The sequence below is a fragment of the Reyranella aquatilis genome (genome assembly GCF_020880995.1).
GTDB lineage: Bacteria > Pseudomonadota > Alphaproteobacteria > Reyranellales > Reyranellaceae > Reyranella > Reyranella aquatilis.
On the sequence record NZ_JAJISD010000005.1, the window covers coordinates 280,808 to 337,268 of the forward strand.

Sequence of the window (56,461 nt, forward strand, 5' to 3'; positions counted from 1 at the left end):
CGGCGATGATAGAACTCGCGGAACCGGCGCGCGCCCTCGGCGCCGAACTTGGCGACACCGATGAACTCGCCGGTCGCCTCCTCGTAGGGAATGGTGCGGTAGACGCGCTCGACCCGGCCGCCGCGCGTGATCACCTTCTCCGCATCGTGCGGCGGGTGCTGGGTGCGCGGCTTGTAGTGCTCGCGCCAGTCGGTATCGACGCCCAGCGCCAGCTCGTCCGTCGACTGGACCAGGCCGCGCACGACATCCTTCGTGAAGAGGATGTCGGAGTAGCTGGTGACGAAGGGCCGGTCCATCAGGTCCTCGGCGCACATCAGCGACACGAGGATGTTGTTGTCGGGCCAGGCCCTGTTCTCGCGGAAGATGAAGTCGGGATAATCGCGCTTCACCGATTCGATGCGATAGCCGCCGATGAACACGATCTCCGTACAGCCGCCGCCCTTCAGGGCCTCGACGGTCCAGTCCAGGATCCGCTTCCCCTGGATCTCGGCAAAGCATTTGGGAGCGTCTTCCGTGGTGGGCATGAGCCGGCTGCCCCGCCCGGCTCCGATGATGATGGCGCGCATGTCACAAGGACTGTGACGCAACCCTCTTCGCCGCGCCAGATACAAGAGGGCCACGGGAAGTCATTGCATTCCCTTTGTTGCCCGGCTGGGCAGCCCCCGGAAGTTCCCTTGTCTCGGCGTGAGATTGTGAGCGATGCTCCGAGTGGGATTCCAGGAGTGACACCCGAGTATGGTCCTTCCCCTTCGCGGCCCCGTCTCGATGTCCACGGGCGAGAGCGTTCCCGGGATGAGGGATCTCTATGAGGCCTACGGCAGTCTGATCGGGCACCGATATCTCGTGCATGACGAGGAGCCTGCCAAGGCGTTTCCCAGCCGCTTCGCCAACATCTCGCTGCAGGAAGCCTGTGCAACCCGCTTCCAGGGCAGCGCCGCGCAGTTCGAGATGTCTTCGAACCACCATGGCCTCGATCTCGTGATCCTCTCCTTCGCCCTTTCGGGCCAAACACTCTGCTACCGGCAACGGAACAGTGAATGCACAGCGCCTGCCGGCGCCGCCATCCTGCATACGACGGACACGGCCCTGCATGCGCGCGCGAAGGGTGGCGGAGAAGTGATGGCGGTGGCCCTGCCGCGCGCCAAGCTTGGCGCCCTCGTCGCCGATCCCGACCATCTGACCCTGCGTCTATTGCCGGCCGAGAACGCGGCGCTGGCGCTGTTCGCAGGATATGCACGCAACTTCCTGGCGCTGGGCGGGGTCCCCGACCAGCGGATGGCCGGCCTGATTGGCGACCAGCTCTGCGACCTCGCGGCGCTGGCCCTCGGCGTCAACGGACGCGGCGGGGAAAAGGCCCAAGACGGCCAGGCACTGACCGATGCCCGGTACCACCGGGCAATGGCATACATCGTCCGTCATCTCGCCAATCCCGCGCTGGGCGACCGCGAGGTGGCTCGTCATCTGGGGCTATCGCCGTCCTCGGTGCGGCAGCTCTTTGCCCGCAAACAGACCACTCTGGCGCGGTCGATCCGCAACGCACGCGTCGAACGCGCCGCCGCCATGCTGGCAGACCCCGGGCAATCCCGTCGCAAGATCGTCACCGTCGCCTACGAGTGCGGCTTCCACAGCCTGTCGGCCTTCTACGAAGCCTTCCACGAACGCTATGACGCACAGCCCCGCGATTTCCGCGCGGCCGCCCTGCCGCGAAGTCCCGACTGACGGATTCCGGAAGCGATTCTGACGAAATCCGAACGCCGCCGCATCACCCGGGTGGTAACGGGGGATGAGCTGTCGACGCACGATTCGTCGACGCCCCAGACACCCGGCCGGCAAAGAGGCGAAGGCTCATGCCACAGCATGGCATTGCGAGGGGAACGGCGACGATCCGGCGCTTGTGCGAAGCCGCGGCGCTGCTTGCCGGGCTTCTCGTTGCCTGCCTTCTCAGCGGCGTTGCCAGGGCCGACGACAGAACCTTCATTCGTGACGAACGCCCGGTTGTGCTGGTGCTCGATGCCTCCGGCAGCATGGCCACGCCCCTCGGGCGCGAAAGCCGCCTCGACGCGGCGCGACGCGTGGTGCTGGACACGCTGACGCTCTTCTCGCCGAAACGCCCGGCCGGACTCGTCGCCTACGGGCATCGCCGCAAGGACGATTGCACCGATATCGAGACCTTGCAGAAACTCGCGCCGGTCGATGTGCCTGCGATCCGCAAGTCCCTGTCGACCTTGCGTCCCACGGGCATGACTCCTCTTTCGGCGTCATTGCGTCATGCAGCCGGCATGCTGGCCGCCGACGGCGGCGTCGTGATGCTGGTCAGCGACGGGCTGGAGAATTGTCGCGAGGACCCATGCGCGGTGGTCGACGCCCTGAAGCGGGCAAACGCCAGGCTGGTCTTCCATGTGGTCGGCTTCGGCATGGCCGACGGCGAGATGAAAAGGCTCGCCTGCATCGCCGATAAAGGCGGCGGACGGGCCATCGAAACCCGAGATGCTTCCCGCCTCGAACAGGCGCTGAAGACGCTCGTCGAGACCCCGCCGCCCCCTCCGTCTCCACCGGCCGCTCCCCCGCCCCCGGCCCAGACCGTGGAAAAACCCATCGTGCCGCCGCCGCCGACACCCAAGCCGGTGACGCTGCGAGCTACGGTCGGGGACGCGGTTGTGCCGGGGCCGGTCCTCTTCACCGTCACGACCAGGAACGGCGAGACGGTTTACGAAGGCAAGGGCACCGAGGTGACGCCGGAGCTGGTGCCCGGCGCCTACAGGGTGCGTGTGACGATCGCAAATGCTCGCACCGATGCCGATGTGAGGATAACGGGCGCAGCCGACGAACGGCACGACCTCGCCCTCGCGGCCGGGCTTGCCAGCCTCTCGGTCATCGCCGCGCAGGGGCTCGATCTCAAGGACACGGACCTCAAGGGCGATCCAACCTGGACGCTGCAGCCGAAGGACGGGCAGGCTCCGGCCGAACTCGATCCCGTGCTGGCGCCTTCGGCGATGCTGGCGCCGGGCCGCTATGACGTCGCGGTGACCTTGGGCGGCTTCACGGCACGACAGGAATTCACCGTCACCGCCGGCAAGCCGGTGCAGGCGACGCTCAACCTCGGTCTCGGCAAGGTGACGCTCGAGGCCAGCGTGGCGGGAGCCGATCGCCCAATAGACAGCGGAGCCGGCCTGTCCTGGTCGCTGGAGTCTGCGAAGGCAGGAGTGCCGCCACTGCGCGCCGAGGCCATCGCGCAGCCGACCTTTCTGGTTGCAGCAGGCCCCTACAAGGCACAACTCTTCATCGCGGGCGCGACACTCTCCCGGGATGTCGGCGCAGAGCCCGGCAAGGTCGTGACCGCTCGGTTCGAACTGCCATCGGCCGAACTGGTGCTGACCGGCGCGCTAGGCCCCGGCGCCCCACCCTTCTCGGACTGGCGAGACGCGACGTGGACGGTGCGACCGGTGAAACTCATCGGCGACGTGAAGGCCGGGCCGGCCCTCGAAAACAAGGCCGAAGCCTCCCCCGCCGTCGTCCTGACGCCGGGCGAATGGGAGGTGACGCTGGTTTCCGGCGGGGCCAGCACAACACGACGCATCACGGTCGCGCCGGGGGCCAAGGCGGCCGAGCGCATCGACCTCGCGGCCGGACGACTGTCTGTCTCGGCGGCGCCACCGGGCGATGCGCCGCCCCCGCTCAATGTCGTGATCTCCTTTTTCCCCGGCACGCCGGGCGGAACCTTTGCTGAAAAGCCGATCGTCGAGGCCGGAACGCGACGTGACTTCGCGTCCATTCTTCCGGCAGGCCGATACCGGATCGCCGCAGCCGACGAGACGGGCCGCACCGGCACGGCGGTCGTCGAGTTGAAAGCAGGCGAAAGCACCACGCAGGAAATTGCTCTCAAGTGACTGTTCCCCGACCTTCAACAAGCGAGATTGCCATGCGCATCCTGATGCTTCTGGGTCTGCTCTGTCTTTCGGTTCCCGCTCTCGCCCAACCCGATCCGGAGGCGGAGGCCATCCCGGAAGTCTATGTTGGCTCGCAACCGGTGATGGTGTTGAAGATTGCGGAACCCGAGGTCCTCGAGCCCGTCGCCCCGTTCGCTCCGCAGTTGATGGAACTCATCGCCATTACCGGGCAGATACAACGCTGGACGAAGAATTCGCAGAACGTGGCGAGCAGCTCGCAGGACAGGATCAAGCAGCTGGAAGACCAGGTCGCGAGCCTGAAGAAGGCCGTGGAGGAGTTGCAGAACCGGCAGCCCGGCGGCACGCCAGGCCCCACGGCGGACGACAAGCGGCTGGCGGCGCTCGAGGCGCGGGTGGCCAAGCTTGAGGAACAACAGGGAAGCTTCAAGGCGCCCTTCAAGGTCGTGAACGCGTCGGGCGTGGCGCTGTTCACCGTGGCCGAGGACGGGCGCATCACCGTGGGCACCGACGGACAGGCCGCCATCGTCATGAAGGCAACGGGCGCAGACAATGCCCTGATCCAGCTGTCCGCCGGATCGAAGAAGATGCTGATGCTGACCGATGGCGGCAGCGGCTCCAAGCTCCAGCTCAACGACGGAGCAGAAGCGGCCGTCGAGCTGAACGCGTCCCAGGGCAACAACGGCTTTGTCCGGGTGGCCGGCGGGAAATCCCTGGCGATCATCAATGCCGATCCTTCGAACGCCGCGACCTTCAACCTGCAGGGTGGCCCGGACGGCGGCCTCGCTCTGTCCTCCAAGCCCGACAATCTCGGACTGCTGGTCCAGAAGGCCGGCAAGAACGCCGCCTCGCTCGGCGCCCTGCCCGGAAAGGGCGTGGCGCTCCGCCTCTTTTCGGACGCCGGCCAGCAGGTTGTGGCGGCTGGTTCGAATCCCGCAAAGGGTGGCGCCGGGCTGGTGAGCGTCAGCGCCGGCGACAAGGCAGCCGCCATCCTGACGAGCGAGCCGGATGGCGCGGGGTTGGTCCAGTCCTTCGCGGCGGATGGCAGCGGCGCCGCGGCCCTTGTCGGCAAGGAGCGGGCGGCCGTCGCCTACAACCAGGCCGGCAACGCCGTCGCCACCATCTCCAAGAGCGACAAGTCGGAGGGCGGCACGGTCGTGGCCCGCAACCCCGGCGGCGAAGGTGTCTTCGTGGGCGGCTATCGCGCCGATGTCGGCGGCGGTGAGTCCTGTGTCTATCGCGCCAAGGCGCAGAACACCTTCTGCCTCGGAATCGGCATGCCCGGCATGGGCATCGGAAAATGACCCCTCACCCCCTGCAGAACGGATCTTGAACCGATGACCAGATCTCTCAACTGTCTGCCCTTGATTGCCGGCCTCCTGACAATGCTCGCGCCCGGCGCGCACGCGGCCTCCGATTGCCAGCCGATCTACGACGCCTATGCGGCGATGGCCAAGGCCCCTGCCGTGAGGAAGACGGTCAAGACACCGGGCATGGCGGAGCCCGTCGAATTTATCATAACCGGCACGGCGCTCTACGGCCGTGTCGGAGCCAAGGACACATGGTCCAAGACCCCGATCGACGACAAGACCCGCGCGGTGCTGAAGCGCGCCTCCCCATCGCCGGAAACGGTCACCGATTGCCGCAAGATCGGTGCGCGGTCGTTGGCGGGCGTGGCGGCCACCGCCTACGAGTTCGCGCCGCCGCCGATGGCGGGAAATGCCCCCGGGGAGAAGATCACCGTCCTGATCGCCGACAAGAGCGGCTTGCCTCTCTCGGAGACAGCGGCCGTGTCCGGTGCCGAGGCGATCCTCGTCTATGACGGCGTCACCGTGCCCTCCCCCTGAGCGAGACGGGTGGCCGGGAAATGAACCGGACGGGCGGAAAGACGCCGGCGCGGTGATGCCGTTCCACGCCCTCTTCCTCGCCCTGCTCACGCCGCCGCTTGCCGCGTTCTTCCTCCTCCTGATGTTCGGCGCGCGTCCGCTCGGGGCGCCGCTGGTGCTCGCTACACTGGCGCCCGCCTATTTCATCGGATTTGTCCCTGCCCTTCTTGCCGGATGGCTCGATGTGCTCCTGGCGCGCCACGGCTGGCGTGTCCTGGCGCGGCTTGCGACGGTGGCCGGAATGGGCATCGTCGCAGGACTGGTCATTCTGGCCCCGCTGCATCTTGAGGGCCGGATCCACGGGGTGATGCCGCTGCTGTTACCCTTGGCATTGGCCCTGTCGGCAATACTGGCCCTGGGACTGGCCCTTCTTATGGCGCGACTGTACGCACGCAATCGCCCGGTATGACCCTGGTGAGAGCGGACCCGACCGAGGCGTTCGCCGAGCCGGGACTTCGAGGTCAATCGAACAGCGTGGCCAGCCGCTGCTTCATCTGGTCGGCCACATAGAGCGCCAGCGCCTGGATGGTGGAGGTCGGGTTCACGCCGCCGGAGGTGACCCAGATGCTGCCGTCGACGATGAACAGGTTCTTCACGTCGTGGCAGCGGCCCCATTCGTTGACCACCGAACGCTCCGGATCGGTGCCCATGCGCGCGGTGCCAAGCAGGTGTCCCGGATAGTTCAGCGCGGTGCGCGAGGCGAAGATCTGCGTGGCGCCGGCTTCGGTCAGGATCTCCTCGGCCCGCGCAATGCCGTGCTCCATCATGCGGCGGGTGTTTTCGCTGATCGTGTAGTCGACGCGCGGCGCCGGGATGCCGTGGCTGTCCTTCAGCTCGGGATCGAGCGTGACGCGGTTGTGCTCCTCCGGCAGGTCCTCGCAGGCGACGCCGATGCTCAGCCGGTGATCGAGCATCGTGCGATAGTGCCGATGGTGGTTACGCCCCCACGGAAGCAGCCCCGAGGCGGCGCCCATCATCGCCTGGGTGGCCGGACCGGTACCGCGACCGAACTGCAGCGTGTAGCCGCGCACGAAGTCGCGCGAGGGATCGGTCTCGTAGAACTGCTTGCTCCAGATGCAGTTGATCGGGCCGCGCCCGCCGTCGAGCGTCTCCTCGACGTAGCCCGAGACGATGGGCCAGGGATGAAGCATGAGATTCTTGCCGACGAGACCCGACGAGTTGGCGAGGCCGTCGGGAAAGCGCGACGACGCCGAGTTCAGGAGCAGCCGCGGCGTGCCGACGCCATTGCAGGCGAGGATGACGACCTCCGCCGGCTGGAACTGCTCCACCCCGTCGGCATCGTAGTAGATGGCGCCGGCCGCCATGCCGTGTTCGTCGGTGGTGATCTCGCGCACCCGGCAGCGCGTGCGCAGCTCGACGCCCGCACGCAGCGCGAGCGGCCAGTAGGTGATGTCGGTGCTGGCCTTCGCGCCCTGTGCACAACCCGGCGTACAGTGGCCGAGGTTGATGCAGGCGCCCCTGCCCTCGTAGTCGGTCGTCGCGATCGTCGTATCCGAGGGCCACCAGTGCCAGCCCAGCCTGTTCATCGCCTGGGCATAGCGCGCGCCGGTCTTCCCCAGGCCGATCGGTGGCATCGGCGGGTGCCGTGGCGGCACGCCGGGATCTCCGGCGAGGCCCGAGACGCCCATCATCCGATCGTTTTCTTCGTAGAACTTCTCGAGCGCCCAGTAATCGACAGGCCAGTCGTCCGCCACGCCGTCCAGCGACTTCACGCGGAAGTCGGAGGGATGCATGCGCGGCCAGTGGGCCGTGTAGATCACCGTGCCGCCGCCGACGCCGTTGAAATTGGCGATCTTCATCAGCGAGTTGTCGTCGTTGATCGGATAGTCGGTGTCGCGTCCCCGGCGATTGGGGCTGATGTCGAAATCGGTGTAGCGCCGCGCTTCCCAGTCCCGGCCATTGCTGGGGAAATCCGTGGGCTTGATCCAGTCGCCCTGCTCGAGGCAGAGGATGCGCATCTTCGTTTCGGCGAGGCTCCACGCGACGGCGGCCCCCGAGGCGCCCGATCCGATGATCAGGACGTCGACTTTCTCGTTCGACGCCATGTCAGCGGCTCCCCGTCGGCGTGACGCGGTCGTCGCGCCAGAAGGAGGGTCGCTGCCGGACCGGATCCAGCAGGGTCCAGTCGCCCTGGTCGAGGCGGTAGCCCTTTGGAAAGGGTGGACGAGGTTCGTGGCCGAGGGCCTGAAGCACGCGATCGTCGCGGTAGTAGGCGCTGAGGACCACCCGTCCGAGCGCGACCGCCGCGGCGCCACCCTGTGCATAGTATTCGTTGACGAGGGCGTCGCGGGCCTCCTCGTCCAGCGCGGCGAAGGGGCGGCGCGATTTCGCCGCGATGGCCACCAACGCCTCCCGAACCAGCGCCAGGTCGCGGCCGAGCGAGCGTGCAATGTCGGCCAGGATGGCGGGATCGTCGGCGGCCGGCATTCCCAGGACGGCATCCGCCGGGATCATCGCTCCCGCGATCTCCCCGAGCGCGTGGATTTCGGCCTCAGAAAGTCCAGTTTCGGGAGCGGCTTGCATCGAATCCTGCCGTTAGCGGTTCCGGTCCCCGATGCTAGGCGATCGCGCGGCCGCCATCGACGTAAAGATTGATGCCGTTGATGTAGGCGCCGGCGTCCGAACACAGCAGCAGCGCGGCGCCGACGAGATCGCCGGGCGTTCCGAGGCGCGCGGTCGGAATGCGTTGGACCAGCGTTTCCCCCTCGACCGCCATCTGGTCGCGGTTGCGCGCCGTCAGGATCGCGCCGGGCGCGAGGTTGTTCACGGTGACGCCCTGCCCACCGTACTGGCGCGCCAGATTCCAAACCCAGTTCAGCTGCGCCGCCTTGGTTCCGGCGTAGACCAGCATGCGGGGATGCGGCCTCACCTGCTGCACGCTGCCGATCGTCACCACGCGGCCCCAGCCGCGCGCCGCCATTGGCGGGACGAGATCCTGCAACAGCTCCATCGGGCTGCGCAGATTGACCGCGACCTGCCGGTCGAACCGCGGGCGATCGATCTCGTCGAAGGGCTCCGGCAGCTCGATCGAGGCATTGAGCACCAGGATATCCACCGGCGACCAGGACGATACCGCTTCGGCCAGCTGGCGACCGGCTTCGTCGAGCGAGAAATCCTGGGCGAAGGCGCGGGCAGTCCCGCCCGCCGCCTCGATCTCGCAAACGACGGCATCGGCGTCCGCCCGTTCCTCCGCCGTGCCCGCGTGATGGATGGCGAGCCGGGCACCGGCGCGGGCCAGGCCGAGGGCGATGGCGCGTCCTATCTCGCGGCGGGCGCCGGTCACCAGCGCGGTGCGGCCTGTCAGGCGAAAGAGGTCGAAGGGATCAGCGGACATGGGGGCCGAACGCACAAAAGCCGTCCTCTTTCGAGAACGGCTTTTTGAAGATTGGTTGCGGGGGAGCGCAACCAGCTTCACTTGCTTCTCCGAGCGGCCGCATAGGCCTGAACCAACTTGAGAGCGACGACCGTACGCGACTCCCGTGCAAGCCGATTATGCCATTCTTCGCTACTCCCGCCGAATGTCGCACAAGTCTCCTCCATCGACTTCTTGATAGGGCATCGAGACGGCGAAGCGGGCCTCCTACCCGCAGGCGAGGAGATCGTCGACGAGTGTGGATGCGCCACTGCCGATGTCGATGATTGAGGACGCCGGGTCTGGTGCGGTCGAGGCGATCAACTCGAGCGACCGCACCGCGTGTGGCTGGTACCAACTCACCGCCGTCTCGGCTGTCCTCGTGTACACGCCTTCCCAATGGCCGCGCGTGCCGCTCATGGGTGCCTCCCTTTAATCCAACGACACGCGCCGAAAGCCTTTAGATTTAGACGGCATCCTCGGATGCAACGCTAGCCCGCTCTTCGCGGTGGAGGTTTCAGTCAGACGTGAATGCGCGGCATCGCGCTGCTTCTGCTGCGTAGAGAGAAGTATCAAGTCGTCATCGATGGAAATATCCCGGGTGGGACTGTATCTCAACACAGGGGTGACGGGACGCGGAGCCGCCGACGCGCGGCAACCTGCCGCCGCTCCGGCCAACTGACCGGGATCTCTTGGGCCCCGTCGAACCGGCAGGCTCGGCGGGCTTGTAGGGGCAGGCAGGGTATGACTAGTCGCCGAACATTGTGTTGATCGGACCGCCACGACGGACGGCCTTCGCGTTTCTGCGTAGCAGCGCCTTCTCTAGTTGTTTCCTGTCGGATGAATTCGAGACGGCGCAGAGGCTCTTGCTCTCCGCGACATCGCTTGGAGCAACCTGCTGTTGTCGATCCAACGACACGAGGAGTTCCTGAAGCGCCGGCGACGATGACGCATCCGGCATCTTTCACGCCCGGTCCGGGCGCCCTCGGGGGTCAACGAAGCCGCGAGTGGAGCCCCTCCCGAAAGTCCGGATAGTGTGCTGAAGGTTCAGCAAAAGCCCTGAGGGGTGGTCATGGCATGTTGGTGATGTTGCAAGTCACCGACCCCGTTGAATGGGAGCACACCATGACCAAGCGAGGGGGTAAGGGGGAAGTTGTCGATCTGAAAGAGCTGCTGTCTCGGGACGGGGAGTTCCTGCGCGAGGCGGTTCAGACGCTGGTGCAAGAGGCGCTCGAGGCGGAGATGGCGGAGGCGATCGGTGCGGCGAAAGGGGAGCGCACGGCGGGCCGGCTGTCGTACCGCAGCGGCTATTACGGTCGGACGCTGATGACGCGGGTTGGGACGCTGGAGCTGCGAGTTCCGCAGGATCGTGCGGGTCGGTTCTCGACCGAGCTGTTCGAGCGCTACCAGCGGTCGGAGAAGGCTTTGGTTGGGGCGCTGGCGGAGATGTACGTGCAGGGGGTGTCGACGCGCAAGGTCAAGGCGGTGACGGAAGCGCTGTGCGGGCACAGCTTCTCGGCCTCGTCGATCAGCCAGATCAACAAGGGACTGGATGCGAGCCTGAAGGCGTTTGCCGAGCGGCGACTGGCCGAGGCCTACCCGTACCTGATCCTGGATGCGCGCTACGAGCGAGTGCGCGAGGGTGGGTTATCGCCAGCCAGGCAGTGCTGGTGGCGATCGGGGTGGACTGGGAGGGTCGCCGGCAGGTGCTGGCAGTCGATCTGGCCAACCGCGAGAGCCGGTCGAGCTGGAAGGACTTCCTGCTGGCGCTGAAGGGCCGCGGCCTGCACGGCGTAGAGTTCGTGGTGTCCGACGACCACCCCGGGCTGAAGGCGGCGATCCGGGAAGTGCTGCCGGAGGCGGCCTGGCAGCGCTGCTACGTGCACTTCCTGCGCAATGCGCTCGACTACGTGCCGCGCCGGGTCAAGGACGACTGCCTGAGGGAGCTGCGCTGGATGTACGACCAGCGCGACCTGGCCGAGGTCCGGCGCGATCTCGCGGCCTGGCTCGGCAAGTGGCAGGCCAAGTATCCGAAGCTCTGCAGCTGGGTCGAGGACAACCTCGAGGAGACGCTGACCTATTACCGGCTGCCGCTGGCCCATCACAAGCACATGAAGAGCACCAACATGCTGGAGCGGCTTAACCAGGAGATCAAGCGGCGGACCCACGTGGTGCGGATCTTCCCCAATGCCGCCAGCTGCCCGCGCCTGGTGCGCGCGCTCGCCGTCGAGACCGATGAGAATTGGCTCGGGGCCATCCGCTATCCAATATGGATCATCTCAAGGAACACAAGAAGCTGACTGTCAGATTGGCCGCCTGACGGCGGCGGGCGCGGGCGGCGCTGCGCGATTGCGGGGGCTCCGCGCCACCCGCGCCCCGACTTCATCGACATCGCCTCTTGCTGAACTTGACGCACACAACTAAAGTCCGTCACGCGGGCAGAGCCCTCGTTCCGCGCTATCGGGCTCGATCTTGTAGCGGCCTCCACCGTTCCATGATCTGTTCGGACTAGATGGCGGCATTGTCGAGGTCCTGCAGCGGTTCGAGGATCTACCGGCGCCCGAGACCTAGGTAGTACGAACCGCTGAGTTCGCCTTTCATGTAGCTGGGGTAGATAAGGCCGCAGTCCCTCCTCAAGCGGTCTTGGTCCGCTTACGGCGCGCCTTGGCCGCCTCAAAGCTCCGCACCTGTCGTGACTTCAGGCGACCAAACGCATCCTCCGTCACGGTAGTAGTAAACAATGGCCTGCGTGGTGGAGCCAGAACCGTCTGGTTGCATCGGGCGCGAGTGGGTCGCCGTACGCGATATTCAGCGGGTCCGCACCCAGCTGTCTGGAGCCAGTAAAGGCGCAGATCTGTAGATTCGCGTAATTTTATTTCGGTAGTATTGCGTCCTATAACTCGCCTGCTGCGCAACTTATCGTCGGGTTGTATCGGTCTATGTGCTGCTCCGCTTGGGGCGACATAGATCGTCCTATCATGCAACCTACAGGCGACTATACAATCATGAATCTGTCAAAACCGGGGCGTCGGGCTCCTGCCGATGCCGAATAATGTGGCAATTGAGACACAGCGCGGGGTCCAAATGGCCCTTCTCGGCGACTGTTTCTTGACCCATTGCGCAAGTTGGGTCTTTTATTATTTCGTTCTGATCGATAAGAGAGGGAGAATGATTCGCTTCGCTCTCTCGACAAAGGCCAACTTTAACATCTTGAAAAACATATATAAATTATCGTAGTGCTCCTTGCGATCAGGCATGGATGCTTGCGACGTGACGGTATTTTTGTCGGTATTTTTCAGTTGCCTTCATCCACATCGGTGGATAATTTTGGGAAGGTGGATAGCGAGTTGCTAAAAGCAACCGAATTGTAACAAAGTCACACCAAACCTCCTCTTTGAGTGCCGTATTCTAGGTTAAAGCGGAGGCGTCTATGCTCACGGTCACTGCGCTTAAGCGACTGAAGCCGAGAGACAGAGACTACAAGGTGTCGGACCGCGATAGCATGTACGCCGTGGTGAAGCCGTCGGGTGTAATTATATTTCGCTACGATTACCGGCTAAACGGGCGCCGGGAGACCCTCACGATCGGGCGCTTCGGGGCAGACGGAACCAGCTTGGTCGGCGCCAGGGAGCAGTGCCTGGAGGCTCGTCGCTCGGTCGCCGAGGGAAAGTCGCCCGCCCAGGAGAAACAGAGACGCAAAAGGCGGCTCAAGGAGGCAACGAACTTCGGCGACTTTGGCGGCCGATGGATAGCGAATGCGCCCATGGCGGACAGCACTCGCAATATGCGTCGGATCATCTACCAAAGAGACATTTTCCCTCTCTGGAAGAACCGGTTACTCGCAGAGGTTACGCCCGATGATCTTCGCGCGCTATGTGGAAAGGTGCGCGACCGCGGTGCGCCGGCGACGGCCATCCATATCCGCGACATCGTCAAACAGATCTTCGGCTTCGCGATCCTCCATGGCGAGAAGGTCGCCAATCCGGCCGACCAGGTGGGTAAGGCGTCCATCGCGACCCTTGCACCGAAGGATCGCGCCCTGTCCCGCAAGGAGATCCGCTTCCTATTCGAGCTGCTCAAACAGGTATCGACCCAGCCGGCCATCCGCATCGGTTTCCATCTCATTCTCCTCACCATGGTGCGCAAGGGCGAGCTCCAGGATGCCACCTGGGACGAGATCGACTTCGACAACGCCGTCTGGACGATTCCCAAGGAGCGCATGAAGCGCGGCCGCGCTCACAACGTCTATCTGTCCCGCCAGTCGCTCGAACTCATGCGGGATCTCAAGGCCAGGGCGGGGTCGTCTCGCTATCTGATGCCGTCGCCGCACAACGCCGAGGCGCCCCTGTCGCGCGCGACCCTCAACCGCGTCACAACAGCAATTGCCGCCCGGGCTGAGAAGGATGGTGTGGCGCTGGAGCCCTTCACCGTGCACGACCTTCGTCGCACCGGCTCGACGCTCCTGAACGAGCTCGGCTTCAACGGCGACTGGATCGAAAAGTGCCTGGCCCACGAGGATGGCCGTTCGTCCCGGGGCGTCTACAACAAGGCGGAATATGAATACCAGCGGCGCCACATGCTCCAGGAATGGGCGGACATGATCGATTCGTGGGTGGAGGGCCGCCAGCGGCGGCCGGCGCTCTATCCGCCGCGCCCGGGAGCGGGTTCGGGCGACGCCTCCTCTGCAGGAGACGATCAGGCCCGCAGGATGCCGCGTGACGCTCTTTCGGCGGATGCCGCGCTAGCGTCGTCGGAACGAAACCGCACGGCAACATAAGGCCGTTGGCGGCCCGCAGTTGCATGCGCCACGCAACTTGCCGACTATCGTGCTCGGCAGCAGCCGCAGCTCGAGCGGTCCTCATCTTGCTGAACCGCTACCGCCGATGCGCATCTTCATCGAGCCGCCGTTCGTCTCATCGATCGCGCGAACGAGCTTGGATTGACAAACCCCAGTCACAATTGTGCGAAAGCGCGAGGCTTCCCGGTCGGCGCGATGCATCGCTGCGCGCCGACTATGCTGACGGTATGAGTGACGGTATCCGGCCAAAGATGCCTGCCGGACTCGCCAATAAATGAAGGGTGATTTCTCCCCTGTTGATAATCGAGGGAGAATGATGAAGAAGCTTCTACTTGGCTCAACCGCCTTGGTCGTCGGCGGGTTGATGGCCGCCCCGGCCATGGCCGCCGATCCGATCAAGATCAGCGTGGGTGGTTACTACACCTTCTACGCTATCGCCGGCGGCATCCAGTCGACCTACGCCACTGACGGCACGTGGGCGCAGTACAAGGGCCTCAACTTCCAGCAGGAAGGTGAAATCCACTTCATTGGCCAGACCAAGCTGGACAACGGCACCTCGGTCGGTATCCACGTCGAACTCGAAGCCTGGAACCCGCGCCAGGACGTGATCGGCCCGTCGTACATCGACGAAGCCTTCCTGTTCGCCTTCGGCGGCTGGGGTCGTGTCGAGTTCGGTGGCCGCGATCCGGCCTCGTACCGTATGTACTACGGCACGCCGTCCGCACTGATCGGCTTCGGCGCGATTCAGCACAACACGAACTTCAGCTGGGCCAACCAGTCCGTCACGCTGAACAATAAGGCGTGGTTTCACGCCACAACGACGACAAATGCCGGCCAGGTTCAGGATGCACAGGGCATCAACTACTTCACCCCGCGCTTCCAGGGCTTGCAGGTCGGCGTCGGCTATCGTCCGAAGGTCAACTTCGTAACTGGCCAGTTCGCCCTCAACCCGAACAACGTCGGCCCAACGACCAACACGGCCGGCATCTGCGGTTACGGCAATGCGACATCGTCGCCGAACTGCTCCACGGCGGACTACTCCTACCAGGACGTGTTCGACATCGGCGCCAACTACCTGAACAAGTTCGGCGACGTCAGCGTAGCGCTCTACGGCGCGTTCATGTACGGCTCCTTCGTGCCTGGCAATCGGCCGTTCGCCGCGTCCGCTAACATGGTGACCGGCGCGAACCTGACGTCATGGAAGCAGTGGGTTGTCGGCGCCCAGTTCGGCTTCAAGGGCTTTACCTTGGGTGGCGCGGTCGGCTGGGACAACAATGGCATTGGTTCGAACTACTACACTGGTGTGGACAACGACACGCGGTTCTACACCGCGGGTCTGATGTACGAGACCGGCCCTTGGCAGATGTCCTTCGGCTGGACGGGCTCCTACAACACAAACGGCAATGGCTCGGCCGTTGTGCAGACCGTCGCGACGGGCACCAGCCTCGGCACCGGCGTGACTCCGACCGGTGTCCCCGGCGTAAACAGCACGGCTTTCGCGGGTCCGAATAACCCGGCTTCCCTCCGATTCGGCCAGGAGTCGGTCAACAAGTGGGAGATCGGCGTCAACTATGCGCTCGGACCGGGCGTGAAGCTCACGGGCGGCGGTCTATTGTACAACGCGTCAGGTCCCAGCAATGCGGTCAGCGGCAATAGCTGGGGCTTGCTGATGGGCATGGATCTCCGCTTCTAGTCGCTTCGCCGACTTGGCGGATTATGGGCGGGCCCCTCTCCCCAACGGGGGCCCGCTCCTTTTTTGGTGTGCCTTGCCGGATCTCTACCAGCTTTGCCGAGTAAGTGCTTCGAAGTCCGCGTTCGCGAGCCAGGCACTGCCGGCGATCGGAAAGAATAGGGCAGCAGCGCTCTCCGGCCTCAGGCGTGACATGCGTTCCTCCGCCTCCGCGAGCAGGCGATCTAGTGTGGCCAGCCTCCGGAAGCTCGTCGCGCCGAACGGAGCACGCACCCAGTCTCAGTCGTCGTCGAGCGACGCCACGCTCACCAGCTCTTCCCGGCCATAGAGGGACGATACCCCATATCGTCAAGCGCTTGACCGGCACGGCCGTCTGCCAGCGCAAGTCGGAGAGAACATGGTGGTTGAGTGGCACGCCGCCCTGACGCCGGCGAAAGTGGCCAGCGGTCTCTGTCAGGCGTTCGACAGCACGAGCGTCTACCACTCCCTCGATGCGGGCATACAAGCACAAGACCGGCCGGAAGAGAGCGGCGGGAGCCGTTGACCGGGACGTGCGCGGGCTGACGCGTCGAGCTGAGATCAAAGCCCAGACTACGGCGGACCGCGAGATAGCGTTCAAGCTCGTTGGTCTCGGTGCTCACGGCGTATCTCCGTCCGTCGGCCACTCTTGCCCCACCGCGCGCAGGTCCTCCACGTCCATCTTGGCGTAGATCATTGTGGAGGCGCGCGAGCGGTGCCGCGGCAAGTTGCCGATCTGGGCGAGCGACGCGCCACGCCGGACCATACTCGTCGCGAAGCTGTGCCGCGGGATAGTGAAACCGATGACGCGGGCCGGCGGCTTCAACCCAGTCTTCCCGAACCGCCTCCGTCAGAATGTGGTTGAGCATCTGTGCGTCGGCAAAGGGTGCATGCGGCTTGCGCGCGCGGACGAACAGCGTGCGCGAAGTACCGACCCGACTTTGGCGAAAGTAGCCGGCGATGGCTTCGATCGGCCGCAGGCCAACCCCGCCAGCAGCAGCATGGCGTAGTAGCGCCGCCCGACAACCAGTTCCCGACTGAGCCCAGGTCTCGCCCGAACAGCGGAGCGCATGGCGACGTTGGTGGTCGACAACGTGAGCTGCGCCAGCTGCCGCTACATCGTTGAACAGACGCTCCCGGCAATGGCTGACGTCCGCCGTGTGGAGGTACCCTTCAAGACGAAGACCGCCGCAGTCCTGTTCGACGATGCGGCAACCTCTGTCGCCGCGATGGCCGAAGCCACAATCCAGTCAGGCTATCCCTCGAAGGGGACGCAATGACCGATGCTGCGACCATCATCCTGCGGTCGACCATCGTTTCTCCGCGTTGTGGTCACCGCGAGACAGAGGCACGGCAGCAACCGTGACAACGCTTGAAGCCGGCAAGGACGCCGGACAACCTAGCCAGCGTTGAGAGAGCGCGTCATGTACGGCGATCTCCCCGCCTACGGCCTGTGGTAGCTGCTGATCATCCACTCGACGATCCACATCTTCTTCGCATTACCTTCTTCACACCGCAGACGGAACGCGGCAGGCGCTCCTTCAGCGCGTTTCTCGTGGCGTTGTTCACGAAGACGTACGGATTCCCGCTGACGATCTAGTCGGCCGTTAAGAAGCCGGATTGAGGGTTGGGTTGCTATGGGGGCTGGTCGTCATTGCGGCCAGGATCAGGCACAATAATATCCTTAGCCAGGCGAGGATGCGCCTGAAGTTGTATCCGGCGGCGGTGAGGATGGCGTTTGCGGCATCGCCGGCGTGTCCCTTGAGGTAGCAGCGGCCGAGGTGGCCTTGCTCTTTCATGTGGCCGATGAGGGGCTCGACGGCGGATCGCCGCCGCAGCTCTCGCTTGATGGCACCGAAGACGCCGCGCTTCTGTCCGGAGATGAAGACGCTGCGCGGCTTGGGCGCATCGTGTCCGCGGTATCCCTTGTCGACGTAGACCCGTTCGATCTCGCGCCCGGTGAGGCGTTGGGTGTCCTCGATGACGGCCCGCAAGGTGTGGCCATCGTAGGGATTGCCCGGCAGTGCGGCGGCGTGCAGCACGAACTGTCCGCCCGGGGCACGGGCGTTGGTGGTGACGATCGAGACCTTGACGCCGAACTCGTAGGGCGCGCGAGCCTTACCCTTGCCGATGCACTCGACCTCCGGTGCGTGGAACGAATAGAGCTTCCAACCGCGCTGGCGCTGGCGTTGCGAGCGGATCTGCGAGGCACGCGAGAGTGGGCTCTCGAAGGCCGCCTCGACGGGCTCGTGGCCGGCGATCTTGCGGCGGATATCGCGGATCAGCCGCCCCAGGCGGGTGCGCAGGAAGCGCACTTCTCGATGGTGGCGTTTGAACTGCTTGGCGTGGGCGTAACGCCCCGCCATCATCGCCGCCCGCTGGGTGACGCGGACGTAGGATTGCCGTAGCCGCACGCCGTGGCGACGGGCCAGGCGGTTCAATCCCTTGATCGCCGCGTGCAGCAGCCTGGCGACGGTCGGGAAGGCGATGTGCTTGGGCTGAACGGTGGTGTCGACCGTGATCCGCGCCAAGTCCCTGGTGCGCAGCGCCCCGCTTGTGTGGGCCACCCGCAGGCTCTCAGCCAGCAGCAGGTCGAGTTTGTCGCCCAGGCGCTTGCGCCAATGGCTGAGGTCGGAGCGCTCGTGCGGGAAGCTGTGCTGGAAGAACGTCTCGCCGGTGAAGTACTGGAAATACGGATCGTAGACCCAGCGCTCGCAGACGCCTTCGTCGGACAGCCCGAACATGTGCTTGAGCAGCAGCAGACCGATCACGAAGCGGCTCTCTATCCCCGGACGGCCTTTGTCGCTGTAAAGCGGTGCGATCTCTGCGTCGATCCACGCCCAGTCGATCTTGCCGGCGAGCTGCACCAGTTCGTGCTTCGTGTTGATGATCTGGTCGAGCCTGGCCCGGAACAGATCGCCTTCCCTTGTCGCCTCGTGCTTCTTCGGCCGCATCGATCCCTCCGATGCGGCATCGAATCACGGCGCGCCGGAAGAGGGAATCCCCAAACGAAATCGCAAGGTTCTGGAGCGTCGAGACGCCAAACCTTGCAATCCAGATCTGCACCAACGCCGAAAAACGACCCGCCTTCAAACACTTGGCCGTTCTTCACGGGCGACCACCTACCTGCTCTCGAGGTGGCTGCAGAGCCGCTATCCCGAGGTCGACTGATTCTAGCAAGAGGCCGGGCACTTGCTGGAGGAGCTCTTCGGGTGGAACGAACCTCCCCTTTCAGCGCGTTCCACCTCATGAGCGTCATCTTCATTGCCGGTGAAATCTGCGTGATCCCGATCGGCTTGTAAGTACGAAATGAGGCGCAGCGCAAGCACTAACTCGCGATGTCGGGCATCTATTCGTACGTCCGCCATCCGCAATCTATCGGCTTCATCCTGGTGATGTTTGGCTTCCTGCCGCAGTAGCTGACCTTGCTCACCCTCGCCATGGTCCCCGTGCCGCTGGTCATATACATCCGCTTGGCGCGATGCGAGGAGAAGACAGCGCTGGCCGAATTCGACGCTGATACGAGAACTACATACTAGAGTGCCGGGTCTTATCCCGCGGCTAGCAGATCTCCACGGCAGTCCGCCGCGTCATTAGGAAGACTGAGCATGACTAAGCTCGGGCGCCGGTACGAGACATTCAGGAAAAGAGAAGGCCCGTCCCCAGCTGGCGGCGAGGCACATGAACCGGTCACGCTGCCTCGGCGCCCGGACTGACCGCATGCGCCATGAGGTGCGAGCTATCACATCGCGATTCTTTGAGCTCGCAGTCAAATAGATGGCACACTTGCAAATCATGCCCACAGCTGAAGGCGGGACAACTTGTTTGCTCTCTGGCCGAGCTGCGCGACCGGGGCGTGACGGTGTCGTGCGACACGCTGTGGCGGTTCCTGCGCGAGGCAGGGATCAGCTTCAAAAAAAACCGTGTGATCGTGCCCCATAGCGTGGTGTAGGAGCGGTGTTTCAGAGCAGCGTTGGCTGCACGATCAGACTGTCGCAAGATGCAGGCCGACGATGGGATCGTCGCTGAGCGGGGCGATGGTTTCCAGACTCATGTAGCGAGCCCGCTGGACGGCCCATTCGTCGTTTTGTTCGAGCAGCAAGGCTCCGATCAGGCGCGTCACGGCGTCCTCGTTGGGAAAGATACCGACGACCTCGCTGCGGCGCTTGATCTCGCCGTTGAGGCGTTCGAGCGGGTTGGTGGAGTGCAGCTTGGCGCGATGCTGGGCAGGGAACCCCATGTAAGCCAGCACATCGGCCTCGGCATCATCCATCAGTGCCGCCAGTTTCGGCACGCGTGGCCGGGCCTGGTCAGCGACCTGGCGCCACTGTTTGCGTGCCGCCGTCGCGTCGTCCTGGGCGAAGGCGGTACCTACCCACGCCGAGACAATGCGGCGCTGGGTCTTGCCGGCATAGGCCAGGGCGTTGCGCATGAAGTGGACGCGGCAGCGTTGCCAGGCTGCTCCGAGGATCTTGGTAATGGCGGCCTTCAATCCCTCATGGGCATCGGAGATCACCAGCTTGACGCCACGCAAGCCGCGTCGGGCGAGCGAGCGAAGGAACTCGACCCAGAAAGGTTCGGCCTCACTGTGGCCGACCGTCATGCCCAGCACTTCGCGCCGGCCGTCGCTGCTGACGCCGACGGCAATAATGACAGCAACCGAGACGATTCGGTGATCGCGCCGGGCTTTGACATAGGTGGCATCGAGCCAGATATAGGGCCACTCGCCTTCTATCGGCCGGTTCAGGAAGTTCTGAACCCGCTCGTCGATCTCGCCGCACAGCCGCGAGACCCTTCGGCTGCGCTCAGGGCAGGCCTGGCTCTTCGATATCCCGCTCATGCCCATCGCCTTGACCAACTCGTCCACGGAACGGGTCGAGATGCCCTGGATGTAGGCCTCCTGGATCACCGCGGTTAGCGCCTTCTCGGCCATCCGGCGGGGCTCCAGGAAGCCCGGGAAGTAGCTGCCCTTGCGCAGCTTCGGTATGCGCAGCTCGACGGTGCCCGCGCGGGTCTCCCAATCGCGATCACGGTAGCCATTGCGCTGGTTGAGCCGTTGCGGGCTGCGCTCTGCGGGTCCCGCCCCGCACAGCCCCTCGGTCTCCAGCTCCATCAGCCGTTGGGCTGCAAAGCCGATCATCTCACGCAGGAACGTCGCATCGGAGCCCTTCTCCAGTAGGGCGCGAAGGGCGATAGTGTCCTCGGTCATCGTGGTGGTCCTTTGGGTTCAGGTTGCTGGTCTCGACAACCCAACCCTACCCTGGATCACCGCGCTGGCCGCTGACCGGCCCGCCATCGCCTGACTCGTAGCGGTCGCTCAGGCGGGCCGATCATCGGCCTCCTACACCACCACCGGGGACACGACCAACCGTGTTCGCCAGCGAGCAGGATCGACCTGACGTTGCCCGACGGCGGGCTTGGTGGCGGAAATACCAGGGCCGGATTGATCCCCGGCGGCTGGTCTTCATCGACGAGACCTGGGCCAAGACCAACATGGCCCGAACCCGTGGCTGGAACCGGCGCGGCGCGCCGCTGACGGCCAGAGTGCCGCACAGGCACTGGAAGACGCTGACTTTCCTGGCAGCCTTGCGACACGATCGTATCGCTGCTCCTTGCGTCTTCGACGGTCCGATCAACGGCACAAGCTTCCTGGCCTACGTCCGCCAGTTCCTGGTGCCGACCCTCAAGCCGGGTGACGTCGTCATCATGGACAATCTGGGCAGCCACAAAAGCTGGTCCGTCCGCGCCGCCATACGTGCGGCTGGCGCCAAGCTCTTCTTCCTGCCGCCGTATTCCCCCGACCTCAATCCGATCGAGCAGGTCTTCGCCAAGTTGAAGAGGCTCCTGCGCAAAGCCGAGGAACGCACCGTCGAGCACACATGGCGACGCATCGGACAGCTCCTCCAATGCTTCGAACCCCACGAATGCGCCGCCTACATCACAAATGCCGGTTACGCTTCGATATGAGACGGAAAGACTCTAAGGCGAGCGAGGCTCCACTTTCGGCTTCCTCCCGGAACAGGCATTGATGCACATCAAGCTCGATGTCTGGTTACCGCGTCGCAGCCTGACCGGCTGTCGCATGCAAACGCGCGGCGAGGGCAATCGATAGCAAGCAGAGGAGCTCCATCATCTGGCCGGACTGGCAGATGTATTACGGGGCTCTTTCGGCCGCCATGGGAGAGGCCGGAGGCCTCCGCGTCCAGTCTACATTCGCGTAGGTTGTATCGATCGTCATAGATTGCCGCTTGGAGAGAAGTCAGCGCGACAGCGGCTCGCGTAGCCGCCCCGCTCTGCCTTGCTTTCCTCTCCGTTCGGCTCACATCGCCGTGCCAGGCGCCACTCTAGCGCGCGAGTCGCGCGAAGCGTGACGCGATCAGCATCTGCTACTTGAGCGGCCACAGTGTTTCTTAGTAGGTTCACTGCTATGCCAAGAAGCGTACGCGCACTCATTGAACAGGCCCTGACAGCGGCCGATGCGGCGCTGCGCCACAAGCTCGGCCCATGTGGCGAGAAGCTCCCGCATGTGACGATGGTCCTCATGCGAGACGGCACCGTGGTCATGCGCGGCAACTGTGGGACAGAGTCTCTGGCAGAGTTTAGTGAAGCGCTGCAAAAGATCGAGCAGGCTCACGGCCGTCAGGAGCAAACCGAGCTCAAGAAACAACGAAGCCGATAGCCCGTCGCCGACCGGCGCCCCGACTTGGGTGATTGAGCGTGCAGGCCGCTCTGCCTTCGCTGCTCACAAGAGCGGACCAGACAGAGCCGCGGCCATAGGAAGCTATCTCCACGAACTCGTGGACTCCCTCGTCGAGAGCCGAAGGGCACCCGCCCCAGGGACCGGACTACGCTTCGCCGAGTTCGTCGATCAGCTGGTGAATGCGGCGACGTAACGACGGAGTTCGGAGATTGTAGTAGGCACGAACGAGCGACAGTGCTTCATCTGTGCCGAACACATCGTCGACCGGGTCCTTGTCCTGCTGTTCGGCCTGCCGATTGCGGCGTTCGGCATATCCCTCGAAAAAGTAGCTGAGAGGCACGCCGAGCGTCCGCCCAAATTCGAACAGGCGTCGTGGCACAGCCCGGTTCACGCCGCTCTCGTATTTCTGCACCTGCTGGAAGCTGATGCCGGCCGCCTCGCCGAGCTGTGTCTGGCTCATGCCGACAAAAACCCGGCGGCGGCGCAGTCGCTTGCCGACATAGACGTCCAGTGGATCCCTGCGCTTGTTCGCTGAAGGTTCCTGCTGTTCGAGAACTTGTGCTGTCCTATTCATGCGACACCATTCTTGGAGGCGAGGATCGTCAGCGCATCGAAGACGACGATACGCACGGAGCCTTCGTGGACGACGACGGCGGCCGGTCCGATTCCAGTCGCCGGCACCAGGAGCGCGACTACGCCCAGGCCGACGACGAGATTCTGGAGGATGAAGGACCGCGAGTGCCGGCTGGGACCAACTGCGAACGGCAGGTTCTGCAGCCGGTCTGCCATAGTGGCGATGTCGGCGATCTCAAGCGCCACGTCCAAACTCGCCGCACCAATGGCGACGCCGACGGATGAAGCGGCCACCGCCGGCGCGATAGTGACGCTGTCCCCGAGCCGGTGCGTGTCGTTCAGCCCGATGGCGCCGAGATCTCGCGTTCCCTCGCGAACGACCATGGTCGATCCGGCCTCGCGAAGTGTCTCAACGGCGCGCGTGGCCTCGGCATCCAGGGCGAGTGTACCGTCGACACCGACGTTCGGGGTCGGCAACGCGTTGGCCTGTTCCCGTCGCACGTCTGCCATGGTGATGGTGCGGTCGGCATTGGTGAGCCGGGGATTGGACGAGATCGCAGTCCTCAGCGCTACATTGCGCTGCTGCTGGAGTTGTGCAGGTGCAGGAGGCAATTGCGCAGGCGGTGCCGTGGCCGCACGCGAGGGCGGCCGGCCAGTTTGCGCCATCCACGGCGACGCCGCTACGACGGCGAGAGCCGCGTAGACCACAAGACAGGAAGACATGAAAAACCCGATCGCTAGCACTAAAGCAGCCCGAGCCTGGAAAAGGCATCAGGCGGGCAAGTCGCGAGGATCAGGCCTTGGGGGGTGGAGACGTCAAGAAAGGCGTGAAGGGCGAAAGAGCCCGCATCGGTGCCAGCACACAATCGCGGCGATCCACGTCGACTACCGTCAAAGCGGTAGACGGCAGAGAGGCCGCCATACAGAATTGGCACTCCTCGACCGCAAAGTCGGCCTGATCGTCGGCATGCTGTTCGACCACCGCCGAAATCGCACTAGGCTGCGCGGCCTGCGCGGTGGACAACCCGCACACGTGGAAAGTCGTGACCACGGCAACCGCCAAGACGCAGAACAGCCGGAAGAAGGCTGCCACGACGCGTAGGTCAGAAAAGGCGCGATTGACCATAGTTTAATTGAACGCCAACGCTCCGCTCTTGTCAACTCCGGCGCGGGTCCTTCCTGACTTCAACAGGTCGAACATGCATTGCATTAACTTTCATTAACCGAAGTCGCGGGTCGTGCCCCAGGCAGTGGTGTAGCTGGCGGTAGCAAGACCGCCCGCGAGCGCGCTCCCTGTTAAGCGCCGTAGCGAGTGGGCGGGCTTGCGGTGGTCACCGGCGATTTCGGGGTTAGGGTCGGGTTGCAACGACCAACCTGGAACCCGAGAGACCACCGATGACCCTTCGGCTTCGCTCAGGGCAGGCCAATGAGATGATGAACCTGCGCTCGCTCGTGGAGAAGGCCCCCGACGCGGACCTGCTGCGCGAGATGATCGCTTCTGCCGCTGAACGGCTGATGGCGCTGGAGGTCGGCACGCTCACGGGCGCGCCGCACGGCGAGAAGAGCGGCAACCGCCTGGTGCAACGCAACGGCTACCGCGACCGGGACTGGGAGACCCGCGCCGGCACGGTCGAACTGCGCATCCCCAAGCTGCGCAAGGGCAGCTACTTCCCGGGCTTCCTGGAGCCCCGCCGGATGGCCGAGAAGGCGCTAACCGCGGTGATCCAGGAGGCCTACATCCAGGGCATCTCGACCCGTTCCGTAGTCGCCAGCGATGTTGAGGGTTTTGCCATCGTCGGTCACGCCCCGAACGATGATGTGAGTGTGAGGGTGGCCGGTGTTGTGGTGATTGACCGCGATCCAATCGAGCCGGGTGCCGAGGTCGGCCTCCATCCGCTTCATGAGATCACGGGTGGTCGCGCGATGATCAGAAAGCTCGACTCCCTCTTCGGATGACACGATGAAGCGGAACTGGTGGCGGTCTTCCCGGCCCCGTTCGATGAACGCACGGCCATCCTCGGCATCCTGGCTGGCCGAGTAGACTTGGCCCCTCTCACCGTCCCTCGTCACGCCATCACGCTGCAAATAGCGAAGATGCGCGTCGACGGCTTTGCCGCTGACGAACTGCCGCCCTCGGGTGGCACCGGACTGGGGATTGAGCTTCACGACCCGAGCCTTGACTGCGACCCGCCGCGACCGCGCACGCACGCCACCGTCGCGGCTCCAGGGTTCCCGGTTCTTCAGCACCGCAGCCACCGAGGCACCACGGCCCCGTTCATTAAACCGGCTGCCTCGCTTCCCGGCGTCGCCCAACCGAGAGGGATTGCCGCCGGCCCGTCGAATAGCCTGTTGAATCTGGCCGTTGAAGCTGGACGCACGGTCGCCTCCAACACCGCCGCGACGCCTGCCGATCCGCACACCGCCCCGATCCGGTATCGTGCCGGCTCGAAGGCGGAAATCGTCGTCATCGCGCGACATGGCCTAACGATTGGGGAGCGACACGAAGTCTTGCAAGCGTCAGAACACAGGCACCGTGGGATGGCGCAGAAAAGGCGTCTCCTGCGTAGCATCCAAAGGGCTGCCCCATAAGCGACGGCGCCTGAAGCATTGGAAGCAAAGAGAAAAGTCTTTCAGAGGCCATACGCGCGTCGAGAAGAGCTGGCGCAGCGCGCTTAGGAAACAACGTGCAGACAAGCCTTTAGGAGCACAGCGACGGCAGCGGGGCGACCCGCTTTATCTTGCCGTCCATGATTTGGGTCTCTGGGCCGACGAACCTCATGAGCACTCTCATGAGCATAGCTTGATGATCCAGTCGTCTGCTCTCCGCATCATGGCAGGCGCCCTGCGTTTCCATTGCGAATAAACAAGCTGTCGGTTCGTGCTTCCAACCGCGATAGGCTCTCGGCAGACCGGCCCCGTGATGGCCGCTCAGTTGTCGTCTTGGGCGCTGACGGCGTGACTGCGGAATTTTCCTGATCCCGCGTCACAAATAGCGGCGCTTCCTGCCAGGGAACGATGCGACGGCTGGCGGTGACAATGTCATCGGCCTGCCGTTCTCCGATCAGAGGCGCGAGAGTGGCCACGTAGAGTTGCGTCTCGTACGGCAACGCTCGGCCTGTGGCCATGTGGTCGTCGTAACGCCCAGGGCCTGCATTATACGCGGCCAGAAAACCTGGTGAGCCGTAGCGCTCATACAGCTCTCGCAAGTAGGCCGCACCCGCAAGGATGTTGTCGCGCGGATCATACGGATTGTCACCGAGATCATGTCGGACACGCAAATCAGCCCAGGTTTCGGGCATGATCTGCATCAGTCCCATGGCGCCTTGAGGTGACAGAGCCCGCACGTCACCCCCGCTTTCGATCGCCATCACCGCTCCGATCCAGGATGCCGGCACGGCAAATCGCTGCGCCGCTTCGCGCTCGAAGCTTGCATAACGACCGGCGTCCGGTGCGGTCTTTAGCATCACGGCAGTGGCTGATTCGGCACGGACCACACCACCAGGTGAGACCGCGGCCGACATGAGGAGGACGGCAGCCAGCGAGACGATCAATCCGATGCTGTTGTGACGAATCCTGACCGGAAAGGAGGAAGGATTGCGACGCCCTGCGAACGGGCGTGCGAACGGCTCAGAGCCGGGGCACTGCATGGTCAGTCCTCCTTTGTCCAAACGCGATGTGCCCGACCGATGACGGCTGATATCGGCAGCGGCCCGAAATACCGCCCGTCCAGCGAGTCGGCGGATTGCGAATTCATGAGGAAGAGAGTGTCCTGGGCGACAACGCGGCAGCCCTGCCAGACGGGCAAAGAACGTCCTCGCCGATCCCGTTCTCGTGCCATCCCAACAGCAACTTTATCGATGGTGATGACGAGACCCTGCCGACAGACGGTCTGACCGGGAAGCGCCAGCACATGCTTCAACATGGGAACGCCGCGTGGCAAGTAGTTGCCGGCTTCGAGGTAGCTGGCGAGCTGGTCCGGCGGCAGGACAGCCACCAGTTCAGAAACATACCGCGTGTCGTTGGGCTCGAGTAAATAAAGCCCGACGGGCACGCTGGCCGACGCGTTCCACAGAAGCATCCGATGCGACGGCAGGATGGCCGGTGCCATCAGGCTGACGACGCCCATCCCAATCAGCAGAACGCACACATGGCGCGTCACGGATCGAGTCTCTGCCGCAGTAGCCAGGCCTTGTGGCGTGCCATCGTATAGGGCCTCAGCGCTTCCCCGACCGCCAGACGACTGTGAACGTGGCGCCAATAGTCAGGTGCCGCGTCGGCGGGATCGATGCCAAGCGCTTCGACGATATCGATCATCTGCAACACATGCTTGACCTTCGGCCAGCCGGACGCGCGCAAGAGGATGTCCGCACCCGGCCGCACGTACGGGATGGTTGAGCAGGCTTCGCTCGTGCGCACGGCGCGCAGGATGTCGATGCGTGAAGCGATCGTGCCGTAGTCGTTGGCGGCCCACCGGACGAAGCCGAAGACACTGCCGGGTGTAAACGAGAGGATCCGCCGTCGCCGATCGAGGATCTGTTCGTCTGCCGGCCGGCCGAAGCGTATCCATCGTTCAATCTGCTTCTCGAGCCACAGCAGTTCGACATGCGTGAGATCGGTCATGCGCGACCTCGTGGCCGGATCGGACCCGCGCCTTTTGGCCGGTCCCTTCCCGGCGAGGCTGCTATCCCCGACGGTGGACAAGTCTGGTGCGTTAGACAGATTCCGAAGGAATCTGGGTTAGGGAAGTTAAGAAGGTGCCAAGCCGTTGAGCGGTCAGGAAAGTCCGGCGATTCTGGTCCTCGATAGCACGAGGATCGGGTCCCCGATGGCACGACAGCTCGCGTCCCCGATAGCACGAGGCGAGTCACAGCTTATCCCCATAAGGTCCCACCGGCCGACGGACGAACGGATCGCGCGGGATAGGCACGAACTCAAGCCGTTCGACGCCGCGGAAACCGCGTTGGATGCAAAGCCGATAGCCGGGAAGTGCCTGTCGGCGGACGATCTCGCGCACATCGTAGGCGAAGTGCTTGAGCGGTGAGAGGCTGCCGGACTTGGCGTGGAGATGCGAAAAATCGAAGCTCCACCCGTCAGCCTGACGGCCGCCGTGCTTGCGGACGATGCGGTAAAGCCAGCGCTCCAGCCCCCCCGTCAGATCGAAATACGCACGGTCGATCGTGAGCACCAGCGCATCGTCCAGAACGCCGGCATAGAACCAGTCCGGGAGAATGAGCTCGAGGCCGAGCGGGCGACCGTGGGCGTCCGCAGTCTCCTTCCATTCGTTGATCCACGAGAAGCGATGGCGCCGCCGCTCTGCAGGTTGGCGGATAGAAGTCAGCACAGTGGTCGACTGGAGACGGTCGAATGCCGCCTTCAGGCGATCATAGTCACGGGCGCCGGTGCCGCGGCCAACGAACGTCAAGATCTCATAGGGTGTGGCAGCCATCAGACGCGAGGTCTTCAAGCCGGCATCCCGCGCCTCGACGATCTGCGAGGCTGCCCAGATCAGCACATCGGCGTCCCAGATGGTCGCCATACCGCGATCCGGCACAGCCTCGACCCGTATGGCGACCGTGCGGCTGCGGTAGTCGATGGGCCGGACACGCTTCGACTTGGCGAGTGAGAAGAACGGGTAGGCCATGAGGTCCTGGGCGTCACGCGGTGCGAGATCGCCGGGCAACGCCCTGAACAGGTCGAGCTGGTCTCGCTCGCTAATGCGCTGGTGCATGAGGGTCACGTCTGATCTCCGCTCAGCGCCGAACACGAGGCGCGTTGGCGAGCGGGTTCATGTGCGGCTTTGCAGGCAGCACAGTCCCCATCCCGGGATCGGTGGTCGACGTCTTGGTCCCGCGGTCGGCCCAGGCCTTGAGATCGTCGACCGCGTACACGACTCGGCCGCCGATCTTCCGGTAGGTTGGGCCGGTACCGTAGGTTCGGTGTTTCTCGAGGGTACGTCCGGAGAGGCTGAGAAAACGTGCGGCTTCTGGCGTTCGCAAGAAGCGCGGCGGCAGTCCGGCGGCAGGATCGGGCATGCGGATGACTCCGTGGTGGTGACGAGAGCCGTCGAGAGGTGACGGCGTAACGACGGTCACGGTGGCGGAGATTCACGGGCCGGGAGGATGACGAACTCACCCCTGAGGTTGGCGATACCCCCTGCTCTGACGTCGAGAGAGGCTAGCGGCTCGCGAGCAGCAGCTTTCGATAGCCGCCCTCCATCATGGCCACGGCATCGGCGACCAATCGGATCGTCTGGCCCCTGACCGATGAGGTCTTCCAGGGGAATCGCTCGACCGCTTCCGGGCGATAGAGCGCCCTCGCCACCTCGCGATAACTTGCGCCCTCCAGGTGACCGTCCAACGCACGGATCATGGTGAGAAGCCGTTTGCGGAGACGCGCTGTGATCTGCCAGGCGGACGGGAGCGCGCCTGCCGGGTGACGATCGAGGCGGCGCTTGAGGCGCATCAGACCGGCGAGACGAAGCAGAACGGTCTCATCCAAGGGCACGAGCGCCGCCATCGGCAGTGCCGGATGCTCGCCCTCGAGCCACAAGGAATGTGGGCCATCGACATCATTCACGATGCAGTGCCACCTGCCGCCGCGCTGTAGATCTGCTGATGATGACAGCCAATCCAGTGCTTCAAAGCGATGGGCGCCTTCGAAGCCCCTGGGTGCGGGAACGAGCATCACGGCATGGGGAAGCAGCTCAGGCCGCCACGATACCTGCGTCGCCGACGCGTCGAGTGAGGGGTCGCAAGCGAAACGAAAGCCCCCAGTTCCCTCCCATTCTCTCCGGGCTCAATTCCGACCCCTCCGGATCTTCGTCGATCCGGTCGTAATCTTCCCGGTACGCCGGATTGCGTCGCAGGAACTCCCACGCGAACCCGGCACGATCGAGGTCCTTCAACGCTTCGACATAGTCGGGCGACCTCCAATCGGGTCTCTTGGTCATCAAAGACTCCGTTACGCGAACTCAGGGCTGACGGGTCTGAGCCTTTCATGCGACCAGCGGTTGTTGAAGAGCCCGAACGCCGAACGCGCGATGTCGCGCGAAGAGGCCCCCCAAGGGGCCATCTAAACGTCCCTTCTTGGCGGTTTGCCCGTCAGTTGCGCGATGCGCGCAAGAGATCACGGAAGCCCTTCTCGGTCATCCACTGAGCTCGGGACAAATGAGTGTCGTAGACCAGGCGTGCGCGATGAGGCTCTATTTCCGGATCAAGCTCGAAGACAATACGCACGACTTCTCGCCAGTCTGCCGCCTCGGCTGCCGCGTCCAGCAAGCGTAGATAGGTCGCGAAGTGCCGCTCGTCATAAGGCGTGACCACATCGCTCCCAGGAGGGCAGTCGTCAAAAGGAGGCGTCGTCATCTCGGGAACCGCAGCGAAGGAAGAACATCCATCGGAACTCCAACCACCGCATAGTCACAGCCGCTCGGCCAGTGGCGATGCACGGCACGCATCACATCCACCAACTTCCATGCTCACCAAGCGCATCGTGAAGACCATTGCAGCCTGATCTGCATAAAAGCATAGAGAGGTCGTCGCGCCAGCAAATTTGGCCGCGTATTATAGTACGTAGCGCCAGAATACGCGATTGCCTCCTATCCTGCGGATGGACATTCGCAAGGTGTTCGGCGCCTACGTCCGTGTCTATCGACTGGCAGCGGGCCTCAGCCAGGAGGCGGTCGCCGCTCGCATGGGTGTGGACCGGGCCTACGTCAGTGCGCTCGAGCGAGGGCTGCAGAACGTCACTCTCCTGACGATCTTGCAACTGGCAGAGTCCTTGAACGTGCGTCCGGCTGACCTGCTTGTGGAGCCGGTTCAAAAATCGCGGTCGTGATCGCAAGGGATCGTAACCTTCAGGCGAAGACGCCCTTCCCTCGCTTCAACCGAAGGGCGGCTTCGTGCGGCCGCCACCCCTCCTGACCGGCCGCATAGAGCCCGGTCCGGCGAAGCCGGATGCGCCAATCCCTTCAGTCCTTGAAATCCGAGCGAATGTACAATCGATAGCTGGCAAGGGCCAAGCTCATCGCTGGCATTCCATAAAACACGGCCGCCCGAGCAAAGAAGAAGCCCCGCCCGGCGCACCGGGCTGGGCCTCAGGGGCGTCGGCTTACTCGCCGTTCTTCTTGCGGCTGCGCGACCAGATCAGGGAAGAGCCCTCGCCGTCCTCATCGTCGAACAGGTTGGCGAAGATCGGCGCATTGAAGCTCGGATCGTCGAGCTTGAGCGAGAGGTAGTCGCGGCCCTCGTTGGAGCGCTTCGACCAGGCGGCCCCGATCTCGGCCCGGCCGACGAACACCCGGTGGCTGGGGGCGTTGTCGTTGGACCGGTTGGCCTCGGGGACGATGCGGACACCCCTCGCCTGGACGCTCAGGGTGACGATCTCGCCCTGGTACTCGTTGCCGGACTTCTTGAAGGAACCGATGTTGGCCATGTGACTTCTCCTGTGCTGTTTCGAGCCCCGCGACCATCGCGGCCTCGATGGCGATCTGCAGGCCGGAGGCGATCGACGCCGCACCCGTTCACGGGCCGGAGCAGAGCGGAGGATGGCGGCGGGGCGACTTTCTTGCCTCGCGAGGAATGGGCGAAGCCCAGGGGAAGAAAGTCGAACCGCCGCCGTTGCGGCTCAGGCGATCGAGGCGCAGTCGTCCTCCGGCCAGATCAAGCCAAAGAGAGGCCGTGGCCGCGCGCCGAACAGCTCCTCGGGAGAAGTCGTGGCCAACCTGAAGGGTCCTGCGCAAGAGGACCGGCATACCGGGCGAAGAGACGGCGGCCGCAGCGTAGAAAAAGGACGGCATCATCTTACCCAACCGGTCGGCGACAGCGCATCTCGCCTGCGCCCTGTCGGCTCGCCTGAGGGACGCCTCTTCGAAGTGGTCATGGAGTGCTGCGTTCGCCTGTCGCGTCTAGGCAAGCGTTCACCGCCGCGATCTTCGCCAACCCGTTCGATGATGCAGACGCAAAAGCGTCAGCGGCCCTGGTCGTGCAGCCGCCCATCAGCAGGTGAGCAAACGCTCCCGGTGCCCCGCCCGTCCGGCGGCGACGCCAACAGTGCCAGCCGCGCGAAGGCCGTGCAGCCAGAGACGACGGCGCCAACCACGGCGAATGCCGCCTGCCATACGCTGCCGGGCATGCCGAGGCCCGCCAAGGCAAACGACACCTGATAGCCGGCGATGGCAGCCGGGACGACATAGATCAGAGCGACAATAGCGCGGAGCGGCGTGCGCGTGGCCGCGAACACGAACTGTCCAAGTGTCAAGATCGCCCCGCTCACAAGCAATCCGACTGTGATTGCGCCGCCGACGCCGGCCCCACTGTGCAACGCCGCCAATCCCGCGGCGAGTCCGGCGAAGGTGGGAAGCGCATAGATGGCCAGCCTGAACAGCAGCCCGCAGAAGAAGCCGAGGCCGACGATGCTCAGAACGATAGCGAGAGCAAGCATGGTGGATCTCCGTGACCAGGATCGAACGGTCGCGCCTTCCACCACCACCATGGCGCCGGCGGATCTTATCAGGATTGAACGTGGCCGAAGAGAGACTTTGGGTTGCAAATGAGGAAAGATGGCGAGGCCCCGCCGCAAGATTGACCTGCCGGTCTCCGGGAGCCGGCGTTACCTGGAACCTGGACCGATCGTGCTGGTCACCTCAGCGTATGGCGACCAGCGCAACATCATGACCATGGGCTGGCATACGGTAATGGAGTTTACGCCGTCCCTCGTCGGCTGCGTGATCGCCGCCAGCAATCATAGCTTCGGGCTGATCCGGCGCAGCAAGGAATGCGTCATCAACCTTCCGACGACGGCGCTCACAGATCAGGTGGTCGGGGTCGGCAACACATCCGGGGCGGAGATCGACAAGTTCGAGAAGTTCAAGCTGACCCCGCAGAAGGCGCAGAAAGTCAACGCCCCGCTGATCGCCGAATGCCATGCCAGCTTCGAGTGCCGGCCGGCGGATGGCAGCCTCATCTCCAAGTACAATTTCTTCGTCTTCGAGGTCGTGGAGGCGCACGTCGCGGGCTCGCCCAAGCATCCCGAGACGCTGCATTACACCGGTGACGGCGTGTTCATGATCGCCGGCAAGGTCATCAGCCGGCGATCGCAGTTCAGACCGGGCATGTTGTAGGAGACGGCGATTCTACAGCAGTCCAAGCGACCGGAACGAAACATGTGTGCCATGACCGATCACGACGTGGTCGTGCAGCTCGATCTCGAGAGACTTGGCAGCTGCTTTCAATTCCCGCGTCATCTCGATGTCGTCCCGCGACGGCTTAGGATCGCCAGATGGATGATTGTGGACAACGATCAAGGCGGAAGCGTTTAAAATTAACGCTCGTTTGATGACCTCCCGCGGGTAGACAGGCGTGTGATTGACGGTACCCCGCTGCTGCACCTCGTCAGCGATGAGGTTGTTCTTGGTATCGAGAAACAGGATTCGGAACTGCTCGACCTGCTCGCAGGCCATTGCCGTCTGCAGGTAGGCGATCAGCGCCTGCCAATTGGTGAGCACGGGACGCCTGCGCACCTCGGCTCTGGCCATGCGGCACGCGATCTCGCGGACAAGCCGGAACGCGGCGATGTCGCGGCCCGTCAATCCGAAGGCGCGAAGCTGCGCCGCTTCGGCTGCAATGACATGGCCAATGCTCGGAAAGTGCTGCAAGAGAGCAGAAGCTTGTTCGCTCCCTTGCGCTGAAGCCAGCAATCCGGCGAGCAAGTCCTGCTCCGTGGTCTCTGCCGACGGCAGAACGGCAAGAGTGCCATTCATGACGGGACCTTGGCGCAGCGACGCGGATGCAGAAGGAAAAGCTGAAGCAGACATGGATCGTGTCCCGGAGAGCAGGAAGAGGCGAGCCGCCGCCCGCTCTCTCTGAAGGCCCGGCGGCTCACCCGCTCCCGGCCTTCCTCTCGCTCTCACGGATCCGGCTGTGCCGGTGGACACAAGAAGGAGGTGGCGCTTACGCGCCACCCGAACCAAAGCGCCAGACCGGTATGCCAAGCTTGCGCGCCTTGTCGGCGAGGTTCTCCTGGATGCCGGAGCCGGGGAACACGATGACGCCGATCGGCAGGATTTCCAGGATCTGGTCGTTGCGCTTGAAGGGTGCTGCCTTGGCATGACGGGTCCAGTCGGGCTTGAACGGAACGTGCGTCACCTTGCGGCTGTCGGCCCAGCGGGCGGCGATGCGCTCAGCGCCGGTCGGCGAACCACCGTGCAGCAGCACCATGTCGGGATGCTTGACGCGGACCTTGTCGAGCGTGCTCCAGATGAGCTGGTGGTCGTTGAAGTCGGCACCACCCGTGAAGGCGATCTTCGGTCCGGTCGGCACCAACAGTTCGGTCTCAGCGCGGCGACGAGCGGCCAGGAACTCGCGGCTGTCGATCATGGCAGCAGTAAGAGCCCGGTGGTTGACCATCGAACCGGTGCGTGGCCGCCAAGTCGAGCCGGTGTGGACCTCGAAGCGTTCGGCGGCCTGATCGCGGAAGAGTTCCATGGCATTGCGGCGCTCGATCGAGGTCAGGCCCTCGGCGACGAGACGCTCCAGCTCGACCGAACGGACTTCTGAGCCGTTCTGCTCCTTCTGGCTGCGCCGCTGCGCCTGCTCATTGCCGTCGAGCTCGCGCTCGATCCGGTCGACGGCGCGATGGAACAGGTTGACGGTGGACCACAGCAGGTCTTCTAGGTCCGGCTCGAGGCGGGTGTCCGTGAGGGTCGAAACCAGCGCATCGAAGATGTCGATGATGGCGCCGGTGATGACGTTGGCTTCCGGCAAAGGCCGCGGGTCGGGCTCATCCTGGAAGGGACGGTGGCCGAAGAGCTGCAGCTCGGTGAGGACGTGATCGGTCGGAGATGAGCCGTGCACGGGCTCGTAGTCGGTATCGTTGTGGGTCGCCATGATGCTGTCCTTGGTCGGATCGACCGCGCCCATCGCGGCCTTCGTGGGCGTCGACAGACGGCGGGCGGAACGGGCCCGCACCGCGCTTGCGGCCGGAGCGCAGCGGAGGACGGCGGGCCGAGGCTTTCTTGTCTCGCGAGGAATGCCGGCGCAGCCGGCAGGGGAAGAAGGCCGCAGGACCGCCGTTGCGGGAACGGGCTGGCTGCCGTCCGATCGCCCCTCTAGAAGGCCGGGGCGCGCTCCGGTCCTATCCGAAGGGCAGTAGAGCAACCCATGACGAAGAGATTCACGCGCCCGTGCTCATCCCGTCACGGCCGAGGCTAAGAAGCGAACCACGTCCTGCGAGACGAGCTGCCGGTGCACCGATGCCCGGAGCCCTGCAATACCCAGGCGGCGGAGATCGTCATTGAAGTCGTCGAAGCACGGCGACAGGACGAACGACTCGATTCCGGCGGCGTTGGCGCGGTTGCACAGGCTGGCCATCGCGGCATCACCGGCCGGGTCGGCATCGCCGGCGACATAGAGACGCCGCAGTGTCGTTGGAAGCAGCAGTGCTGCGAGATGGTTGGCCGAGAGCGCGGCGACCATCGGCAGAGTGGGCAGGATCATGCGAAGCGACAGCATGGTCTCGATCCCTTCCCCGGCGGCCACGACATCGGTGGCGATGCCGAAGCGAACTCCGTGCCCAAGAAGGTGCCCCATGGCCCGTCGTGGTGAAGCGATCGGCGCCTTGTCGTGGCCTAAGGTATCGAGCCAGGTACGGTGTGCGCCGGTGATCGTGCCGTCCAGATCGGTGACAGCGGCGATCAGAGCCGGCCAGGTCTCGGTCGGGCTGTCCTCGTCGGCCCGGTAGTAGCAGCGCGGATGAAAGCGCAGAGAATCGCCGTGAGGTAGGGTCGTAATTCTACGGCCGTGCAGATAAGCCTGCGCCAAGGTGCCCCTTATCGGCCGGGACATGGCATAGAGACGCCGCGCGGATTCGGGCGAACCTCGCGGCGCCGGCAGCCGACCCTGCAGCGGTTGGAGCGGGTCCGGCGGCAAGGCCAGGAAAGCGCGTGCCTCATCGAGGATATCGCGCAGGCGATCCAACCCGCGATTGAGGCCGATCAGATCCAGAAGATCGCCATGCTGCCCCGAGGCGGCATCCGTCCATTTGCCGGCGGCTCCCTTGCCATGATCCGGGCCGCTCAAGCGCACAAACAGGCTGCGGCCCTTGTTGTTGGCGACATCGCCGACCAGCCAATAGCGACCCTCGCGACGGCCGTTGGAGAGATAGTGACGACATACCGCCTCGGCGTCGCGCGCGAGGCGGCGAGCTAACTCCGCAGCAGGCGACAACACGGCCGTCCCCTCACGCCGCGGCTCGATCGGCGATACGCACGATCGGATAGCGGTCCATCAAGGCGGCCAGGATTTCGGGGCCGGCGGCGCCGGTCGGCACGAAGAGACGGAGCTTCCAGGCGATGATCTCGGAGATCAGCCCCATCGCCTTCAGGCGATCGACCATGCCGTCGGTGAAGCCGCAAAGTTCCACACGGAACAGGCCCATCACCTTGGAGCGGCGTACGCTCAACCCGTCCTGCAGCTCAAGTAGGGTCCGACCATCGAGCACGGCGTTCCAGGCATCCGCCGGAGCCATACTGATGGCATCGGCGCTGAAGGCTTGCGCCACCCAGGCTGGCGAGACCAGCCGGCCAATGACGCGCTCTCCCGCATCGGTTTGCAGGCGGTAGACCCGCATGGATTCCTCCGGCAGGCGCTTCCAGATCGGCAGCAGCAGGCCCGTGACGATATGGAGCTCGCTCTCGGTGAACGGAGGTATCTCGGCGAGCTCCCGTGACCAGGCCTGGGCAAAGGCAGCTTGATCCGAGCGCTGCCAGTGCGATTGCTCGAGGGCCGCTACCGCAAGGGCTGTCCGCTCCATCGGACGCACGAGTCGGACGCGGCGCTCGATCTCGCCATCGTCCAGCATGACGCTGGGCGCGGGCACCTGTACCGCCGCCCGGCCCGACTGCGGGTTGACAAGCAGAACCGCGCGAAGATCGCCGGCCCAGTCCAATGCATCGGCCAGCGAGAGAGGCTTATTGCGCTCCTTGCGGCGGATGGTGAATACCTGTGTCTCGGCGCCGGTCGTCGGATGGACATACACCACCTGACGCTTCGTCACCGTCAGGCTCTCAGCCGTCAGCGTCTCGACGCCGACGTCGTAGGTCCCTGTGACCCGCGCCCCTTCGATCTTCGCGCGCAGCAGGTCCTCGAACACGCCGAACAGCGTGTTCTGCAAGTCGATGGTGAGCGCCAGCAGCCGGTTGAGGAACGTCGTGATCGGCGGCAGCTCCTCCCGCAGGCTGCCGTCCTGGTCGGTCAGATTCAGGCCCGTTGCTGCCTCGAAAGCCTCCAGAGAACAGCCTTCGATCTTGCCGGCGAACAGCAACATGTAGAACTGACGCAGCGCCGCCCGGCCGTAGGGCGATTCGAGATTGTCGTCGGCTCGGAACAGGCCTTGGCCGCCGGTCTGGCGCTGGCCCTTGGTGATGGCGCCCAGCGTGTCGAGGCGCCGGGCGATGGTCGAGAGAAAGCGTTTCTCGGCTTTCACGTCGGTAGCGATCGGCCGGAACAGCGGCGGCTGCGCCTGGTTGGTCCGGTTGCTGCGGCCCAGCCCCTGTATGGCGGTGTCGGCCTTCCAGCCTGCCTCCAGCAGGTAGTGCACGCGCAGGCGCTGATTCCGGGCTGAAAGATCAGCATGGTAGGAGCGGCCGGTGCCGCCAGCATCCGAGAAGATCAGGATGCGCTTGTCGTCATCCATGAAGGCCTGCGCTTCGGCGAGGTTGGCAGACCCGGGACGGTTCTCGACGCAGAGCCGTTCACCCTTGCGAACGATCCGCCGCGACCTACCCGTCACCTCGGCGACCAGGTCGGTGCCGAAGCGCTGAACGAGCTGGTCGAGCGCGCCCTGGACGGGTGCGAGCGAGGCCAGCCGCTCGATCAGCCGGTCACGACGCTCGACAGCGTCGCGGCACTGCACGGCCTCGCCGTCGCGATAGACCGGCCTCGAAGAGAGGTTGCCCTCGCCATCGGTGAATGGCTCGAAGAGCTGGGTCGGGAAACTGTGCGCCAAGTAGTCGAGCACGTACTCGCGCGGCGTGATGTCGACCTGAACGTCGCCCCACTCCTCGGTCGGGATGCCGGCCAGCCGCCGCTCCATCAGTGCCTCGCCGGTCGAAACGATCTGCACCACGGCGGCATGCCCCGCTCCCAGATCACGCTCGATCGCCCGTACCAGAGTCGGCGTCTTCATCGAGGTGATCAGGTGGGAGAAGAAGCGCTGCTTGGCAGATTCGAAGGCCGAGCGCGCCGCCGACTTGGCTTGCGCATTGAGCGTGCCGCGCTCGCCGGTGACGTTGGCCGCCTGCAGGGCAGCATCCAGATTGTTGTGGATGACCTGGAAGGCGCCGGCGTAGGCATCGTAGATGCGGATCTGCTCAGGCGTTAGCGAATGCTCGACCAGCTCATACTCCACCCCCTCGTAGGACAGGGAGCGGGCGGCATAGAGGCCCAGCGCCTTGAGGTCCCGGGCCAGCACCTCCATGGCGGCAACGCCGCCCGCCTCGATGGCCTGGACGAACTCGGCACGCGTTGCGAAGGGAAAGTCCTCGCCGCCCCACAGACCGAGCCGCTGGGCGTAGGCAAGGTTGTGCACGGTCGTGGCGCCCGTCGCGGACACGTAAACGACGCGGGCATTGGGCAGCGCGTGCTGCAGGCGCAGGCCGGCGCGACCCTGCTGGGAGGGCGCCTGGTCACCGCGCTCGCCCTTGCCGCCGGCGGCGTTGGCCATGGCGTGGCTCTCGTCGAACACGATCACTCCGTCGAAGTCCGATCCCAGCCAATCGACGATTTGCTGGACCCGCGAAACCCTCTCCTCGCGCGCGTCGGTCCGCAGCGTGGCGTAGGTGGCAAAAAGGATGCCCTGCTGCAGGCGGATCGGTGTACCTTGGCGGAAGCGCGCCAGGGGCGTGATCAGCAGTCGCTCCATGCCGAGCGCCGACCAGTCGCGCTGGGCGTCCTCGATCAGCTTGTCGGACTTCGACACCCACACCGCCCGTCGCCGGACCTGCAGCCAGTTGTCGAGCAGGATGCCGGCGACCTGGCGGCCCTTGCCGGCGCCGGTGCCGTCGCCCAGCATCCAGCCTCGCCGGAAGCGCACGGCGTTCTGCGCATCGTCGGGCGCGGCGGAGACAATGTCGAAGGTCTCGTCGACGATCCACGATCCGGCGAGATGGCCACTATGGGCCTCGCCCGCATAGATGACGCTCTCGAGCTGGGCATCGGACAGCATCCCATCGCTGACGACACTGGGCGGCACGCTCGGTCTGTAACTGGGCTTGGGCGGTGCGACCGATGCCATCGCCGCCGACTGCACGAGCCGTGTCGGATGCGGCCGCGCGCCGGCGATCCAGATCGACTGGAGTTCGTATCCTTCATACAGCGCCTCGGTGAGGCTGCCGCCCTTAACCGGCCTCCAGTCGACGGTCTCGTAGGCGAGCTGAGTACCCACTGATTCAAGCGCATCGCTGGCAACGGCGCGCGGCTGCCGCGCAGGCCTTCGGCTCGACGTGACCGTGACGAGAGGAGCGGATGCAGGAGCCGCCGTCGTGCCATGAACAGGCAGGCGTGATGGAACATGTGACGTCACCCACTGGAGCAGCGTGGCGACATCGGATGCCAAGCCTTGTGATGCTGGGAGCGACCTTGGCTCATCGGCCGGTACGCGATCGATGACCGTCAAACGAGTCTCGACCGCGGTTCCGTGGCGGGCATAAACACGACCATCGACGGCAGCGCTGAACACGACGCGGCCGCGTTCCTGGAGGCGGACAAAGGCCTCGCGCCACGACGGGTGGTCTGGGGATAGGCTGGCGCCGGTGATCGCGACCAGGCGCCCGCCATCGGAGAGGCGAGCAAGTGCCGACGAAATATGCCGCAGCGCGGCGTCCGCCACGGTTCCGTCGACATGCGCCGCGACCGAGAAGGGCGGGTTCATCAGCACGACGCTCGGGAGCACGGCATCGTGGAGATGGTCGTGGATATGAGCCGCGTCGTGGCGTGTCGTAACGGCATCGGTAAACAGCCGCCCGAGCAACGCCGCGCGGGTCTCCGCCAGCTCGTTGAGGGCCAGCCCGCTGCCTGCGAGCTCGGCGAAGATTGCAAGCAGGCCCGTGCCGGCCGAAGGCTCGAGCACCAAATCGGTCGGCCCAATCGCAGCGGCGGTAGCTGCGACAAACCCGAGCGCCAGTGGCGTCGAGAATTGCTGCAGCGCCTGGCTCTGCTCGGATCGGCGGGTATGGGTGGGAAGAAGTGCCGCGATTCTGCCGAGCAAAGGCAGTTCGGCAGCCGGCGCGCCCGCCCGTGCCCGAATGGCCGGGCCGAACTTGCGCATGAACAGCACGGTCGCCGCTTCGCAGGCGTCGTAGGCGGTCTTCCAGTCCCAGGCGCCGACCGCATCGGAGCCGCCGAAGGCGTGCTCCATAGCGGCGCGCAGAATGACCGCATCGATGCGGCTACCACGCTCGAGATGAGGGAGAAGAAGCTGCGCTGCCGCGGTAATGCCGGCAGAAGCGTCCGCAGGGGTGCCGGCGAGCGAGCGTGACAGAGCGGGCGCCGCCGAGAGGGATACATTCGACATGGAAGAAGCCTCGGGAGAGCGGGAACAGTTCGAACCGGAAGGCGCTCTCTCTGGACCCCGCCGGCTCAAACCCGTTCCGGCCGTCCTCTCCCTCTCGCCTTGCACCTCGAGGCTGAAGAGTCCCTCAAAGGATGAAGCCCGGCACAGCGGCCGGGCTTCATCCAAGGATTGGCGGCGAGAACGAGGTGAACGAGGCTACTCCGCGCTGTTCCTGCTACTCGGCGGCAATGGCAGCCGACTCAGACTCGTCCGTCGCGGCATCTCCGTCGCCGTCGGCGAGGAAAGCAGGAAGCTCCTCGGCCGGTTCTGTAGGCGTGTCTGACACGTCCACGCCGTCGGCGAGCCGCAGCGGCTCGGGCAACCAGCCTGTGCCGTCGAGCAGCCGCTCGGCCTCCTTCGCCATCTCCGTCTTCTTGAGATGGTCGATGAGCTGCGCGGCCTGGTCGCCCTTCGCCTCGCGCACCGCCTCCAGGATCCGGGGCTTGGTGACGCGGCCGAGATAGTTGTCGACGGTAGGCCGCCAGCCAGCCTCGACCATGTCGAGACCGACGGCACGGGCCAGCCGGTCGGCCTGGGCGATGCGCTGTTGCACGCCGTGCGCCGAGACGCCCGGTCCGCCATAGCGGTCGCCCTTCTCATAAAGGGCGTTCACCCCGAACGACACGCAGTGCGCGAGGAGCGCGGCGCGGCGGCTGTCATCGAGGGCAGCTAGCCAAACCCAAAGGGCCTCGTCGTTTTTAGGCAGCTCGGCTTGCCAGGCCTCGTGGCGCTCGGCGACCGCTGCAGCGGAGGGGCCGTCCTTGAGGTCGGCAGCCTGCACGGGAAAGAGCACATGCCGCACCGAGGCTTCCAGGCACGCAACCGGAGCACTGTGCTGGAAAGTGTCGAGGCAGAGCTTGTGCAGCAGCGCGGTCAGGGCGACGTGAGGGTTATTCGCCACCGCATCGCGCAGGGCCAGTGTGCGATGAGCCGTCAGCTCGCCGAGGAGCCGCTCCGGCAGCGGCTTGATGGCATCGTCTTCGCTGTCATCGTTCTCCTGCTGCTGCCCGCCGATGGTGATGACCGCGCGAGGCGGAGGGGCGTCTGGCTCACCGCCCTCCGCGGCACGAGGCTCATTTTCAGTATTGTGGTCGGCAACAGATACCGGCAGCTCGTCTTCCGGACGGACATAGCCCCGATCCACGCCAAGGCGTCCGTCGACGTCGATGCTGACGAACACGCCGGCACGCGCGATCTCGGCCGGCGCGTAGCGGACGGGACGGCTCTCGAAGCCAGCAAGCGCCTCTTCGATCTCGCCCAGCCGCGCGTCGACCTCGTCCGGCAGCTCGTCGGCGCCTTCGTACTCGCTCTCGAGCTTGGCCTGCTCGGCGGTCAGAGCGTCGAACGTCGCCTGTTCGTCGAGCGTGAGTACGACCTCCACGCCGTCGAGCCGCCGGAGATGATGGGCATGGCCGTACCGGAAATCGACCGCCACCTCGATCCACTTCCAGCCTTCACCGGCGATCTTCTCGGCTTCGGCCGCCAGCTTGTCGGTGGCCAGGCGATCGAGCAGAGCCACGTCCTGGAGCCAGCCGCCCGCGTCATCCTCGAATAGGTCGCGCAGCACCACGCCCCCTGCCGCCTCATAAACATCGAGGCCGACAAACCGCGCCCGGCGGTCCGACGCGCGCACGGCGCTCTCCGTGAGCTGGCGGCGGATGAAGTAGGGCTCCTTGTCGTAGGACTGCTGCAATGCCTCCCAGACCTGCTCCTGCCGGGCATGGTCGGTGGTGACCGTGAAGGCCATGAGCTGCTCCAGGGTCATGCCGTCCTCGGCATAGATCCCGAGCAGCTTCTCGGAGACCGAAGCCAGGCGCAGCCGCTGCCTCACCACGGCAGGCGCGACGAAGAAACGGGCGGCGATCTCCTCCTCGCCGGCGCCCTGGTCGCTCAACGTCTTGAAGGCTCGGAATTGGTCCAGGGGATGCAGGGCGACGCGCTGGACGTTTTCGGCCAGCGAATCCTCCTCCGCCGAAACCTCGACCGCGCGATCGCGCACGATGCAGGGGATCGGTGCCGTCCTCGACAGTCGCTTCTGCTTCATCAGCCGCTCGAGAGCCCGGTAGCGGCGGCCGCCGGCGGGGATCTCGAACGTGCCGGTTTCGGCGCCCTCGGCATCAAGGACCGGCCGGACGTTGAGGCTCTGCAGGAGTCCGCGCCGGGCGATGTCCTCGGCCAAGTCCTCGATCGAGACGCCGGCCTTCAGGCGCCGGACGTTGAAGTTGCTGAGCACCAGCTTGTTGAAGGGGATATCGCGAGAGGCGCTGAGGGTGATCTTCTGTACGGCCTTTGCCATGAGGGATACTCCACGACGGACAGCCAAGAGACCCTCTCTCGACCTCCAATCCGTCACGGAAACCGGCGCAGCCCTTTCACTCTCCCGATGGGAAAGTCAGGAAGCGAGGCCTTTTCGGCTGATCGACGACGGCCGCGGAACCTCGGCGAACTCTCCGTCAAAGTGTATAGTTGCGGCAGGCCTGCACCTTGAAGCCGTAGCTCAACAAAAATCTCCGGCCGCGTTTCCGGTTTTCCGGAGAGCTTGCGACTTGGGTACTGAGGGGCTCAGCGTGGAGACTTTGAATGGAAACACCAAAGGAGACGGACGAACCGAAGCCTGATCTGAGGGGAGCGGCCGGTTCTTCACTGTCGCCACAGGCTGCCAGACACCTGGCGCAGGTTGAGAGCGAAGCGGCTGTGTTCACCACCATGGCCCCAGATGCGCTTCGCACGAGACTGCACGAGATCATCGCTGGGGCGACGCCCTACTCTGCCGAGGCGCTCGTTCGACTCTGCCGCCTTGCGCATGAGCGTCGTGACCGCCGCATGATGAACCTTGCTGCTGCAGCCCTCGTTAAGGTCGCGACGCCTCTCCTTCTCTCCCAAGCCCGTGCCCTGGGCCGGGAGGATCGTGAAGATCAGGTCCAGAGCATTTTCACCCAGCTCATCAGCGAAATCCGTGCTGGCAGGTCGGCACATGCAGAACGCTTCTTTGCGGCCTACACGAAGCGGCGGTCGATATCCCTCTTCCGGAAGCGTAGGGCGACCATGGAGGGAATGCACCAGCGCCTCGAACCGGCTGAGAATGTGGATCCCTTGGACTACGTTGCCAGCCCGGTTCCCAGCCATGGAGCACGGGTCTGGGTCGCGAAGGCCATTAAGAAGCTTCCGTCCAAACTCAAGGCACCCTTCATCCAGTACCACCGTCTTGGCCTGACACAGGAGGAGATCGCTGCTCACCATAGGGTCGACGTCCGGACCGTGCGCAACTGGCTGAAGGAGGCCGCCATCGCAGTCGGACTGAAAGGAGACGATCATGACTAAGCAGCCGCACGCACCCGAGCTCGATACCATTCTCGATGAGTTCGCGGGGCTGCCCAATCCGCCGGATGCCGAGACCCTTCGCGCGTGGATCGGGAAGTACCCGCAGTTCGCTGACGAGATCATCGACTTCGCCACGGATTGGATCGAGATGGAGGCAGCTCCAAGCCAGCGCCCTTCCAATGACGAGGTGGATATGGTCGCTAACCGGACCATCAGCCGCATCCAGACCTTGCTGGATGCCGGAGAGCGGCCGGAGCAGCTGACGGATCTCAGCGCGGATATCCGCGCTGCCGGACATGATCACGAGACGTTTCAGCGGGCGATCGGCATCGACCGATCGTTGCTCGACTCCCTCGTTGCGCGCCTCGTGAGACCTGCAACGCTGCCCGCGCGGTTGGTGCAATCCATTGCGACCGCGCTCGGCCGCTCTCTGGAAAGCGTACGACAGTATCTATCCCTTCCAGCAGTGCTCGGGGCGGCCCATCGGGCTCGAGGACGCCCGCAGACGAACCAGGCAGATTTCGCGTTTCTAGTGACACACTCACAGTTGAGTGAAGCCGAGAAGGCCGTATGGTTGGCAGAGCCACCAGATCCGGAGCTTCGGGAACGGCCTAATGGATAGTTTTGAGGCCGTGCGGAAGCTGGCGCGCGCAAAGCACGAGGATGCGAAGGTGCGGGCAAGCGGCGGAACCAAGGCGATCGCGTTGCTTCGCGCTGCCCGGGAAGTAGCCCCTGCGTCGGTGCAGCCGCTCCCTCCGGAGCACCCCCTGCTGGCAGGCGGTGATGGCGCCCTCCATCGCAAGGACGGCGTCGCGTCCATCTATATCTCATCTGCGTTGACGCCTGAGCTAGCCGCGTACGTCGAAGCTCATGAGTTCGGACACTTATGGATCGAGACACCGGACGAACCGGCCGTAGTCGCCAAGGGCTCCGATCCCGGAGGGCCGGAGCAGAATTCACCGCTCGGGCTCCGACGGGTCCAGGCCTATAGCCCGCAGGAGCTTCGCGAGCGCTATGCTAACGTCTTTGCGCGTGAGTTCCTTCTTCCAGGCCAGGATGCCCAACAGCTCTTCCGCTCCGGCAAGTCGGCCGTCACAATCGCCCTTGAGCGTGGCCTTCCTCTTGGGCTTGTCTATCAGCAGCTCGCCGTTGCGCTGCTCTTGCCCGATGCTTCGGACCGGCCCGGCAGCGAGACCGTGGAACGGCCCGACCTCGACCCGTCACAGAGGAACGCCGCGGAGCATGAGGGCGGCCCGCTTCTAGTGGAAGCGGGTCCAGGCACGGGGAAGACGCGCACCTTGATTGCCCGCATCGAACATCTGCTGGCCAGGAATGTGCCAGCGCCGTCCATCCTCGCCCTAACCTTCTCCAACAAGGCGGCCCGGGAGATCAGGCATCGCGTTGCAGCAACCGCGCCGCAGGCCGCGCCAGAGATCTGGGCCGGGACGTTTCACGCCTTTGGCCTCGAATTCTTGCGCAAGTTCGGACACCTCGACGGCTTGCCAGAATCGATACGCCTGCTCGACCAGGCAGACCAACTTGCCCTTCTGGAAAAGGACTTGCCCGCACTCGGTCTCGACCACTATCTCCGCCTCCACGAGCCGCTTCTTGAGCTTCGCTACATTCTCGGTGCCATCTCCCGCGCGAAGGACGAGGTTTTCACCCCCGATGACTACGCTCAGGCCGCGCACAACATGCGCGCCAACGCGGATGGTGACCCCGAACGGATCCTACGCGCAGACAAGGCCGCCGAAATTGCCCGCGTCTATGCGCACTACGAGAAGCGCTTGCGCGACGAGGGGCGGGTCGATTTCGCCGACCTCATCAATCGGCCCATCGAAATCCTGCGCAGCCACCCAAATGTGCGCGACGAGCTGCGCGGCCAATACAGGCATCAGCTCGTTGACGAATACCAGGACGTGAACCGTGCAAGCGCCCTATTGTTGCGCGAGCTCGCCGGCGACGGAGCCAACCTGTGGGTTGTGGGCGATGCCCGGCAATCCATCTATCGCTTCCGGGGCGCTGCGCCATCCAACACAATGAACTTCGAGCAGGACTATGCGCGCGGGACGCGCACGGCGCTTGAGATCAACTATCGCTCGCGCAAGCAGATTGTCGATGCCTTCGGCAGTTTTGCAGCGCGCATGCGCGTTGGACGCTCATCGCGAACACAGCTCACCGCGCAGCGCGGTCCGGGTGTCGATGCTGTCGACATGAATGTAAGCACCAACCGGAATTCCGAAGTTGCGGGAATTGCCGCTGCCATTGACACTCATCGAACGGCCGGCCGCGCCTATGCCGACCAGGCGGTGCTCTGCCGGACGCACTCACACCTACAGCGCATCGCAGCAGGGCTTGAGGCCGCCGGCATACCCATTCTCTACCTCGGCGACCTCTTCGAACGGAATGAAGTCCGCGATCTCCTTGCCGTTCTTTCCTTCGTAGCTGAACGGCATCGCGGCGGCCTCTTGAGGGTCGCGACACTTGCCCCCTATCGCATGCCGCTCACCGATGTGCGCACTTTCCTTGCCCATTGCGCCACCAGCGACACGATACCCCCGGCGGCGCTGGCCGATGTCGAGCACATCGCAGAACTTTCTCCTGAGGGGAGAGCTGCCCTGCGACGCCTCGGCGCTGACTTGGTCACAGTGGGTTTCAAGACGGGGCCAGGGCAGTTTCTGTGCGACCTCCTCTTCGAGCGAGGCTTGATCCGTCACTACCTGGGCGGCATGACTCCGGCTGACCAACAGAAGCGCTTGGCGATCCACCAGTTCCTGCAGTTTGCCATCGAGAATGATGGTCCCGGTCCGGGCGATCCCAAACGACGCCTGCTCGACTGGATCCGTCGGCTGGAAGTGTTTGGTGATGAACGAGCCCTCCGAGAGACACCAGCTGCTGTCGAAGGCATCGACGCCGTACGATTAATGACCGTGCACCAGAGCAAGGGCCTTGAGTTCAAGGTGGTGCATCTCCCGACCCTCGGTAGACGATTGTTCCCGTTGCAGCGGCAATGGGAGCGTTGTCCCCCGCCTGAAGGCATGCGTGCCGGGACGGCGGAGGATGATCACGCAGAAGAGGAGGAGTGCCTTTTCTACGTCGCACTCGCGCGCGCCAAGGATCATCTCTCATTGTCGCGTGCCGAACGATACTCGGATAAGCAACGATCCAACCCCTCGAAGTTTGTAGAGGCGATCCGAAGCCATCTGCCGCGACCGCCTGATGCTGCTCCGACCTGGACGGCGCCACTGACGGCCACTGAAGCCGCGCGCGACCGTCCGGATCTCAAGGTGTGCGACCGCGAACACGACGCCAGGGACATCGAGCTCTATCTCAAATGCCCGCGCAGTTACCTTTATCAGGCGGTTCTCGATCTCAGCGGCTCCCGCGTCGACAACGGCTACGTCCGCTTTCATCGTACCGTTTACCGCGTCCTGCACTGGCTGTCCGAGCAAGGTGGTCAAGCATCCGAAGAGCATCTCGCAACGGAATTCGAGGCGCGTTGGGCGGAGACCGGGCCATCCGACCACCCTTTCGAGCCTCTCTATCGCGGAGCGGCCACGCATATTCTCGGCCTCGCCAATGCACGACCGCGCCAGGGCGTCCGGTTCGGCGAGACTCTCAGCCTGAAGCTGGGCCAGTATACCCTGCAGGTCGTAGCCGATGAGATTGAAGTGGAGGGCGCTGGCTTCGTGGTCCGCCGCCTTCGTAGTGGCCGGCCTCCAAAAGCCAAGGACCAGCGCCATCTGCATGCCCTGATTGCCCAAGCCGGCCGTCAGACGCTGGGATCCGGCGCGCGTTTCGAGCTCCATTATCTCAGCACCAACCAGCCGATCGATGCAGCTTTCGCTGCAAAGACGCTAGCCGACCGCCTGGATGAGGTACGTGACGCGCTCGCGGCGATGGAGGAAGGCCGCTATCCGGCAGAGCCGTCCGACGACTGCCCACGTTGTCCGCACTACTTCATCTGCGATTCCGTGCCGGACTGATCGAAGCGCTTTCCGGTTTTCAAGGTGCGCTGCGACTAACCCTTCAAAGCCTCCCATCCGATTGGCGGACGGGACCACAAAAGGGTTAGTTTATGCAGTCCATCGACATCTTCATCCAGAGCGAGCACAGCCCCGATATTCGGGCCGGCGTTGCCGAGCCGGTCCAGAATCTCGCCGGCCTGCTCGCCAAGTTCGAGCCGCCCATCGTCCTTCAGGACGGGCAGTTCATCTTCCTCGAAGATCTCGCCGCTCCTCTGGAGCCGGACGCCATCGTCGAGGAGCTGTTGCCAATGTGCCCCGACGAGCAGGGCATGGCTTCGGCGCTGCGACTCCATATCAGCCGCTGCCGCCTCGTCGAGGTGTCGGTGCGCTTCAACGCCGAAGAGGCCAAGCGCCGCTTCGCGCCGGGGGCCACGATCGCCCGCGTCCACCACTGGGCCGCACGCCGCGCCTTCAATCTCTCGCCGCGCGATGCCGCCGAACATGTGCTTCAGATCCGGGGCACCAACGCGCGCCCCGACCGCGACGTGCATGTCGGAACGCTGACCGACGGCAAGACCTGCACGGTCGCCTTCGACCTCGTTCCCCGCAAGCGCGTCGAAGGCTGACATGCCGGCCCACACGTCAGTCGATGAAGCTGTCTTCCTGGCGCATCTCGCCGGCGGCAGCTTCCGCTTGGGCGCGGCCGCGGGTCGCTGGCGCTCCGTCTCGCTGACCTGGCCGCACGCCGTCTTCGGCGTGCGCGCTGCGGACGGCATCGAATATGGCCTTCGGTTCGAATGCGCAAACTATCCACAGACGCCGCCGACCGCGCGCCCGTGGGATGTCGCACGCGATACGCCGCTCGCCCCCGAACTCTGGCCGACCGGGCAGGCGCGTGTCCCGCTTGCCTTCAATCCAGGATGGAAGAACGGCTCGTGCCTCTATCTACCCTGCGACCGGCAATCCATCGAGGGGCACGCCAACTGGTACAATGAGCATCCCAGCCTGATCTGGGATCCCTCAATCGGCATTGTCCACTATTTGCGGATCGTCCACGAGCTCCTGAACTCGGGTGACTATGGGGGACGTCGTGCGGCTTGATCCTCTTCTGCGTATTGCGCCCTCTCTATGGAGCGACGTCACCACTCAGCTCCACCACCGGACCGAGGGCCGTCATGAAGCAGGGGCCTTTCTGCTTGGCCGCAAGGACCAGGCCAGCCGCACGGCGGTCTCTGCCGTCTACTATGACGCGCTGGACCCCGATGCCTACATGAGCGGCGTCTGCATCCTTCATGCTGAGGCTTTCGGCCGGCTGTGGGACAGGTGCAGCGAACTCGGTCTCAGCGTAGTTGCCGACGTGCATGTTCATCCTGGCCGGGCCGGCCAAAGCCGGTCGGACCGTGAAAATCCGATGATCGCGCGCGCCGGGCACCTCGCGCTCATCCTGCCCCGCATGGCCCGCCCGCCGATCCGGCGCTGGTCGATCGGGCTCTACGAATACCTGGGCGACCACCGCTGGCGCGCGCTCGGCGGGTGCGGCGTGGCGCGCTTTCTCAAGATCGAGGAGCACTGAGATGACTGGGCTCGACACCCTTTCTGACGAATTGCACCGTCTGGTGAAGATCGCGCTCGATACGGGAGAGGCATCCACTATCGACGAGGCCACGCGCATCTTCGCAGGCTACCAGATCCAGATCGCCCTTGGGCCAGAGGTTGCCGCCAATCCGGTGATGCAGGCAGCGGCGCTGACTGCTGTCAATTGCGGCGTGCGCAGCTTCCTCGGTGGTGTGACCGTCCTCGGCGCCGCCGGTCCGCTCCGCGTGAAGCTGCCCTTCTTCTTCGACATGCCCTCTGCCGTCGCCGGGCTGGGCGGACACTTGACGGAGCAGCTCGCCCCTGACGTGCCAACGCTCGTCATCGGCGACGTTGAGTCCGGCCAGCTCGAACCGCTCGCGTTGCGCGCGACCTTCAATCATTGGTGCGGGGGCGTTGTGCCCGCAGCCAATGGGACCCGGCTTGCCGAAGCGGGGACCTTCACGCCCGCCGGTGTCTTGGCCGGGGCGCTTGGCGTCGCAGAAATCTTCCAGCGCCTTCGCGGCGGGCTGCCCATCGCCTGCCGGCGTCACATTGGCCTCGATCTGTGGCAGCCCGAACGCGACTGGCGGCGAGGCGGCGAGGCGGCGCCGCTCGACCGTCTGCCTTCCCGCGCGTGGCTGGTTGGCATGGGAAATCTCGGCCAAGCCTATCTTTGGACGCTCGGCCTGCTGCCCTATGCGAACGCCACTCCCGAGTTTGTTCTGCAGGACACCGATACGCTCTCACCCTCGAACCTCAGCACTTCCATGCTGACAAGCGCCCCAGCGCTCGGGCAACGCAAGACCCGTGCGATGGCCGCTTGGGCCGAGGCGCGAGGTTTCAAGACGGCGCTGATCGAGCGACCGTTCGCGGCCGACTTCAAGGTCGATCCGCGCGAGCCGCCGGTCGCCCTAATCGGCGTCGACAACGCGCTTGCACGCCAGGCCGTCGAGGCTGTTGGATTCGAACGGATCATCGAAGCCGGCCTGGGCCGCGGACCTCAGGACTTTCTCGGCATCGACCTGCATACTTTTCCGGCGTCGAAGCCTGCGCGGGAAGTGTGGCAGGAGATCGCCACTGCTGAGGGCGACATTGCACAACCTGCCTATGCGGCGCTTCTCGATCAGTCCAAGGAGCGGTGCGGGATCGTGCGGCTGGCTGGCCGCTCGATCGGCGCGCCTTTTGTTGGAGCGGTCGCTGCGTCCCTCGTTGTGGCCGAGCTGATCAGGCTCTGCCTAGGCGGCTGCCGCTACGAGTATTTATCTCTGCATCTCCGGGAACTCGCGGGCCGAACAGCGGTCCAAGGCAAAGCGTGGGAACCGCACAATCCCGGGAGCATCAAGCTTGCCGCCTGATCGGCGGCGGCAAGAGCCGTGGGCGGCGAATCCGAATTAGCGGAGCCGACTACAACCATGATGCGCAGGACGGCCAGATCGCACAATATTCGCTGTTGGGGAGGGAAGCATGCTGGACACTGCATCAATTGTGGCCATCGGGCTGGGGCTGATCGCCTTGGGCATCGCCTTGCTTAGTCTGTTGCGCAGCCGCGGCGCGGCCACACCGGAAGGTCTCACTCGTGAACAGGTAGCCGAACTGTTCCGTAGCGAGCACGATCGCCTCCGCGGCACGCTTGACGAGTTGTTCCGCGCTGCTCGAGAGGAGTTGTCGGGGCGCCTGGACACAGGCATTGGAAAGGTCGAGGGTCAGGCGCGCGCGACCCAGGACAAACTCGATTCGGAACTTGCGAAGTTGGCGACGGAGGCTTCTGCTAACCGCGATCGCTTACGATCGGCAATCGAGGAGCGTCTCGAAAAGTCCGGAACTGCTCAGGGGGAAGCGGCCAAGGAGGCTCGCGCCATCCTTTTCCAGGCAATCACCGACCAGGGCAAGGCGGCGATTGACTTAATGGCCCAGATGGGTGCCCAGCAAAAGGAACGGCTGGAGACTGCTGCGGCCGAACAAGCGACCGCCGCCAAGGAAACGCGCGACAGTTTGATTCAAGCTGTTACCGATCAGAGCAAGGCGGCGATTGACCTGCTGTCCCAGATTGGCGGCCAGCAGAAGGAACGGCTGGAGAGTGCCACAGCCGAACAGGCGACCGCCGCGAAGGAGATGCGCGACGGTCTGATGCAGGCTGTTACCGATCAGGGCAAGGCGGCAACGGATCTCCTGACCCAGATCGGCCAGAACCAGAAGGAACGCCTCGACACGGTCTCGACCGGGCTCACCGACCTGACGAAGGAGCAAGGCGAGAAGCTTGAGGCCGTCCGAAAGGCGGTCGAGGACCGGCTGGAGACGCTCCGGAAGGAGAACAGCGTCAAGCTCGACGAAATGCGTCAGACCGTCGACGAGAAGCTTCAGTCGACGCTGGAGACGCGCCTAGGGGAGTCGTTCAACCGCGTGGTCGAGCAACTCGAGCGCGTCCACCATGGCATTGGAGAGATGAAGTCGCTCGCGACCGGCGTCGGCGACCTGAAGAAGGTGCTTTCGAATGTCTCGGTGCGCGGGGCGCTGGGCGAAATTCAGCTTGCCCGGCTGCTGGAGCAGTTTCTCTCGCCAGAGCAGTATATCGAGAATGCCGTGGTGCGGGAAAACTCCCAAGAAAGAGTGGAATTTGCGATCCGCCTGCCTGGCCGCGACGATGAGAACGAAGTCCTGTTACCGGTCGACGCCAAGTTTCCGCAGGAGGACTACCAGCGGCTGCTGGAGGCCGCAGAGAGCGGCGATGTCGATGGCGTCGCTGCGGCATCCCAGGCGCTCGAGGCGAGAATCCGGCAGTTTGCCGCGACGATCCGCAGCAAGTACGTCGTACCGCCCCGCACCACCGACTTCGCCATTCTATTCCTGCCGACGGAAGGCCTCTACGCGGAAGTCCTGCGCCGCCCGGGCTTGTTTGAGAAGCTCCAGCGGGATCATCAGGTGACACTTGCGGGGCCGACGACACTGACAGCCTTGCTCAATGCTCTCCAGATGGGGTTCCGGTCGCTCGCCCTTCAGAAACGGTCGAGCGAAGTATGGCAGGTGCTGGGGGCCGTTCGGACGGAGTTCGGCAAGTACAACGGCGTCGTCGAGAAAATCGGCAAGCAACTCGGCACCGCCGCCAACACGGTCCACGAGCTGGGACGCCGCACGCGGGCTATGGGGCGTAAGCTGCGCGACGTCGAGACCTTGCCCGTTGCCCAAGCGGAGGCGTTGCTGGGCTTTAGTGGCGATGGAGTCGTCGATTCCGACGATCCTGAGGAGGTCCAGGGCGACGAATCCGATCAGGCCTAAGGAGCCGCAGCGTCAGTGCGAGTGCCAAGATCGCCTGAGAACGTCGCATCGAAGGCTGGCGACCCAAGCGTCGACACCCGATACCGGCGGACTGACCGATGAGCTGCGCTCCCAAGTCCTCTCCGCCTTCATGAGGTAGGGCGGACAGGCGATTTCGAGCGTCCAGGCAGAGGAGCGGATGTTCGCTAAGCTCGAGAGCCCGGCACTCATGCAAGGCGTCAGGTCATTGCTCTCGGCAGAGGCAGCGGCGGGCTTCGACGATGCCGGTGCGTGGGGCGCGTTTGCCGGCTGTTCAGGAGTTTCGTCGAACGCATCTCCGGCGCGGCTTGGGCTCAGACCCCTGGAGTAACGCGTATATCTTAGCGTGCCGCGTCGATGAGCTGCTATGCCTTGTCGATTGCAACCCTTGGTCCATAGCAAGTATAGGTAGAGCTGGTACTGTTAACCATGCGATGGCTTCTTCTCCTCTGGCTGCTCGATTTGACTTCGATTTCCCCTACACCGATCAACGACGATTCGTGGATCGGCCGGGCCGAGATCGTCGACGGGGACACTATCCGCATCAATGGGAGCCGGCTGCGGCTCCTTGATATTGATGCTTTCGAAATGGCGCAGAATTGCCAAGACGCCGAAGGAAGGGACTACGCCTGCGGGCTGGAGGCTATGCTCGCGCTTGACGGCCTGATTGGGAAGCAGGACGTTCGCTGCTACGGGAGGGAGCGCGACCGCTATCGGAGACCGCTGGTCAAGTGCTGGGTCGGCCAAACAGAGATCAACGCGCGAATGGTTCAACAAGGATGGGCCCTTGCGGAGTATGCGACCACTTATCAAGTCGACGAAGCAGTCGCCCAGCGCGCGAAGGTAGGCGCGTGGGCGGGTACGTTCGAGCGACCTCGCCAGTGGCGACGCCGGCGCTGACTGTCGGCCCCCTCTTCGCAAACACGTGGCGCAGACCGTGACGTCCGGCCGCTTCGGCATGTGACGCCGAACGCCAGCGCCGGACGCCTGTCTGACGCAGGTACTTTACGCGTGGGAAAAACGACGTAACGTGATGCAGGGGGCCACAGCGCTAGCGCTGTGGGAAGCACGCGCAATGCCGTTCTATCTTCGTAAGTCGGTCAGTGCGGGGCCGTTTCGGTTCAACTTCTCGAATAGCGGGGTCGGCGTTGCCGTCGGCGTACGCGGGCTTCGCATCGGCACGGGACCTCGTGGCCATTACATCCATGCAGGTCGGAACGGCTTCTACTACCGGGCATCCTTGGGGCGCGCCGGCGAGCGCGTACGCAGATCACCATCCGCGCCTCCACTGCCACGTCCTGTCGAGCAGGAGGCGTCGGGCGTCACCATGGTCGAGATTGAATCGGCCGACGTGCTTGCGATGCAGGATGAAGAGTTCGCCGATGTGCTCCAGGAGATCAATGACAAGAGCCGGCAGGTGCGGCTCTCTACCGCTCTGGCCGTCATTTCGGGGTTAGCGGGCATCAGCGGCGCCCTCGTCATGGGGCCGTCGGGGCTGCTGGTCGGCGCGTTCGCGCTACCAGGTTACCTCCTTGGCCAGTGGCTCGATTCCTACCGGCGGACGACCGTGCTGTTCTACAACGTGGACGATGACTACCAGCGAAGGGTGACGGAGCTGACGGCCGCCTTCGACCGTCTCGCCGAATGCAGCGCGAAGTGGCATGTGCAGGCAAGCGGAGCCATCTACGATACAACGATTCGCAAGCGAAATGCCGGTGCATCCCGGTTGCTGAAGCGTGCAACAACAGGTTTGGTGTATCGCCTCCCGGCCGTTATCCGGAGCAATGCCACGCCGCCTGTGATGCAGGTCGGGAAGCAAAGCCTCTATTTCTTTCCGGATGTCATCCTGATCGAGGACGGAAGCCGGTTCGGCGCCGTCGCCTACGGAAATCTCGCCGTCAGGGTCGAGCCGTCCCGTTTCATCGAAGAGGACAGCGTCCCGCGTGACGCCCAGATCATCGATCATACGTGGCGGTTCCCGAACCGCGACGGCGGTCCTGACCGGCGGTTCAACAACAATCGCCAGCTTCCGGTCTGCATTTATGATTCTCTTTATCTCACAACTCCCCAAGGATTGAACGAAGTCCTCCAGTTCTCACGTGTCGGACTTGCAGACACCTTCGCACAGACCCTTCGCGCGATGCCTCCCAACGCATCGCCCCGCTCGGTGGCGACGGCGCCCTGGGGTGCCACTCCTCGTCCGCAAGCCACAGCGGAGCCCGATGAGCCCGTAGCGCAGCCAGCAAGCAAGGGACGGGGCTGGCGTGTAAAGACGGCATTGGCTGCCGGCGTCATCTTGGCAGTGGCGGCTCTGTGGCGATCGCCTTCGCAAGTGCCGGTGGCAGAAAGCAATGGACCGGCGGCGCCCACATCAACTTCGCCGGCACCGGCGCCCGCACCGGAGGCATCGCCGGCGGCGGCACCGGCACCACCTGTCAATGCACCGCCCCAGCCGGCGGCGGCTGCGCCGCAGATCGGTGAGAATGCGCCGCTGACGCCGGGTGAGGTGCGTGACCTTCAGGCCCGGCTCAAGTCCCTGGGGTTCGACCCCGGGGATATCGATGGCATTCCAGGTCCTCAAACAGCGGCCGCCATTCGCCGCTTTGAAGCCTCCCGGTCGTTGACTTCGACGGGAAGCGTCGACCGCCGCACGCTCCAACGGCTCAAGGGGGCTGGGCCATCCCGATAGACGCACCTCTTCGGTCCGAGGCGGCTGCCCCTATAGGCTGCGCGAGACCGGGCCGCGGGTTTGGGCGTCGGTTGCGTCGTGGAGAGCGCTCTCGAAGGCAACGGTTTTCACGGGTTGCGCGCCCACCTCGACGGCACGTTCGATCTGGAGATCGCCCCCCCGTTCGGCAAGGAGGGTTTGAAGCGTGCCGAACTCCGAGCACCAGGTCGCCTCATGGTCGCGATCGCGCGCGGCGCTACGCGGTTGCATCGGCGTCTGGGCTCCCACCAGGCGCACCTGAAGGCGGGCCGCATCTGCCGGTGCGGCGAGCTCGACGCCGTAATCCGTCATGCCCGGCTTGCGTACGACCAAGCGTCCATCGCGCGCCCATGCGGTCGCCATGGTTTCACGCACCTCGTAGCCGAGTGTTGCGAGGCCGGCCAAGACCGCGCGGCGGCGAGCCGTCGCGGTGAGCTGGCGTTCCGCCTCATCGATCGTGGCCCGCGCCGCCGTTGCCAGAGAAGCGTCGAGGGAGGCGTCGGGTCCTGCCAGAGCCGCTGCGATCGTTTGTACGGCATCGCGCGCCTCCGCCGTTGAATAGGCGCCCAGGGCGCCCTGAAGCTCGTGGAGTTCCTCGCGCAATGCCTCCGCAGCCTTCGACCGGTCCAGAGCTGCACGGGCGTCGAGAATGAGGCTGTCCGTGAGAAGACGCCGTTGGCTCGAAGATGCCTCGGCTGCGATCGCGGCTGCCCGCCTGCCGAAGGCCTCGATGGAAGAAGCATCGCCGCGAACTTCGAACTCGGCCAAGACCCGATCAAGACGCTTGGTCTGAGCGTCTGCCGTGGCCGGCTGTCCTGCGAGCCATTCCGCGAGCGAAGTCGCGTTGGTCCCAGCGCCCAGCCGCTTGGCAAGCTCTGCCTGTCCCTCTGTCACGCCACCCGCCGCTTCTGCATAAGTCGAAAGTGCCTTGAGCGCCTGGTCGAGGACGCGCCGGCAGGCATTGAGCGCCATGTCGTCGGCGGCAAGAGCCCTCGAGACCACATCACGAAGCTCGGCTGAAGGGGGCTTGCCGCTCGCCTCGAGGGCAG

48 protein-coding genes and 4 pseudogenes (2 of these 52 cut by a window edge) are annotated in these 56,461 nt (G+C 64.5%); 24 read left to right on the forward strand and 28 right to left on the reverse strand.

The window, feature by feature from the left end; genetic code table 11:
- On the reverse strand, window positions 1–566 hold the 5' portion of the coding sequence (locus tag LJ725_RS13855) for a phosphocholine cytidylyltransferase family protein (protein WP_268990644.1). The gene continues 187 nt to the left of window position 1, outside the view; only the first 566 of its 753 coding nucleotides appear in the window; the start codon lies at window positions 564–566; the stop codon falls past the left edge of the window.
- A gap of 169 nt (window positions 567–735) precedes the next feature.
- Between LJ725_RS13855 and LJ725_RS13860 the strand changes: the two genes are divergently transcribed.
- The 5 genes from LJ725_RS13860 (at window position 736) to LJ725_RS13880 (ending at window position 6,200) form a co-directional block, all read left to right on the forward strand.
- Entirely contained in the window at window positions 736–1,719 is a 984-nt protein-coding gene (locus tag LJ725_RS13860; protein ID WP_230551255.1) for a helix-turn-helix transcriptional regulator, read from the forward strand.
- Window positions 1,720–1,847: 128 nt separating this feature from the next.
- Window positions 1,848–3,887, forward strand: coding sequence for a vWA domain-containing protein (locus LJ725_RS28955; RefSeq protein WP_268990645.1), 2,040 nt, complete (start codon window positions 1,848–1,850; stop codon window positions 3,885–3,887).
- A gap of 32 nt (window positions 3,888–3,919) precedes the next feature.
- Complete coding sequence (locus tag LJ725_RS13870) at window positions 3,920–5,209, forward strand: hypothetical protein (protein ID WP_230551256.1); 1,290 nt, start codon at window positions 3,920–3,922, stop codon at window positions 5,207–5,209.
- A gap of 33 nt (window positions 5,210–5,242) precedes the next feature.
- Window positions 5,243–5,752 carry a hypothetical protein gene (locus tag LJ725_RS13875; protein ID WP_230551257.1) on the forward strand — a complete coding sequence of 170 codons (510 nt, stop codon included), beginning with the start codon at window positions 5,243–5,245 and terminating at the stop codon, window positions 5,750–5,752.
- Between the two features lie 55 nt (window positions 5,753–5,807).
- Entirely contained in the window at window positions 5,808–6,200 is a 393-nt protein-coding gene (locus tag LJ725_RS13880) for a hypothetical protein (RefSeq protein WP_230551258.1), read from the forward strand.
- A gap of 52 nt (window positions 6,201–6,252) precedes the next feature.
- Here the strand turns inward: LJ725_RS13880 and LJ725_RS13885 are convergent, their stop codons facing one another.
- From LJ725_RS13885 to LJ725_RS13900, 4 genes are all read right to left on the reverse strand, one after another.
- Complete coding sequence (locus tag LJ725_RS13885) at window positions 6,253–7,857, reverse strand: GMC family oxidoreductase (protein ID WP_230551259.1); 1,605 nt, start codon at window positions 7,855–7,857, stop codon at window positions 6,253–6,255.
- Window position 7,858: 1 nt separating this feature from the next.
- Entirely contained in the window at window positions 7,859–8,335 is a 477-nt protein-coding gene (locus tag LJ725_RS13890) for a hypothetical protein (RefSeq protein ID WP_230551260.1), read from the reverse strand.
- Window positions 8,336–8,369: 34 nt separating this feature from the next.
- Window positions 8,370–9,146, reverse strand: a complete 777-nt coding sequence (locus tag LJ725_RS13895) for an SDR family NAD(P)-dependent oxidoreductase (RefSeq protein WP_230551261.1) — start codon at window positions 9,144–9,146, stop codon at window positions 8,370–8,372.
- Window positions 9,147–9,392: 246 nt separating this feature from the next.
- Entirely contained in the window at window positions 9,393–9,584 is a 192-nt protein-coding gene (locus tag LJ725_RS13900; RefSeq protein ID WP_230551262.1) for a hypothetical protein, read from the reverse strand.
- A 705-nt stretch (window positions 9,585–10,289) separates the two neighbouring features.
- On the opposite strand from LJ725_RS13900, the pseudogene LJ725_RS13905 reads away from it, so the two are divergent.
- From LJ725_RS13905 to LJ725_RS13915, 3 genes and pseudogenes are all read left to right on the forward strand, one after another.
- Window positions 10,290–11,484, forward strand: a pseudogene (locus tag LJ725_RS13905) (IS256 family transposase).
- A 1,110-nt stretch (window positions 11,485–12,594) separates the two neighbouring features.
- Window positions 12,595–13,941 carry a tyrosine-type recombinase/integrase gene (locus tag LJ725_RS13910; protein ID WP_230551263.1) on the forward strand — a complete coding sequence of 449 codons (1,347 nt, stop codon included), beginning with the start codon at window positions 12,595–12,597 and terminating at the stop codon, window positions 13,939–13,941.
- Between the two features lie 334 nt (window positions 13,942–14,275).
- Window positions 14,276–15,655, forward strand: a complete 1,380-nt coding sequence (locus tag LJ725_RS13915; RefSeq protein WP_230551264.1) for a porin — start codon at window positions 14,276–14,278, stop codon at window positions 15,653–15,655.
- A 634-nt stretch (window positions 15,656–16,289) separates the two neighbouring features.
- Here LJ725_RS13915 and LJ725_RS13920 read toward each other — a convergent pair.
- On the reverse strand, window positions 16,290–16,496 hold the full coding sequence (locus LJ725_RS13920; RefSeq protein WP_230551265.1) for a site-specific integrase: 207 nt from the start codon (window positions 16,494–16,496) through the stop codon (window positions 16,290–16,292).
- A gap of 244 nt (window positions 16,497–16,740) precedes the next feature.
- Between LJ725_RS13920 and LJ725_RS13925 the strand changes: the two genes are divergently transcribed.
- Entirely contained in the window at window positions 16,741–16,950 is a 210-nt protein-coding gene (locus LJ725_RS13925; RefSeq protein WP_230551266.1) for a heavy-metal-associated domain-containing protein, read from the forward strand.
- Between the two features lie 327 nt (window positions 16,951–17,277).
- On the opposite strand, the gene LJ725_RS13935 is transcribed toward LJ725_RS13925, so the two are convergent.
- Window positions 17,278–18,624, reverse strand: a complete 1,347-nt coding sequence (locus LJ725_RS13935; RefSeq protein WP_230551267.1) for an IS5 family transposase — start codon at window positions 18,622–18,624, stop codon at window positions 17,278–17,280.
- 1,031 nt (window positions 18,625–19,655) lie between these two features.
- The gene (locus LJ725_RS13940; protein ID WP_230551268.1) at window positions 19,656–20,879 is read right to left on the reverse strand and encodes an IS256 family transposase; all 1,224 of its coding nucleotides are present in this window, start codon (window positions 20,877–20,879) and stop codon (window positions 19,656–19,658) included.
- Window positions 20,880–21,031: 152 nt separating this feature from the next.
- Here LJ725_RS13940 and LJ725_RS13945 point away from each other — a divergent pair.
- Window positions 21,032–21,637: pseudogene (locus LJ725_RS13945) on the forward strand (IS630 family transposase); the annotation flags it as partial.
- Window positions 21,638–22,097: 460 nt separating this feature from the next.
- On the forward strand, window positions 22,098–22,349 hold the full coding sequence (locus LJ725_RS13950) for a hypothetical protein (protein WP_230551269.1): 252 nt from the start codon (window positions 22,098–22,100) through the stop codon (window positions 22,347–22,349).
- 166 nt (window positions 22,350–22,515) lie between these two features.
- Here the strand turns inward: LJ725_RS13950 and LJ725_RS13955 are convergent, their stop codons facing one another.
- The 3 genes and pseudogenes from LJ725_RS13955 to LJ725_RS13965 form a co-directional block, all read right to left on the reverse strand.
- Window positions 22,516–22,944 (reverse strand): helix-turn-helix domain-containing protein, encoded by a 429-nt coding sequence (locus tag LJ725_RS13955; RefSeq protein WP_230551270.1) that lies wholly within the window; start codon window positions 22,942–22,944, stop codon window positions 22,516–22,518.
- Window positions 22,941–23,402, reverse strand: a pseudogene (locus tag LJ725_RS13960) (heavy metal translocating P-type ATPase); the annotation flags it as partial. The pseudogene LJ725_RS13960 and the gene LJ725_RS13955, both read right to left, overlap by 4 nt.
- 334 nt (window positions 23,403–23,736) lie before the next feature.
- Entirely contained in the window at window positions 23,737–24,069 is a 333-nt protein-coding gene (locus LJ725_RS13965; protein WP_230551271.1) for a hypothetical protein, read from the reverse strand.
- Between the two features lie 269 nt (window positions 24,070–24,338).
- Between LJ725_RS13965 and LJ725_RS13970 the strand changes: the two are divergent.
- Window positions 24,339–24,707: pseudogene (locus LJ725_RS13970) on the forward strand (transposase); the annotation flags it as partial.
- Here LJ725_RS13970 and LJ725_RS29325 read toward each other — a convergent pair.
- The 9 genes from LJ725_RS29325 to LJ725_RS14010 all read right to left on the reverse strand — a co-directional run bounded on the left by LJ725_RS29325 (window position 24,654) and on the right by LJ725_RS14010 (window position 30,307).
- Window positions 24,654–25,421, reverse strand: a complete 768-nt coding sequence (locus LJ725_RS29325) for a relaxase/mobilization nuclease domain-containing protein (protein WP_408015740.1) — start codon at window positions 25,419–25,421, stop codon at window positions 24,654–24,656. The pseudogene LJ725_RS13970 and the gene LJ725_RS29325 sit on opposite strands and share 54 nt — an antisense overlap.
- Window positions 25,422–25,771: 350 nt before the next feature.
- Window positions 25,772–26,590 (reverse strand): lytic transglycosylase domain-containing protein, encoded by an 819-nt coding sequence (locus tag LJ725_RS13975; protein WP_230551272.1) that lies wholly within the window; start codon window positions 26,588–26,590, stop codon window positions 25,772–25,774.
- A 2-nt stretch (window positions 26,591–26,592) separates the two neighbouring features.
- Window positions 26,593–27,102 (reverse strand): S26 family signal peptidase, encoded by a 510-nt coding sequence (locus LJ725_RS13980; RefSeq protein WP_329958363.1) that lies wholly within the window; start codon window positions 27,100–27,102, stop codon window positions 26,593–26,595.
- Window positions 27,099–27,563: a DUF2840 domain-containing protein gene (locus LJ725_RS13985; RefSeq protein WP_230551273.1), complete on the reverse strand. Its 465-nt coding sequence runs from the start codon at window positions 27,561–27,563 to the stop codon at window positions 27,099–27,101. The genes LJ725_RS13980 and LJ725_RS13985 overlap by 4 nt, the downstream gene beginning before the upstream one ends.
- A gap of 244 nt (window positions 27,564–27,807) precedes the next feature.
- Entirely contained in the window at window positions 27,808–28,671 is an 864-nt protein-coding gene (locus tag LJ725_RS13990; protein ID WP_230551348.1) for a replication initiator protein A, read from the reverse strand.
- 22 nt (window positions 28,672–28,693) lie between these two features.
- A complete protein-coding gene (locus LJ725_RS13995; protein WP_230551274.1) occupies window positions 28,694–28,975 on the reverse strand; it encodes a helix-turn-helix transcriptional regulator in 282 nt (93 codons plus the stop codon).
- 142 nt (window positions 28,976–29,117) lie between these two features.
- Window positions 29,118–29,627, reverse strand: a complete 510-nt coding sequence (locus tag LJ725_RS14000) for a DUF2285 domain-containing protein (protein ID WP_230551349.1) — start codon at window positions 29,625–29,627, stop codon at window positions 29,118–29,120.
- Window positions 29,628–29,646: 19 nt separating this feature from the next.
- Window positions 29,647–29,892: a transcriptional regulator domain-containing protein gene (locus tag LJ725_RS14005; protein ID WP_230551275.1), complete on the reverse strand. Its 246-nt coding sequence runs from the start codon at window positions 29,890–29,892 to the stop codon at window positions 29,647–29,649.
- Between the two features lie 151 nt (window positions 29,893–30,043).
- Window positions 30,044–30,307 (reverse strand): DNA -binding domain-containing protein, encoded by a 264-nt coding sequence (locus LJ725_RS14010; RefSeq protein ID WP_230551276.1) that lies wholly within the window; start codon window positions 30,305–30,307, stop codon window positions 30,044–30,046.
- Between the two features lie 244 nt (window positions 30,308–30,551).
- Between LJ725_RS14010 and LJ725_RS14015 the strand changes: the two genes are divergently transcribed.
- Window positions 30,552–30,779, forward strand: coding sequence for a helix-turn-helix domain-containing protein (locus LJ725_RS14015; protein WP_230551277.1), 228 nt, complete (start codon window positions 30,552–30,554; stop codon window positions 30,777–30,779).
- Between the two features lie 273 nt (window positions 30,780–31,052).
- Here the strand turns inward: LJ725_RS14015 and LJ725_RS14020 are convergent, their stop codons facing one another.
- Complete coding sequence (locus LJ725_RS14020; RefSeq protein ID WP_230551278.1) at window positions 31,053–31,376, reverse strand: DUF736 domain-containing protein; 324 nt, start codon at window positions 31,374–31,376, stop codon at window positions 31,053–31,055.
- Window positions 31,377–31,910: 534 nt separating this feature from the next.
- Window positions 31,911–32,384 (reverse strand): hypothetical protein, encoded by a 474-nt coding sequence (locus LJ725_RS14025; RefSeq protein WP_230551279.1) that lies wholly within the window; start codon window positions 32,382–32,384, stop codon window positions 31,911–31,913.
- A 118-nt stretch (window positions 32,385–32,502) separates the two neighbouring features.
- On the opposite strand from LJ725_RS14025, the gene LJ725_RS14030 reads away from it, so the two are divergent.
- Window positions 32,503–33,063 (forward strand): flavin reductase family protein, encoded by a 561-nt coding sequence (locus LJ725_RS14030; RefSeq protein WP_230551280.1) that lies wholly within the window; start codon window positions 32,503–32,505, stop codon window positions 33,061–33,063.
- A 12-nt stretch (window positions 33,064–33,075) separates the two neighbouring features.
- Here the strand turns inward: LJ725_RS14030 and radC are convergent, their stop codons facing one another.
- The 5 genes from radC to LJ725_RS14055 all read right to left on the reverse strand — a co-directional run bounded on the left by radC (window position 33,076) and on the right by LJ725_RS14055 (window position 42,846).
- Window positions 33,076–33,756 (reverse strand): RadC family protein, encoded by a 681-nt coding sequence (gene radC, locus LJ725_RS14035; protein ID WP_230551281.1) that lies wholly within the window; start codon window positions 33,754–33,756, stop codon window positions 33,076–33,078.
- Between the two features lie 136 nt (window positions 33,757–33,892).
- Window positions 33,893–34,828: a DUF2493 domain-containing protein gene (locus LJ725_RS14040; RefSeq protein ID WP_230551350.1), complete on the reverse strand. Its 936-nt coding sequence runs from the start codon at window positions 34,826–34,828 to the stop codon at window positions 33,893–33,895.
- Between the two features lie 300 nt (window positions 34,829–35,128).
- Window positions 35,129–36,169, reverse strand: coding sequence for a DUF7146 domain-containing protein (locus LJ725_RS14045; RefSeq protein WP_230551282.1), 1,041 nt, complete (start codon window positions 36,167–36,169; stop codon window positions 35,129–35,131).
- 10 nt (window positions 36,170–36,179) lie between these two features.
- Entirely contained in the window at window positions 36,180–40,511 is a 4,332-nt protein-coding gene (locus LJ725_RS14050) for a strawberry notch family protein (RefSeq protein ID WP_230551283.1), read from the reverse strand.
- Window positions 40,512–40,725: 214 nt separating this feature from the next.
- The gene (locus LJ725_RS14055; RefSeq protein ID WP_230551284.1) at window positions 40,726–42,846 is read right to left on the reverse strand and encodes a ParB/RepB/Spo0J family partition protein; all 2,121 of its coding nucleotides are present in this window, start codon (window positions 42,844–42,846) and stop codon (window positions 40,726–40,728) included.
- Window positions 42,847–43,130: 284 nt separating this feature from the next.
- Here LJ725_RS14055 and LJ725_RS14060 point away from each other — a divergent pair, with 284 nt between their 5' ends.
- The 10 genes from LJ725_RS14060 to LJ725_RS14105 all read left to right on the forward strand — a co-directional run bounded on the left by LJ725_RS14060 (window position 43,131) and on the right by LJ725_RS14105 (window position 55,394).
- Window positions 43,131–43,871, forward strand: a complete 741-nt coding sequence (locus LJ725_RS14060; protein WP_230551285.1) for a sigma-70 family RNA polymerase sigma factor — start codon at window positions 43,131–43,133, stop codon at window positions 43,869–43,871.
- Window positions 43,864–44,493 (forward strand): hypothetical protein, encoded by a 630-nt coding sequence (locus tag LJ725_RS14065; protein ID WP_230551286.1) that lies wholly within the window; start codon window positions 43,864–43,866, stop codon window positions 44,491–44,493. Before LJ725_RS14060 ends, LJ725_RS14065 begins: the two co-directional genes overlap by 8 nt.
- Window positions 44,486–47,857, forward strand: a complete 3,372-nt coding sequence (locus LJ725_RS14070) for an ATP-dependent helicase (protein ID WP_230551287.1) — start codon at window positions 44,486–44,488, stop codon at window positions 47,855–47,857. Before LJ725_RS14065 ends, LJ725_RS14070 begins: the two co-directional genes overlap by 8 nt.
- Window positions 47,858–47,949: 92 nt before the next feature.
- The gene (locus LJ725_RS14075; RefSeq protein ID WP_230551288.1) at window positions 47,950–48,465 is read left to right on the forward strand and encodes a hypothetical protein; all 516 of its coding nucleotides are present in this window, start codon (window positions 47,950–47,952) and stop codon (window positions 48,463–48,465) included.
- A gap of 1 nt (window position 48,466) precedes the next feature.
- Window positions 48,467–48,940, forward strand: coding sequence for a DUF7665 family protein (locus LJ725_RS14080; RefSeq protein ID WP_230551289.1), 474 nt, complete (start codon window positions 48,467–48,469; stop codon window positions 48,938–48,940).
- Window positions 48,930–49,412: a hypothetical protein gene (locus LJ725_RS14085; protein WP_230551290.1), complete on the forward strand. Its 483-nt coding sequence runs from the start codon at window positions 48,930–48,932 to the stop codon at window positions 49,410–49,412. Before LJ725_RS14080 ends, LJ725_RS14085 begins: the two co-directional genes overlap by 11 nt.
- 1 nt (window position 49,413) lies before the next feature.
- Window positions 49,414–50,769, forward strand: a complete 1,356-nt coding sequence (locus LJ725_RS14090; protein WP_230551291.1) for a hypothetical protein — start codon at window positions 49,414–49,416, stop codon at window positions 50,767–50,769.
- 109 nt (window positions 50,770–50,878) lie between these two features.
- Window positions 50,879–52,687, forward strand: a complete 1,809-nt coding sequence (gene rmuC, locus LJ725_RS14095) for a DNA recombination protein RmuC (RefSeq protein ID WP_230551292.1) — start codon at window positions 50,879–50,881, stop codon at window positions 52,685–52,687.
- A gap of 447 nt (window positions 52,688–53,134) precedes the next feature.
- Entirely contained in the window at window positions 53,135–53,605 is a 471-nt protein-coding gene (locus LJ725_RS14100; protein ID WP_230551293.1) for a thermonuclease family protein, read from the forward strand.
- Between the two features lie 175 nt (window positions 53,606–53,780).
- The gene (locus LJ725_RS14105) at window positions 53,781–55,394 is read left to right on the forward strand and encodes a DUF4236 domain-containing protein (RefSeq protein ID WP_230551294.1); all 1,614 of its coding nucleotides are present in this window, start codon (window positions 53,781–53,783) and stop codon (window positions 55,392–55,394) included.
- Window positions 55,395–55,424: 30 nt separating this feature from the next.
- Here LJ725_RS14105 and LJ725_RS14110 read toward each other — a convergent pair whose 3' ends face one another.
- A protein-coding gene (locus tag LJ725_RS14110) for a coiled-coil domain-containing protein (RefSeq protein WP_230551295.1) crosses the window boundary here: on the reverse strand, window positions 55,425–56,461 show its 3' portion. Its footprint extends 343 nt past the window's final position; only the last 1,037 of its 1,380 coding nucleotides appear in the window; its start codon lies beyond the right edge, outside the window; it ends in the stop codon at window positions 55,425–55,427.

Excerpts from the sequence above, each read along its gene's own strand:
- LJ725_RS13925 (WP_230551266.1), top strand. The coding sequence starts at position 16,741 with ATGGCGACGTTGGTGGTCGACAACGTGAGCTGCGCCAGCTGCCGCTAC.
- LJ725_RS14065 (WP_230551286.1), top strand. The coding sequence starts at position 43,864 with ATGACTAAGCAGCCGCACGCACCCGAGCTCGATACCATTCTCGATGAG.
- LJ725_RS13990 (WP_230551348.1), bottom strand. The coding sequence starts at position 28,671 with ATGCACCAGCGCATTAGCGAGCGAGACCAGCTCGACCTGTTCAGGGCG.
- LJ725_RS13860 (WP_230551255.1), top strand. The coding sequence starts at position 736 with ATGGTCCTTCCCCTTCGCGGCCCCGTCTCGATGTCCACGGGCGAGAGC.
- LJ725_RS14015 (WP_230551277.1), top strand. The coding sequence starts at position 30,552 with ATGGACATTCGCAAGGTGTTCGGCGCCTACGTCCGTGTCTATCGACTG.
- LJ725_RS14075 (WP_230551288.1), top strand. The coding sequence starts at position 47,950 with ATGCAGTCCATCGACATCTTCATCCAGAGCGAGCACAGCCCCGATATT.
- LJ725_RS13890 (WP_230551260.1), bottom strand. The coding sequence starts at position 8,335 with ATGCAAGCCGCTCCCGAAACTGGACTTTCTGAGGCCGAAATCCACGCG.
- LJ725_RS28955 (WP_268990645.1), top strand. The coding sequence starts at position 1,848 with ATGCCACAGCATGGCATTGCGAGGGGAACGGCGACGATCCGGCGCTTG.
- radC (WP_230551281.1), bottom strand. The coding sequence starts at position 33,756 with ATGTCTGCTTCAGCTTTTCCTTCTGCATCCGCGTCGCTGCGCCAAGGT.
- LJ725_RS14030 (WP_230551280.1), top strand. The coding sequence starts at position 32,503 with ATGGCGAGGCCCCGCCGCAAGATTGACCTGCCGGTCTCCGGGAGCCGG.
- LJ725_RS13965 (WP_230551271.1), bottom strand. The coding sequence starts at position 24,069 with ATGGTCAATCGCGCCTTTTCTGACCTACGCGTCGTGGCAGCCTTCTTC.
- LJ725_RS13885 (WP_230551259.1), bottom strand. The coding sequence starts at position 7,857 with ATGGCGTCGAACGAGAAAGTCGACGTCCTGATCATCGGATCGGGCGCC.
- LJ725_RS13975 (WP_230551272.1), bottom strand. The coding sequence starts at position 26,590 with ATGCAGTGCCCCGGCTCTGAGCCGTTCGCACGCCCGTTCGCAGGGCGT.
- LJ725_RS14000 (WP_230551349.1), bottom strand. The coding sequence starts at position 29,627 with ATGCTCGTTCCCGCACCCAGGGGCTTCGAAGGCGCCCATCGCTTTGAA.
- LJ725_RS14105 (WP_230551294.1), top strand. The coding sequence starts at position 53,781 with ATGCCGTTCTATCTTCGTAAGTCGGTCAGTGCGGGGCCGTTTCGGTTC.
- LJ725_RS14010 (WP_230551276.1), bottom strand. The coding sequence starts at position 30,307 with ATGACGACGCCTCCTTTTGACGACTGCCCTCCTGGGAGCGATGTGGTC.
- LJ725_RS13875 (WP_230551257.1), top strand. The coding sequence starts at position 5,243 with ATGACCAGATCTCTCAACTGTCTGCCCTTGATTGCCGGCCTCCTGACA.
- LJ725_RS14025 (WP_230551279.1), bottom strand. The coding sequence starts at position 32,384 with ATGCTTGCTCTCGCTATCGTTCTGAGCATCGTCGGCCTCGGCTTCTTC.
- LJ725_RS14020 (WP_230551278.1), bottom strand. The coding sequence starts at position 31,376 with ATGGCCAACATCGGTTCCTTCAAGAAGTCCGGCAACGAGTACCAGGGC.
- LJ725_RS14080 (WP_230551289.1), top strand. The coding sequence starts at position 48,467 with ATGCCGGCCCACACGTCAGTCGATGAAGCTGTCTTCCTGGCGCATCTC.
- LJ725_RS13985 (WP_230551273.1), bottom strand. The coding sequence starts at position 27,563 with ATGACCGATCTCACGCATGTCGAACTGCTGTGGCTCGAGAAGCAGATT.
- rmuC (WP_230551292.1), top strand. The coding sequence starts at position 50,879 with ATGCTGGACACTGCATCAATTGTGGCCATCGGGCTGGGGCTGATCGCC.
- LJ725_RS14100 (WP_230551293.1), top strand. The coding sequence starts at position 53,135 with ATGCGATGGCTTCTTCTCCTCTGGCTGCTCGATTTGACTTCGATTTCC.
- LJ725_RS13940 (WP_230551268.1), bottom strand. The coding sequence starts at position 20,879 with ATGACCGAGGACACTATCGCCCTTCGCGCCCTACTGGAGAAGGGCTCC.
- LJ725_RS13995 (WP_230551274.1), bottom strand. The coding sequence starts at position 28,975 with ATGCCCGATCCTGCCGCCGGACTGCCGCCGCGCTTCTTGCGAACGCCA.
- LJ725_RS13950 (WP_230551269.1), top strand. The coding sequence starts at position 22,098 with ATGCCAAGAAGCGTACGCGCACTCATTGAACAGGCCCTGACAGCGGCC.
- LJ725_RS13895 (WP_230551261.1), bottom strand. The coding sequence starts at position 9,146 with ATGTCCGCTGATCCCTTCGACCTCTTTCGCCTGACAGGCCGCACCGCG.
- LJ725_RS14040 (WP_230551350.1), bottom strand. The coding sequence starts at position 34,828 with ATGGCGACCCACAACGATACCGACTACGAGCCCGTGCACGGCTCATCT.
- LJ725_RS13900 (WP_230551262.1), bottom strand. The coding sequence starts at position 9,584 with ATGAGCGGCACGCGCGGCCATTGGGAAGGCGTGTACACGAGGACAGCC.
- LJ725_RS13870 (WP_230551256.1), top strand. The coding sequence starts at position 3,920 with ATGCGCATCCTGATGCTTCTGGGTCTGCTCTGTCTTTCGGTTCCCGCT.
- LJ725_RS13910 (WP_230551263.1), top strand. The coding sequence starts at position 12,595 with ATGCTCACGGTCACTGCGCTTAAGCGACTGAAGCCGAGAGACAGAGAC.
- LJ725_RS14060 (WP_230551285.1), top strand. The coding sequence starts at position 43,131 with ATGGAAACACCAAAGGAGACGGACGAACCGAAGCCTGATCTGAGGGGA.
- LJ725_RS14005 (WP_230551275.1), bottom strand. The coding sequence starts at position 29,892 with ATGACCAAGAGACCCGATTGGAGGTCGCCCGACTATGTCGAAGCGTTG.
- LJ725_RS29325 (WP_408015740.1), bottom strand. The coding sequence starts at position 25,421 with ATGTCGCGCGATGACGACGATTTCCGCCTTCGAGCCGGCACGATACCG.
- LJ725_RS13880 (WP_230551258.1), top strand. The coding sequence starts at position 5,808 with ATGCCGTTCCACGCCCTCTTCCTCGCCCTGCTCACGCCGCCGCTTGCC.
- LJ725_RS13915 (WP_230551264.1), top strand. The coding sequence starts at position 14,276 with ATGATGAAGAAGCTTCTACTTGGCTCAACCGCCTTGGTCGTCGGCGGG.
- LJ725_RS14055 (WP_230551284.1), bottom strand. The coding sequence starts at position 42,846 with ATGGCAAAGGCCGTACAGAAGATCACCCTCAGCGCCTCTCGCGATATC.
- LJ725_RS14070 (WP_230551287.1), top strand. The coding sequence starts at position 44,486 with ATGGATAGTTTTGAGGCCGTGCGGAAGCTGGCGCGCGCAAAGCACGAG.
- LJ725_RS13935 (WP_230551267.1), bottom strand. The coding sequence starts at position 18,624 with ATGCGGCCGAAGAAGCACGAGGCGACAAGGGAAGGCGATCTGTTCCGG.
- LJ725_RS14090 (WP_230551291.1), top strand. The coding sequence starts at position 49,414 with ATGACTGGGCTCGACACCCTTTCTGACGAATTGCACCGTCTGGTGAAG.
- LJ725_RS14050 (WP_230551283.1), bottom strand. The coding sequence starts at position 40,511 with ATGTCGAATGTATCCCTCTCGGCGGCGCCCGCTCTGTCACGCTCGCTC.
- LJ725_RS13955 (WP_230551270.1), bottom strand. The coding sequence starts at position 22,944 with ATGAATAGGACAGCACAAGTTCTCGAACAGCAGGAACCTTCAGCGAAC.